The organism is Nonlabens antarcticus (genome assembly GCF_015356755.1).
GTDB lineage: Bacteria > Bacteroidota > Bacteroidia > Flavobacteriales > Flavobacteriaceae > Nonlabens > Nonlabens antarcticus.
Map to the genome: position 1 here is coordinate 57,672 of NZ_JADFCO010000066.1, position 57,671 is coordinate 115,342.

The 57,671-nt window shown below is 38.6% G+C and carries 53 protein-coding genes (2 of these 53 cut by a window edge); 24 read left to right on the forward strand and 29 right to left on the reverse strand.

From position 1 onward, the window contains the following. On the reverse strand, positions 1 to 168 hold the 5' end (the start) of the coding sequence (locus IQ282_RS11395; protein WP_194852001.1) for a trans-sulfuration enzyme family protein. Its footprint begins 990 nt before the window's first position; the window shows 168 of its 1,158 coding nt (coding positions 1–168); it begins with the start codon at positions 166 to 168; the stop codon falls past the left edge of the window. A 185-nt stretch (positions 169 to 353) separates the two neighbouring features. Between IQ282_RS11395 and IQ282_RS11400 the strand changes: the two genes are divergently transcribed. Beyond that, entirely contained in the window at positions 354 to 1,157 is an 804-nt protein-coding gene (locus IQ282_RS11400) for an MBL fold metallo-hydrolase (protein ID WP_194852002.1), read from the forward strand. 400 nt (positions 1,158 to 1,557) lie between these two features. Here the strand turns inward: IQ282_RS11400 and IQ282_RS11405 are convergent, their stop codons facing one another. The 4 genes from IQ282_RS11405 to trmD all read right to left on the reverse strand — a co-directional run bounded on the left by IQ282_RS11405 (position 1,558) and on the right by trmD (position 5,599). Continuing rightward, the gene (locus IQ282_RS11405; RefSeq protein ID WP_194852003.1) at positions 1,558 to 3,777 is read right to left on the reverse strand and encodes an NADP-dependent isocitrate dehydrogenase; all 2,220 of its coding nucleotides are present in this window, start codon (positions 3,775 to 3,777) and stop codon (positions 1,558 to 1,560) included. A gap of 259 nt (positions 3,778 to 4,036) precedes the next feature. Then, on the reverse strand, positions 4,037 to 4,390 hold the full coding sequence (gene rplS / locus IQ282_RS11410; protein ID WP_194852004.1) for a 50S ribosomal protein L19: 354 nt from the start codon (positions 4,388 to 4,390) through the stop codon (positions 4,037 to 4,039). Positions 4,391 to 4,515: 125 nt separating this feature from the next. Further along, positions 4,516 to 4,869 (reverse strand): T9SS type A sorting domain-containing protein, encoded by a 354-nt coding sequence (locus tag IQ282_RS11415; protein WP_194852005.1) that lies wholly within the window; start codon positions 4,867 to 4,869, stop codon positions 4,516 to 4,518. 49 nt (positions 4,870 to 4,918) lie between these two features. Then, entirely contained in the window at positions 4,919 to 5,599 is a 681-nt protein-coding gene (trmD, locus tag IQ282_RS11420; RefSeq protein WP_194852006.1) for a tRNA (guanosine(37)-N1)-methyltransferase TrmD, read from the reverse strand. Between the two features lie 395 nt (positions 5,600 to 5,994). On the opposite strand from trmD, the gene IQ282_RS11425 reads away from it, so the two are divergent. After that, positions 5,995 to 6,429 carry a hypothetical protein gene (locus tag IQ282_RS11425; RefSeq protein WP_194852007.1) on the forward strand — a complete coding sequence of 145 codons (435 nt, stop codon included), beginning with the start codon at positions 5,995 to 5,997 and terminating at the stop codon, positions 6,427 to 6,429. Between the two features lies 1 nt (position 6,430). Here the strand turns inward: IQ282_RS11425 and IQ282_RS11430 are convergent, their stop codons facing one another. The 3 genes from IQ282_RS11430 to IQ282_RS11440 are packed head-to-tail and all read right to left on the reverse strand — an operon-like array spanning position 6,431 to position 8,344. Continuing rightward, positions 6,431 to 6,898: a hypothetical protein gene (locus tag IQ282_RS11430; protein ID WP_194852008.1), complete on the reverse strand. Its 468-nt coding sequence runs from the start codon at positions 6,896 to 6,898 to the stop codon at positions 6,431 to 6,433. Between the two features lie 14 nt (positions 6,899 to 6,912). Then, positions 6,913 to 7,380, reverse strand: a complete 468-nt coding sequence (locus tag IQ282_RS11435; protein ID WP_194852009.1) for a transcription elongation factor — start codon at positions 7,378 to 7,380, stop codon at positions 6,913 to 6,915. A gap of 1 nt (position 7,381) precedes the next feature. Continuing rightward, positions 7,382 to 8,344, reverse strand: coding sequence for a fasciclin domain-containing protein (locus tag IQ282_RS11440; RefSeq protein ID WP_194852010.1), 963 nt, complete (start codon positions 8,342 to 8,344; stop codon positions 7,382 to 7,384). A 167-nt stretch (positions 8,345 to 8,511) separates the two neighbouring features. On the opposite strand from IQ282_RS11440, the gene mnmA reads away from it, so the two are divergent. Genes mnmA through trhA form a run of 4 tightly spaced genes read left to right on the forward strand, consistent with a single transcriptional unit; the run spans position 8,512 to position 12,874 of the window. Continuing rightward, complete coding sequence (gene mnmA / locus IQ282_RS11445) at positions 8,512 to 9,690, forward strand: tRNA 2-thiouridine(34) synthase MnmA (RefSeq protein WP_194852011.1); 1,179 nt, start codon at positions 8,512 to 8,514, stop codon at positions 9,688 to 9,690. A 9-nt stretch (positions 9,691 to 9,699) separates the two neighbouring features. Beyond that, positions 9,700 to 11,289: a S8 family serine peptidase gene (locus IQ282_RS11450; RefSeq protein ID WP_194852012.1), complete on the forward strand. Its 1,590-nt coding sequence runs from the start codon at positions 9,700 to 9,702 to the stop codon at positions 11,287 to 11,289. Beyond that, positions 11,290 to 12,243: an NAD(P)H-dependent flavin oxidoreductase gene (locus IQ282_RS11455; protein ID WP_194852013.1), complete on the forward strand. Its 954-nt coding sequence runs from the start codon at positions 11,290 to 11,292 to the stop codon at positions 12,241 to 12,243. Further along, positions 12,236 to 12,874: a PAQR family membrane homeostasis protein TrhA gene (gene trhA, locus IQ282_RS11460; RefSeq protein ID WP_194852014.1), complete on the forward strand. Its 639-nt coding sequence runs from the start codon at positions 12,236 to 12,238 to the stop codon at positions 12,872 to 12,874. The genes IQ282_RS11455 and trhA overlap by 8 nt, the downstream gene beginning before the upstream one ends. 22 nt (positions 12,875 to 12,896) lie before the next feature. Here the strand turns inward: trhA and IQ282_RS11465 are convergent, their stop codons facing one another. The 7 genes from IQ282_RS11465 to IQ282_RS11495 all read right to left on the reverse strand — a co-directional run bounded on the left by IQ282_RS11465 (position 12,897) and on the right by IQ282_RS11495 (position 23,306). Next, complete coding sequence (locus IQ282_RS11465) at positions 12,897 to 15,092, reverse strand: PepSY domain-containing protein (protein WP_194852015.1); 2,196 nt, start codon at positions 15,090 to 15,092, stop codon at positions 12,897 to 12,899. An 8-nt stretch (positions 15,093 to 15,100) separates the two neighbouring features. Further along, entirely contained in the window at positions 15,101 to 15,586 is a 486-nt protein-coding gene (locus tag IQ282_RS11470; protein WP_194852016.1) for a DUF2271 domain-containing protein, read from the reverse strand. Continuing rightward, positions 15,586 to 17,082 carry an ankyrin repeat domain-containing protein gene (locus IQ282_RS11475; protein WP_194852017.1) on the reverse strand — a complete coding sequence of 499 codons (1,497 nt, stop codon included), beginning with the start codon at positions 17,080 to 17,082 and terminating at the stop codon, positions 15,586 to 15,588. The genes IQ282_RS11470 and IQ282_RS11475 overlap by 1 nt, the downstream gene beginning before the upstream one ends. Before the next feature lie 317 nt (positions 17,083 to 17,399). Next, the gene (locus IQ282_RS11480; protein ID WP_194852018.1) at positions 17,400 to 20,417 is read right to left on the reverse strand and encodes an AAA family ATPase; all 3,018 of its coding nucleotides are present in this window, start codon (positions 20,415 to 20,417) and stop codon (positions 17,400 to 17,402) included. Positions 20,418 to 20,426: 9 nt separating this feature from the next. Continuing rightward, positions 20,427 to 21,635 (reverse strand): exonuclease SbcCD subunit D C-terminal domain-containing protein, encoded by a 1,209-nt coding sequence (locus IQ282_RS11485; protein WP_194852019.1) that lies wholly within the window; start codon positions 21,633 to 21,635, stop codon positions 20,427 to 20,429. A 193-nt stretch (positions 21,636 to 21,828) separates the two neighbouring features. Then, complete coding sequence (locus IQ282_RS11490; RefSeq protein ID WP_194852020.1) at positions 21,829 to 22,497, reverse strand: ZIP family metal transporter; 669 nt, start codon at positions 22,495 to 22,497, stop codon at positions 21,829 to 21,831. A gap of 2 nt (positions 22,498 to 22,499) precedes the next feature. Next, positions 22,500 to 23,306: a class I SAM-dependent methyltransferase gene (locus IQ282_RS11495; RefSeq protein WP_194852021.1), complete on the reverse strand. Its 807-nt coding sequence runs from the start codon at positions 23,304 to 23,306 to the stop codon at positions 22,500 to 22,502. 44 nt (positions 23,307 to 23,350) lie between these two features. On the opposite strand from IQ282_RS11495, the gene IQ282_RS11500 reads away from it, so the two are divergent. From IQ282_RS11500 to IQ282_RS11520, 5 genes are all read left to right on the forward strand, one after another. Beyond that, entirely contained in the window at positions 23,351 to 24,508 is a 1,158-nt protein-coding gene (locus IQ282_RS11500) for a THUMP domain-containing class I SAM-dependent RNA methyltransferase (RefSeq protein WP_194852022.1), read from the forward strand. A 52-nt stretch (positions 24,509 to 24,560) separates the two neighbouring features. Next, complete coding sequence (locus tag IQ282_RS11505) at positions 24,561 to 24,743, forward strand: CAL67264 family membrane protein (RefSeq protein WP_194852023.1); 183 nt, start codon at positions 24,561 to 24,563, stop codon at positions 24,741 to 24,743. Continuing rightward, positions 24,743 to 25,153 (forward strand): hypothetical protein, encoded by a 411-nt coding sequence (locus IQ282_RS11510; protein WP_194852024.1) that lies wholly within the window; start codon positions 24,743 to 24,745, stop codon positions 25,151 to 25,153. Before IQ282_RS11505 ends, IQ282_RS11510 begins: the two co-directional genes overlap by 1 nt. Next, positions 25,153 to 26,844 carry an energy-dependent translational throttle protein EttA gene (gene ettA / locus IQ282_RS11515; RefSeq protein ID WP_194852025.1) on the forward strand — a complete coding sequence of 564 codons (1,692 nt, stop codon included), beginning with the start codon at positions 25,153 to 25,155 and terminating at the stop codon, positions 26,842 to 26,844. The genes IQ282_RS11510 and ettA overlap by 1 nt, the downstream gene beginning before the upstream one ends. Positions 26,845 to 27,220: 376 nt before the next feature. Further along, positions 27,221 to 28,510, forward strand: a complete 1,290-nt coding sequence (locus IQ282_RS11520; protein WP_194852026.1) for a DEAD/DEAH box helicase — start codon at positions 27,221 to 27,223, stop codon at positions 28,508 to 28,510. 172 nt (positions 28,511 to 28,682) lie between these two features. Here IQ282_RS11520 and IQ282_RS11525 read toward each other — a convergent pair whose 3' ends face one another. Further along, complete coding sequence (locus IQ282_RS11525) at positions 28,683 to 29,201, reverse strand: GNAT family N-acetyltransferase (RefSeq protein WP_194852027.1); 519 nt, start codon at positions 29,199 to 29,201, stop codon at positions 28,683 to 28,685. Between the two features lie 183 nt (positions 29,202 to 29,384). Between IQ282_RS11525 and IQ282_RS11530 the strand changes: the two genes are divergently transcribed. Continuing rightward, positions 29,385 to 31,022 (forward strand): SulP family inorganic anion transporter, encoded by a 1,638-nt coding sequence (locus tag IQ282_RS11530; protein WP_194852028.1) that lies wholly within the window; start codon positions 29,385 to 29,387, stop codon positions 31,020 to 31,022. Positions 31,023 to 31,026: 4 nt separating this feature from the next. On the opposite strand, the gene IQ282_RS11535 is transcribed toward IQ282_RS11530, so the two are convergent. Both IQ282_RS11535 and IQ282_RS11540 read right to left on the reverse strand, forming a co-directional pair. Further along, positions 31,027 to 32,247, reverse strand: a complete 1,221-nt coding sequence (locus IQ282_RS11535; RefSeq protein WP_194852029.1) for a retropepsin-like aspartic protease — start codon at positions 32,245 to 32,247, stop codon at positions 31,027 to 31,029. Then, complete coding sequence (locus IQ282_RS11540; RefSeq protein WP_194852030.1) at positions 32,234 to 32,965, reverse strand: SIMPL domain-containing protein; 732 nt, start codon at positions 32,963 to 32,965, stop codon at positions 32,234 to 32,236. The genes IQ282_RS11535 and IQ282_RS11540 overlap by 14 nt, the downstream gene beginning before the upstream one ends. Positions 32,966 to 33,368: 403 nt before the next feature. Here IQ282_RS11540 and IQ282_RS11545 point away from each other — a divergent pair, with 403 nt between their 5' ends. Continuing rightward, on the forward strand, positions 33,369 to 34,997 hold the full coding sequence (locus IQ282_RS11545) for an acyl-CoA carboxylase subunit beta (RefSeq protein ID WP_194852031.1): 1,629 nt from the start codon (positions 33,369 to 33,371) through the stop codon (positions 34,995 to 34,997). 342 nt (positions 34,998 to 35,339) lie between these two features. Here the strand turns inward: IQ282_RS11545 and IQ282_RS11550 are convergent, their stop codons facing one another. Next, entirely contained in the window at positions 35,340 to 35,798 is a 459-nt protein-coding gene (locus IQ282_RS11550; RefSeq protein WP_194852662.1) for an Lrp/AsnC family transcriptional regulator, read from the reverse strand. A gap of 151 nt (positions 35,799 to 35,949) precedes the next feature. Here IQ282_RS11550 and IQ282_RS11555 point away from each other — a divergent pair, with 151 nt between their 5' ends. The 3 genes from IQ282_RS11555 to IQ282_RS11565 all read left to right on the forward strand — a co-directional run bounded on the left by IQ282_RS11555 (position 35,950) and on the right by IQ282_RS11565 (position 39,171). After that, a complete protein-coding gene (locus IQ282_RS11555; protein ID WP_194852032.1) occupies positions 35,950 to 37,155 on the forward strand; it encodes an aminotransferase class I/II-fold pyridoxal phosphate-dependent enzyme in 1,206 nt (401 codons plus the stop codon). A 413-nt stretch (positions 37,156 to 37,568) separates the two neighbouring features. Then, entirely contained in the window at positions 37,569 to 38,288 is a 720-nt protein-coding gene (locus tag IQ282_RS11560; protein ID WP_194852033.1) for a hypothetical protein, read from the forward strand. Then, positions 38,281 to 39,171, forward strand: a complete 891-nt coding sequence (locus tag IQ282_RS11565) for a hypothetical protein (protein ID WP_194852034.1) — start codon at positions 38,281 to 38,283, stop codon at positions 39,169 to 39,171. Before IQ282_RS11560 ends, IQ282_RS11565 begins: the two co-directional genes overlap by 8 nt. Before the next feature lie 5 nt (positions 39,172 to 39,176). Here the strand turns inward: IQ282_RS11565 and pyrF are convergent, their stop codons facing one another. Beyond that, positions 39,177 to 39,989, reverse strand: a complete 813-nt coding sequence (gene pyrF / locus IQ282_RS11570; RefSeq protein ID WP_194852035.1) for an orotidine-5'-phosphate decarboxylase — start codon at positions 39,987 to 39,989, stop codon at positions 39,177 to 39,179. A 269-nt stretch (positions 39,990 to 40,258) separates the two neighbouring features. Beyond that, positions 40,259 to 41,335: a peptide chain release factor 1 gene (gene prfA / locus IQ282_RS11575; protein WP_194852036.1), complete on the reverse strand. Its 1,077-nt coding sequence runs from the start codon at positions 41,333 to 41,335 to the stop codon at positions 40,259 to 40,261. A 90-nt stretch (positions 41,336 to 41,425) separates the two neighbouring features. Here prfA and IQ282_RS11580 point away from each other — a divergent pair, with 90 nt between their 5' ends. Both IQ282_RS11580 and IQ282_RS11585 read left to right on the forward strand, forming a co-directional pair. After that, the gene (locus IQ282_RS11580) at positions 41,426 to 42,031 is read left to right on the forward strand and encodes a hypothetical protein (protein ID WP_194852037.1); all 606 of its coding nucleotides are present in this window, start codon (positions 41,426 to 41,428) and stop codon (positions 42,029 to 42,031) included. 19 nt (positions 42,032 to 42,050) lie between these two features. Next, a complete protein-coding gene (locus tag IQ282_RS11585) occupies positions 42,051 to 42,509 on the forward strand; it encodes a peptide-methionine (S)-S-oxide reductase (protein WP_317174211.1) in 459 nt (152 codons plus the stop codon). A 43-nt stretch (positions 42,510 to 42,552) separates the two neighbouring features. Here the strand turns inward: IQ282_RS11585 and IQ282_RS11590 are convergent, their stop codons facing one another. From IQ282_RS11590 to IQ282_RS11605, 4 genes are all read right to left on the reverse strand, one after another. Further along, a complete protein-coding gene (locus IQ282_RS11590) occupies positions 42,553 to 43,731 on the reverse strand; it encodes an AIR synthase related protein (protein ID WP_194852038.1) in 1,179 nt (392 codons plus the stop codon). 157 nt (positions 43,732 to 43,888) lie between these two features. Next, the gene (locus IQ282_RS11595) at positions 43,889 to 46,075 is read right to left on the reverse strand and encodes a glutamine synthetase III family protein (protein ID WP_194852039.1); all 2,187 of its coding nucleotides are present in this window, start codon (positions 46,073 to 46,075) and stop codon (positions 43,889 to 43,891) included. A gap of 111 nt (positions 46,076 to 46,186) precedes the next feature. Continuing rightward, positions 46,187 to 47,149, reverse strand: a complete 963-nt coding sequence (locus IQ282_RS11600) for a calcium/sodium antiporter (protein ID WP_194852040.1) — start codon at positions 47,147 to 47,149, stop codon at positions 46,187 to 46,189. Beyond that, a complete protein-coding gene (locus IQ282_RS11605; protein WP_194852041.1) occupies positions 47,150 to 47,683 on the reverse strand; it encodes a DUF421 domain-containing protein in 534 nt (177 codons plus the stop codon). 730 nt (positions 47,684 to 48,413) lie between these two features. Here IQ282_RS11605 and fsa point away from each other — a divergent pair. Beyond that, the gene (fsa, locus tag IQ282_RS11610) at positions 48,414 to 49,070 is read left to right on the forward strand and encodes a fructose-6-phosphate aldolase (protein WP_194852042.1); all 657 of its coding nucleotides are present in this window, start codon (positions 48,414 to 48,416) and stop codon (positions 49,068 to 49,070) included. A 364-nt stretch (positions 49,071 to 49,434) separates the two neighbouring features. Here the strand turns inward: fsa and IQ282_RS11615 are convergent, their stop codons facing one another. Next, positions 49,435 to 50,883, reverse strand: a complete 1,449-nt coding sequence (locus IQ282_RS11615; RefSeq protein WP_194852043.1) for a hypothetical protein — start codon at positions 50,881 to 50,883, stop codon at positions 49,435 to 49,437. Between the two features lie 139 nt (positions 50,884 to 51,022). Here IQ282_RS11615 and IQ282_RS11620 point away from each other — a divergent pair, with 139 nt between their 5' ends. The 5 genes from IQ282_RS11620 (at position 51,023) to IQ282_RS11640 (ending at position 56,413) form a co-directional block, all read left to right on the forward strand. Next, on the forward strand, positions 51,023 to 52,642 hold the full coding sequence (locus tag IQ282_RS11620) for an ABC-F family ATP-binding cassette domain-containing protein (protein ID WP_194852044.1): 1,620 nt from the start codon (positions 51,023 to 51,025) through the stop codon (positions 52,640 to 52,642). 87 nt (positions 52,643 to 52,729) lie between these two features. Beyond that, entirely contained in the window at positions 52,730 to 53,014 is a 285-nt protein-coding gene (locus IQ282_RS11625) for a riboflavin synthase subunit beta (protein WP_194852045.1), read from the forward strand. 8 nt (positions 53,015 to 53,022) lie between these two features. Then, on the forward strand, positions 53,023 to 54,852 hold the full coding sequence (gene mutL / locus IQ282_RS11630; RefSeq protein ID WP_194852046.1) for a DNA mismatch repair endonuclease MutL: 1,830 nt from the start codon (positions 53,023 to 53,025) through the stop codon (positions 54,850 to 54,852). 2 nt (positions 54,853 to 54,854) lie between these two features. Continuing rightward, complete coding sequence (locus IQ282_RS11635) at positions 54,855 to 55,550, forward strand: rhomboid family intramembrane serine protease (protein WP_194852047.1); 696 nt, start codon at positions 54,855 to 54,857, stop codon at positions 55,548 to 55,550. Beyond that, positions 55,550 to 56,413: a rhomboid family intramembrane serine protease gene (locus IQ282_RS11640; RefSeq protein ID WP_194852048.1), complete on the forward strand. Its 864-nt coding sequence runs from the start codon at positions 55,550 to 55,552 to the stop codon at positions 56,411 to 56,413. Before IQ282_RS11635 ends, IQ282_RS11640 begins: the two co-directional genes overlap by 1 nt. A 13-nt stretch (positions 56,414 to 56,426) precedes the next feature. On the opposite strand, the gene IQ282_RS11645 is transcribed toward IQ282_RS11640, so the two are convergent. The 3 genes from IQ282_RS11645 to IQ282_RS11655 all read right to left on the reverse strand — a co-directional run. Then, entirely contained in the window at positions 56,427 to 56,894 is a 468-nt protein-coding gene (locus IQ282_RS11645) for a hypothetical protein (RefSeq protein WP_194852049.1), read from the reverse strand. Between the two features lie 75 nt (positions 56,895 to 56,969). Further along, a complete protein-coding gene (locus IQ282_RS11650) occupies positions 56,970 to 57,602 on the reverse strand; it encodes a trimeric intracellular cation channel family protein (RefSeq protein ID WP_194852050.1) in 633 nt (210 codons plus the stop codon). 6 nt (positions 57,603 to 57,608) lie between these two features. Then, positions 57,609 to 57,671, reverse strand: partial view of an RDD family protein gene (locus tag IQ282_RS11655; RefSeq protein WP_194852051.1) — the 3' portion only. 660 nt of this gene lie beyond the right edge of the window; 63 of the gene's 723 nt are visible here — the last part of the coding sequence; the start codon falls outside the window, past its right edge — the gene reads right to left on this strand; the stop codon is at positions 57,609 to 57,611.

Consider the following 57,671-nt stretch of genomic DNA (forward strand, 5'->3'; position numbering starts at 1 on the left):
CGCCACCTGGTTAGGAGTATTGAAATACCGTGGGTATAGATTTGTACCAGGACCTCGATAATCGTAAGTCGTTGAGGTATAAATGGGAGCCGTCGCACCACCATAAATAGGATCCTTCAATTCCCCTGCGTGAACACACGTATAATTCTGATTTTTGTTCTTTTTCATGTAAAATGGATGTATGGCAAATCTAGCGCATTTTGTGGGAAACCTGAGAATCCCTAGGTACGTTATAGATCGATAAACGCGATAACCGGATAAAGTTTCCCATCAATGTCGACCATTTATATTTCAGATTTGATTAACAACAGGTATCGTACTCTGAACTTATATTTGTTGCTAAATATCTTATTATGAAAAATTTACTTTGGTTACCGTTGGTATTCGTACTTCTTTTTTCTTGCAAGGAAAATGAAAGTCAAATGGCTCAAACAGATGCCTCAATGGATGAAACCATGGACACTGCTGCTGATGAAAATGTTGCTGCTCCTGATATTCAAATTACACCTATTTCCCACGCTACTTTTGTAATGGATTGGGATGGTCAAATCATAATCATTGATCCAGTAGGCGGGAATGTAGCAATGGAGTCGATGCCTAAAGCTGAAATAATCCTGGTTACTGATATCCACGGTGATCACTTTAATAAGGAGACCATAGCATCAATCAAAAATGACACAAACTTTTTATTTGCACCGCAGGCTGTGGCAGATCAACTGGATGCAGACCTAAAACCTACAGTAATTTTAAATAACGGAGAAGAAGCCACAAGAAACGGCCTGAAAATCACGGCTATTCCTATGTATAACATCACAGAGGGACGTCTTGATAAGCACCCAAAAGGTAGAGGTAATGGCTACGTGCTAGAAAAAGATGGCTACAGGGTTTACATATCTGGTGATACTGAGGGAATTCCTGAAATGAGAAAACTTGAAGATATCGATAAGGCATTTGTATGTATGAATTTACCCTATACCATGGACGTGGAACAAGCATCAGATGCTGTTCTTGCATTTGCTCCTAAAGAAGTAATTCCTTACCACTACAGAGGAACGAATGGACTTTCTGATGTGGACCAATTTAAAACGCTGGTCAATGATAAGAATCCAGATATCAAAGTGACATTAATGGAATGGTATCCCAATATGGATAAATAAGTATTCTTTAATATTTTTTATCAAAAGAGACCGCTACACGTAGCGGTCTTTTTTTGTTTCTGTTTGAATTGAATAAGTCGATTTCTAGGCATCCAACTGTGGTAAAGTCCATGAATATACGGAAGGGAGCTAACTCAAAGAGAAAATCCTAGAGCATTTAACTAGTGCTTATGAGACTGTATTTTCCGTCGTTAGATCGTGTTTTAATATGTTTTGGAGAATAACCCATAGCGTTTTAATTATATGGGTCACATCAATTGCTTTCGTAAAATAATAAGGCTTGCCTCCACAGAAAATGATTCTCTAAATGGCAGTTTTATAGTAATCTAAAAGTTTAACAAACACAAAATCCCGATTTCAAATTATGAAATCGGGATTCAGTATTTAAAAAACGTTCAACTTAGTCTATAATGGCGTTGAATGTTTTGCTGGGGCGCATCGCTGCTTTTTGCTTAGCAGGATCTGGTAGATAATAACCACCTATATCCATATTTTTCCCTTGAACTTCAATCAATTCTTTAGTGATTTTCTCTTCATTATCAGATAGATCTTTATAAAGTTTGCTGAAATATTTTGCAAGCTCATCATCTTTTGATTGATTTGCCAGTTCTTCCGCCCAGTATAAAGCGAGGTAATACTGTGAACCACGATTATCCAGTTCATTCACTTTACGTGATGGGGACTTCTTATTGGTTAGGAATTTTTCAGTAGCCTTATCTAGAGCGTCTGCGATAATTTGCGCTTTTTTATTGCCGTATTTCTCGGCTGTAAATTCTAGTGAGACGGCAAGTGCTAGAAACTCTCCTAAAGAATCCCATCTCAAATGATTTTCTTCTTCAAATTGTTGAACATGTTTAGGTGCAGATCCACCAGCTCCTGTTTCAAACAATCCACCACCATTCATTAGAGGTACGATAGAAAGCATTTTGGCACTAGTTCCTACTTCCAGAATAGGGAATAGGTCTGTATTGTAATCTCTTAAGACATTTCCAGTTACAGAAATAGTGTCCTTGCCGTCTTTCATGCGACGCAAGGTTCTTTCCGTTGCATCTACAGGTGAAGCAATTGTTATGTCAAGACCATTAGTATCATAATCTTTTAAGTAGGTGTTCACTTTCTTAATGATTTCTGCATCATGGGCACGTTTTTCATCCAACCAAAAAATAGCTGGATCGCCTGTAGCTTTTGCTCTGGAAACGGCAAGTTTTACCCAGTCTTGTACTGGTGCATCTTTGGTCTGACAAGCTCTCCAGATGTCGCCAGCTTCAACGCTGTGCTCCATAAGAACTTTCCCATCTGTGTCAATCACTTGTACTTGACCTGATTTAGGAATTTCAAATGTTTTATCGTGAGATCCGTATTCTTCAGCTTTTTGAGCCATTAATCCTACGTTAGGACTCGTTCCCATAGTACGTGGGTCAAAAGCACCATTCTTTTTGCAAAATTCAATAGTTGCTTCATAAATTCCAGCATAGGAACTATCTGGTATTACGGCTTTAGTATCCTGGGATTCCCCATCTTTATTCCACATCTGACCAGAATTTCTAATCATAGCTGGCATGGAAGCATCAATAATAATATCACTGGGAACATGCAAGTTTGTGATTCCATTTTCAGAATTCACCATTGCTAGATCAGGACGATAGTCCATAACGCGACGCAGGGCATCTTGAACTTCTTCTCTTTTATCTTCTGGCAGTTCATGAAGCTTACTCAATAAATCGCCAAACCCATTATTCACATCCACACCTAACTTGTCAAAGTCTGCACTGTATTTATCGAACACTGATCTAAAGAAAACACGCACGGCATGTCCAAAAATGATGGGGTCAGAAACTTTCATCATCGTTGCTTTCATGTGAAGAGAGAACAACACATCTTTTTCACGAGCATCTACTATTTGATCTTCTAAAAAGTCTAGTAATGCATCCTTACTCATGTAAGTAGCATCCATAATTTCTCCAGCCTTAAGAGCCAAATTATCTTTCAGAATGTGTGTTTCACCGCCTTTTTCTACCAATTGAATCTTAACCGTAGTTGCATTTTTTACGGTAACACTTTTCTCATTATGCATGAAATCTCCGTGCTCCATAGTAGAAACATGAGTTTTAGAGTCCTTACTCCAGGCTCCCATACTATGCGGATTGTTCTTTGCGTATTGCTTTACCGGTTTAGGAGCGCGACGGTCAGAATTCCCCTCACGCAAGACGGGATTAACCGCGCTGCCTTTTACACTATCGTATCGTTTTTTAACTTCCTTTTCTTCCTCGGTTTGTGCATCTTCTGGATAGAGTGGAAGTTCGTATCCTTTTTCACGTAATTCCTTTATGGCTTCATTAAGTTGTGGTACAGACGCGCTTATATTAGGCAATTTAATGACATTAGCATCTGGTTGCGTTACAACATCACCTAATTCCGCTAGAGCATCTGAAACTTTTTTATCTCCTAAGCGGTCATTAAAGACTGCAAGTATTCTAGAAGCAAGTGAAATATCCTTTGTTTCAATTTCTATACCAGCTGGCTCAATAAATTTCTTCACAATGGGAAGAAAAGAAGCCGTAGCTAGAGCTGGTGCCTCATCGGTTTTGGTATATATGATCTTAGGTTGTTGGGTTGACATGTAAAAAGGTTTTTGTTAGGATTCTCTCATAGCGCATTTAAAAAATACGCGACTTGCAAATATAATAGGTAGATGTGGCATTCAAGGGCATTTTTGCTTAGGCTTAGCAGTTTGCCACGGCGTTTTTAGGTAAACTTTACTAAAAACAGAATTTGTTGGGATTCCGCTTTCGCGAAAGCGTAAATATCTCAAAAATCGAACATAAAAAAACCGTTTTGGAAGTTCCAAAACGGTTGATTTATTTCTTGATAAATGTAGATTATTTTCTACGAGCTTCTTTAATACGAGCTTTCTTACCAGTAAGTTGTCTAAAGTAGAAGATACGTTTTCTACGTACACTACCTGCTTTGTTCAATTCTATTTTCTGAATCGCTGGAAGGTTCATAGGGAAGATACGCTCTACACCTACGTTACCACTAATCTTGCGAATTGTAAAGGTCTTAGTCGCGCCAGTACCTCTAATCTGTAGTACAACACCACGGAAAAACTGTGTACGGCTTTTTTCACCTTCCTTAATTTCATAAAACACAGTGATCGTGTCACCTGCGCCAAATTTTGGAAATTCTTTTTTCTCAATAAATTCGTCTTGAACGAACTTTACTAAATCAGACATCTTGATAATTTAATATGTTAGGTAAATAAACAACATTCACGTATATCGTCAGAGGTTGATTTTTTACGAGCTGCAAAAATAGGATTATTAATTAATTCTACCAAAGTTTTGAAAAAGATAGATACCTATTGTATAATCAACTTTTTTACAAAATTGGATCGATTTGTATTTACACGCAAATAATATATTCCTGAGGCAATGGTAGAGACATCAAATATCTGTACTTGTTTATTTAGGCTGCGCTCTGCCTTAAAGACTTGCTTTCCTAAAGAATTGATCACCACTACATTCATGGAGTCGCTTTGTAGATTTGAAAACGAAAGCTTAAGCATGCCGTCCTTAATAGGATTTGCTAGCAAGGTCATTTTCTCTGGTTTTTGCACCACTTGAACCTTCATAGGATTTTTTTCCAGCATAGAAATCGCATTTCCTGTAAATGCGTAAACACTTAAAAATAAAGAGAGTATAAGTATTTTCATAAGTGATTCCTTGTTTGCAAAATTACATTATTAATATGATTTCTGGTTATTAATAGTCCGTTAAAAGATCTGGTCTTCTACTCTTCGTACGTTCATAGGCCTGTTCTTCACGCCATTTATCAATCGCTGGAAGATTGCCACTTAATAGTATTTCTGGCACTGTTGTCCCTTTATAATCTGCCGGTCTAGTATATACAGGTGGTGCCAGTAAATCATCCTGAAAACTATCAGTCAACGCACTGGTTTCATCACTGATTACACCAGGAATCAATCTAATGATCGCATCACATAAAACAGCCGCTCCCAACTCACCACCGCTCAAAACATAATCACCTATAGAAATTTCCTTTGTAACATATAAATCTCTAACTCGCTGATCGACACCTTTATAATGACCGCAAAGAATGATCAGATTTCCTTTAATAGATAGATGGTTAGCCATTCTCTGATTTAATGTTACTCCATCTGGAGTCATATAAATAACCTCATCATAATCACGCTCACTTTTCAACTCGGCTATCATTTTATCAATCGGTTCAATCATCATCACCATTCCTGCGCCGCCACCATATTGATAATCATCAATTTGATTGTATTTATTCAAACCGTATCTTCTTAAATCGTGCATGTGGACTTCTACAATCCCTTTATCTACCGCACGCTTTAATATGGACGCCTCAAATGGGCTTTTGATCAATTCTGGCAATACTGTAATAATATCTATTCTCAAGAGTTCTAACTTTAGGACAAAAGTACTTCTTCTAAAAACATACCGTAAACTAGTTTAGACTCAATTTACATAACGATAAAAGCACATCATTGCTTTTCACAACTCTTGTTTGACCCAATAAATATTAAAAAGTTTAAACACCAGCTCTTCTCTCGATTTGTTGATTTGACCTTTTGATTTTCATATGAAACCAGTAGAATATAAATTATCACATAAGAAAATTGAAGTCAAATTTGAATTGATTTTAGTAAACCTTGCTTTCGCGAAAGCAACTTTATCTTGTTATTTTGCAATCAATTATATGCAACAAGGCACTTTGTATTTTTAAATGCCAACTTAAATTTAAGAATCTGGGAAAAACATATATTTGAAACTCTAGTAATACATAATAAGTCATGCACACCGTACAACAGCCTAGCCACAATCTAGAATTACTGCGAATTCTCTATATCGTTAAAGCCAGTTTTAATTTCTTAGGGGTTTTGTTTTTTATCGCTTATGCGAGCTTCGGTGCTTTGATGTTCAATTTTATGGATGAAATACCTAATGCAAATGGATCCGAAGAATTTCCTTCTCAGCTCAGCTGGATATTTGTAATTATTGGCGTTTTGGGTGCTTTGATTTGTCTGGTTTTTGCCGTTGTTACATTAATCGCGGCAAAACGCATCAAGGAACGTCGCAATGAAACCTTCATATTTGTAGTAGGTGTCATCAACTGTTTTACTGGAATACTGGGAATAGGATTGGGAGTTTTTACGTTTGTAGAAATGACAAAACCTCACGTAAAAGCATTATTTCAGCCTTCTGTACAGGACAGCACAGAATTCTAAACTAGGTACCCTTTATAATATCCCGCATTATTTTCAAATGGTGGTTCGTGTGAATTCCTAAAAATTTCACCGTTTCATCACGCTTCAATGATCCAAAAAGCGGATGCCTAAAATGCGCCCATTCTGGCAATTCATGAATGGAGTTGACCCGAGCGTAAGCTTCTTCTCCTCGACTTTTAATTTCTTCTATGGAAAGATGATTTTCATCTGGAACCACATTTTTAGGTGATACTCCTTTTCCTCTGGGAATCCATTTAAAGGTCATAATCACCCATTTTATGATAGAAGTTTTAGGCTTGTAGTCCTCTTTTTTAGAAAGACGTAACATTTCTGGTACTCCTTCCAGTATTCTGTAGCTGTGATCAACGTGCCAGTAAATTCCTTCTTTTGAAACTTCTAGATTTGTGATGTTTCCCAACTTTAAATAGGATTCAAGCTCGTTAAATTCCTCTTGTAATGGATTTTTCATAGACATCTTTGTTTCTAAAGTATGTTTTCTATTATAGAATTCTTACCGTTAAATATAATGGGGTCCCCTTTTCTTTTCCCTTTTAGAGATTTGCCCAGTGGTGATTCTAGCGATAGTACAAAAACCTCTTGTTTGTTCATTGTGACTTTCCCGATACCTACCGCAAGATAAAAAAAGCCCAAATCTGATTTGATAAGTGCTCCCTTATCGGCAGCAATCATCACCTTTTCCGGATCGATGGACTTTAAGTGGTTCATACGTCCTTTAGCCTCTGCTTGCTGGCGTCTGTATAATTCTTCTTGGTTCTGGATCATTGCCATTCCAGTTTCATATTTGTCACCAGCGCTGCTTTTGGTTTCACTATTTTTTGCCTCCATCAATTGGTCCAGACTTGACTGGATGGTATCCAGTTGTGCTTGAACTAGATCTATACAATGCTGGTGAATTTGTGATTTCAAAGAAAGAAGGGTGTCGATGCTCATTTTAATTTTGCCGAAGTACGAAATCCAGCGAGTGGATCACGCCGTTAAATGCGGTAATGTTTGTCGCGGTAATATTAGAACGGGTTCCAGTTCCATCAAGAATCGTAAATCCAGCACTGGTATTTAAAACAAAAGTCCCAGTTCCCAGCGGGTTGATAATAGCACCATCCACAAAATCTTCCAGTCGCAAACGCTGCTCGCCTATCACGTGATAGAGCAACTTATCATCAAAATTACTTTGATTTAAAATATCTTGAAGGTTGTCTAGATTGTCATCAGGATCAGAAGCAATTAATGCTGTAAAAGCAGCATTACTAGGAGCAAAAACCGTAAACGGAGCTGAGGCATCCGTATTGTTCTCTAAAGTTATGGTGAGACCTTCTTGATTGAGTGCCGTTAAAAGGTTTGAATAATTAGGATTTGCAGCAATCAATGTGATCACACTAGGTAAATCCAGTACATTGTTGACCACATGAACTACACCATTGCTTACTTTATTATCAGCTAGGGTTACAATAGCCTCATTATTTAATTTGAAGACTCCATCCATATTTGAAACAAATACGTCCATTTGGGAAGAGTTTATAGAAGCTTGTGTCTTGTAATATTGGGAGTTGTATTGATCTGCAGTTCGCACATCAGATTGAATGTGATATAGAACTATGGTACGTAATAACTCTTCAGGAATGGCGCTGACGCTCCCGTAATTATTAGCGGCAAGAAAAGTATTAAATGCTTGGTCTGTAGGAGCAAAAGTGGTCAGGTTACCAGAGTTATCTAACGTTTGATCCAACTTTGTTATGGACAGCGCCTCTATAAAAATGACGTGATTTGTACGGTCCTCTAGAAAGTCCAGGGCTGTCGGGCCATTAATGACATTCATGTTGTCGTCATCGTCCACACAACCTAAAACAGTTGAGGCACATACAAAAATCAGTAAAAAGCGATATAAAAATATCTTCATGGGTAACCTATGTTTATGTACGCAAAATAACGAATCATTAAATAGCCTATTGCACAAGCAAGACCTAAAAAGAGGTTTAATGTATGCATAGACAATAATATACTAGATATAGGCAAATAGAATATGGACGAGTTCGCCATCCATAGGATCTGCCGTATTTTTGCAACATGGCAAAAGTAGTAGTAGGGCTTTCAGGTGGTGTAGATTCCAGCGTCGCCGCACATTTATTGAAGGAGCAGGGCCACGAGGTCATCGGTCTGTTTATGAAAAACTGGCATGATGATACCGTTACCATTAGTGATGAATGCCCGTGGTTAGAGGATTCTAACGATGCGATGCTTGTTGCAGATAAGTTGGGAATTCCATTCCAGTCGGTAGATTTAAGTGAAGAATATAAGGAGCGTATCGTTAACTATATGTTTGATGAATATGCTCGTGGTCGTACCCCTAATCCTGATGTGCTGTGTAATCGCGAGATTAAGTTTGATGTGTTTATGGACATCGCAATTGACCTGGGAGCTGACTTTGTCGCGACGGGTCACTATTGCCAAAAAACCACAACGAGAGAAAATGGTGTTGAGATCCATCACCTGATTGCTGGAGCAGATTCTGGAAAAGATCAAAGCTATTTTTTATGCCAGGTGTCACAAGAACAACTTGCCAAAACTCTTTTTCCCATAGGTCATCTGCAAAAATCTAAAGTCCGGGAGATTGCGGCGAGCCAGGACCTTATTACCGCTGGAAAAAAGGACAGTCAAGGCTTGTGCTTTATCGGTAAGGTAAGGTTGCCAGATTTTTTACAACAGCAACTCAAGCCCAAAACTGGAAATATAATTGAGATTCCGTCGGAATTGAGTGTTTCAAGAATGAAGGAATTGAGTAATGATGATGAGGCGGTTTCGCTTTCGCGAAAGCGAACTTATCAAGAATCAGAGGGAACTTTAAAAGGACAGCATCAAGGAGCGCATTTTTTCACGCGAGGGCAGCGTCGTGGGCTTCATGTAGGTGGAACGCCAGAGCCTCTATTTGTTATAGAAACTGATGTGGAATCAAATACAATTTATGTGGGGCAGGGAAAGATGCACGCTGGTTTATACCGTCGCGGACTATATATAAAACCCGAAGAAACGCACTGGATTCGCACCGATTTAAGGTTAGAAGATGGGGAAACCATGGAGGTTATGGGTCGTATCAGATACCGTCAGAAATTAGAGAAAGCAACACTTGTGCAGCGTACAGAGGGGCTTTACATGATTTTTGATGATCCGCAGAGTGCTATATCGCCTGGTCAATTTGCCGCTTGGTATCAAAATGAAGAGTGTTTGGGATCTGGTGTAATTGCTTAAATTGCTGGAATGAAGACCTTTATTATAAGCGTGTTTGTTCTATTATTTTCTGCGAGTCTTGTCGCTCAGGATTTAAATGCCATTGTTTATTTTAAGGATAAACCCAACATTGACTTCTCAATTTCAAATCCATCCACGATTCTCACGCAACGAGCGCTGGAGCGAAAACGAAGACATAAAATCGCTGTCGATGAGCGGGATGTGCCAGTGAATCAGCAGTATGTAAACGATTTAAAAAATAGATTTGGAATCGATTATAGAACCCAGTCTAAATGGTTCAATTGTGCGCATGTGATAGGTTCGTACCAGAATATTCAGAATCTAAAATCACTCAGTTACGTGAAAGAGGTCGTTTATGCAGATCCCTCCAAAAGTTCTTATGTAAAGCAAGAGAATAAATTTAGTGAAGATATCTCGCTGCCTGTAAATTATGGAAATGCCAGAAATCAGATCGAAATGATAAGTCTGGATAAATTGCACAACCAGGGAAATACGGGAAAAGGAATATATATCGCATTAACTGATAGCGGCTTTCCTAATGTAAATACCAATACTGCGTTCATTACGGCAAGAGCAGAGAACAGGATACTAGGAGGCTATGATTTTGTGGCTGGTGACAATAGTATATATGAGGATAATTTCCACGGTGCACGAGTGTTGAGCATCCTTGCAGGACAAGTTGAATCGACGCAAGGAACTTATATCGGAAGTGCTCCAGATGCCAGTTATTATCTATTCCGTACGGAAGATGTTAGGTCAGAAACTCCAGTAGAAATGAGTTATTGGGTTGCCGCAGCAGAGCGTGCAGATTCGCTAGGCGTGGATGTTATTAATGTTTCGTTAGGATATTTAGATTTTGATAATGAGGATGAAAGCTTGTCTTATAAAGATATGGACGGTTCATCTTTCATTTCGAGAGGAGCTACTATCGCAACCGAAAAAGGTATGTTGATTGTGACTAGTGCGGGAAACTCAGGAAGAAGCAGTGAGCATCCATGGATTGCAGCACCCGCAGATGCAAAAGGAGTTTTCGCCGTAGGAGCCGTAATGATTAATGGAGATAAGTCTAGCTTTTCTAGCATCGGGCCTACTTGGGATAATCGCATCCGACCCAGTGTAGTTGCCCAAGGCTCTGATACACAATTAATTTCCGAATTTGGCCAATTAGAAGCTGGTAACGGCACAAGTTACAGCGGTCCAATCATTGCCGGTGCCATGGCTTGTTTTATTCAGGCATTTCCTAATTTATCTGTAGAAGAATTGATCAGCACGATTCAAAACAGTAGCTCGCAAGCTTCAAACCCTGATAATCTTAGGGGCTATGGTATTCCCGATTTTGGTAAGGCATTCCAGATGATTTCTAGTTCTCAGGTTAGTATTCCTGATGATTTTACATATTATGTCAAGGATAAAAAATTGAATCTCAACATTCCGCTGGGCCGAAATAAAACTCAGTTTCAGCTATTTAATTTACAGGGACAAGTGTTACTCGAATTAAAATTATCTGAGACTGAAAATATAGATCTATCTATATTCCCTAACGGAATTTATATCTTTCGATTTGAAGATGAATCCAGAGGTTATAAAATTGCTTTTTAAATGAAAAACAGAATCACCCAACTTTTTAATATCAAATATCCCATCATTCAAGGTGGGATGGTATGGGCTAGCGGCTGGAAACTGGCAAGTGCTGTTAGTAATGCGGGTGGCTTAGGCCTTATAGGTGCAGGCTCCATGTATCCTGAGGTTTTGCGGGAGCATATTCAAAAATGTAAGTCGGCTACAGACAAACCTTATGGAGTCAATGTCCCGTTGCTTTATTCAGATCTGGATGAGATCCTGGATATTATTATAGAAGAAAAAGTTCCTATCGTTTTTACCAGCGCAGGAAATCCTAAAAGTTACACGCCACAATTAAAAGCTGCTGGAATCACCGTCGTTCACGTGGTGAGCTCGGTGAAGTTTGCCTTGAAATCACAGGAGGCCGGCGTCGATGCTGTGGTAGCAGAAGGTTTTGAAGCCGGTGGTCACAACGGCCGCGAGGAATCCACGACCTTAACTTTGATCCCGCAAGTGGCACAAGCGATCGACATTCCATTAATAGCAGCGGGTGGTATTGCCACAGGTCGTGCTATGCTTGCTGCAATGACGCTGGGAGCAGATGGCGTGCAAGTAGGAAGCAGATTTGTCTGTACTCCAGAAGCGAGCAGCCACATCAATTTTAAAAATGCGATTGTAGAAGCTGGAGAAGGCGACACGCATTTGACGTTTAAGGAACTCGCGCCAGTGCGCATGATGCGCAATAAGTTCTGGAATCAGGTGCAGGAATTATATCAACAGTCCCCATCAAAGGAAGATCTTACTAAGTTGCTGGGCAGAGCCAGAGCAAAAAAAGGAATGTTTGAAGGCGATATGGACGAGGGCGAACTCGAGATAGGACAAGTTTCTGGACTGATAAAAGACATTATTCCAGCAGCACAAGTGGTGGCGGATATGGTAGCCGAGTATGAAGCAGCCAGAAAAGAGATGATCGATAAATCGCTACATGGCTAGAGCTCAAACCGCGCTAGAAGAACGCTGGAATGTAATTACTCACGGCTTTGGTTTTTTAGTGTTTCTAATCGCAAGTTATTTTTTGCTCAAACAAGCTGTCGAAAGTACGGCACAATATGCATTGATTGCCATTATCATTTACTGCATATCCCAATTATTTCTATACGCTGCATCTACCTCATATCATTACGCAAAACCAGAAAAGATCAAATGGGCCTTGCGCAAGATGGATCACATTTCCATCTATTTCTCTATTGCGGCAACTTACACTCCGGTATGTTTAATCAGTCTGGAAGATAGCAGCGGCTGGACCATACTTGCTGTTGTATGGGGAATTGCATTATTCGGGACGGTTTGGAAACTGTTCTTTACCGGAAAATTTGAGGCGTTTTCCAGCGTTTTATATTTGGTAATGGGTTACATGGTAGTTCTGGATCTCGATTCTTTATTGGCTGCTTTTAACAATGCAGAATTGGGGTGGCTTATCGCAGGTGGTGTTTTCTTTTCTCTAGGAATTATTTTTTACTCTTGGAGCAGGCTTTATTTCAACCACGTGATTTGGCATTTATTTGTTTTGGGTGGTAGTTTGAGCCATTTGGTAATGGTCTGGATGGTGTTAAATAATAATTGATAAACTATCAAGAATAAAGCTTTTAATAACAGTCCATTTTCAACTGGTCTTTATGAACTAGTTCGTCCAGACTTAAATCAGGTTCATCTTTAAGAATTATTTCTAAGGTGTCTAAAACATCATTTTGCATCGCTAATGAACCACAAATCATGATTACTGCATTATCCTTTATTTTTTGAAGAACAAAATCTTTTTGCTCTAAAAGACCATTTTGAACATACTGCTTAGTTCCTTCCTGAGAATAGAATTTTTGAACCTGGTTTTTTTTGGAATCTTTGGAGATCTGACTGAAAATATCTTCGTAAATCCCTGCAGATTGAGCTCTACGGCCACCCCAGAAAAGATGTATGTCCGTTTTCTTATTTTCTAATAGCATTCCTAGAAACGGAGCGATACCTGTGCCGTTCGCAATTAATAGGGCAGATGCTGCCTTTTTCGGTAAATGGAAATCGGCGTTTTTTTGAAGGGCAGCTTTGACCTGAGACCCTTGTTGAAGTTCTGATAAGTAGGAAGAACATTTTCCTAAATCGTGTTTTTTAATGCTTAGCAATATTTCATTATTCCATCGCGCAACGGAATATTCCCGAACTATATCACTGTCTGGAACTTGGATGGCAAGCAGATCACCTGAAGAAAAAGCTATCCTGCGTTTTGATTTTAACCTCAATAAAAAGGTGTCATCAAGATTTAATGGCGATCGCTCTACGACTTCAAAATCTTGATATTTGAGTTTTTTCTTTTTGGCTTTGGGCAATTTGACTTTAATATCAATTCCCGTAGTTCTAGACCATTCTCGCGTCCAGTTTTGGAAAGCACTTTGACTAGCATTGTTGATTTTATGAAGCTCTAGGACAGGCTGAAAACGCTCTTGCTTTTGCAGTGATTGATCCACCTCGATGGCATACTGGCAGTACTCTGGATATTCTAGTGACCCAAATCCCACCACGCTATATTTAATAGCTTCCATTGATTTTTGGGCAAGAATGGCCGCTTCAAACTTTCTGGCATTTGTAGGTGCTTCTCCATCACCATAGGTGGCCGTGAAAATGATGAGGTGTTCCGCTTTCGCGAAAGCGGAATAGTCATTCATTTCTGTCATAAAAACAGTCTTTCCAGCAGCTATCAATGCATTGCAAAATCTTGCTGCAAAATCACGAGTTGTTCCGGTTTCAGAACCCACTAAAATGACAAATTCTGCCTTATCGCGATCGCTCAAAACTCCCTGCTGGATCACTTTTTTCCTGCGACGTAAAGCCATTGCAAATCCAGAATACATAAAAAACAAGAGGGAAAGGCTGGTCAATAGCAAGACGATGGACCACAAAATGCTGCCTTGTCCCGTATGCAGTATCATGCTGAGTCTAAAGGAAACCATCACAAATGGATAAGTTGCGCTGCTTTCAACAATACCACTTTGCGCATTCACGCGTATTTCTTTATCCTGCAATGCCACCTGATAATACTCTGATGGGTCATCAGAAAACGGAAATTCGACCATTCTAACGTCGTCCAGAAATATCTCTTCAAATGGAGATAGCATTTTAGATTTCCCACTTTCAGTATTTTCCAACGCCGGATTATTCTGAACATGAACAAGCGAGCTGTCTGGCAATAAATCAAATTTCTCCACCGAAAGAAAAACACCAGTAGCCGCGACAATAATTATTGGAATAAAAAACCAGCGACTTAAAATCACATGGTATCGCATGGTAAAACGATCCTTTTGAACTTTGGCGAAAAGTCCTTTCAAGCCACCTTGACGCTTGAATAATAGGAAGAATCCAGTCACTGCAATAAGCACCAAAAGAAAAGAAACTAATCCCACAAAAATCCGCCCGATGCTTTTTAAGAATAAAGACCGGTGCAAGTTTGTAGAGAACTTATAAATTTCAGATCGCTTTTCGACAGCGCCTAATTCTTCTCCAGTTCTAGGATTGACATAAACATCCCGCGTTTCAAAATCTGCAGTAAGAACGGAAGCCTTTACAAAGCCAGACGGTTCCACTTCCAGCGTGAAAATTTCATCATAATTTTCATCTAGGATTTCAATGGTAGAAACAAGAGAAACTTCCTCAAGGTTTTCTATTTCATAACCTTTATTTTGATGCTGTATAGGCTCTACGGCAAGAATAATTCCCGTAACGCAAGCAAGGATTAGAAATATAGAAGAAACTAAGGCCAGCGCCAGATGGCTGAATCGCCAGATGGAAATCGTCATGAAATTTTTTATTGTGGCAACATGCGCACGTAGCGTATAAAGCCTGTGCCTTCTTTTTTACTTTTAAGATTTGCAGTGGTCAGTTCAAATTCTAGATCTGCAGTATAATATTTTTGATCTTCCACGGAAGTTTCAAATCTGATGCTGTAACCCTTATCAATCTTATCTTCAGAGATTTTTAAAAGGCTTACGGTTCGTCCGCCGCCACTAACGGTAGCGCCAGAAATCCCATCGATGTTTGATTTTTTCTGGCCATAAAAGCTCCACCATTGGCCTATCTCGCTGTACCACTCGCTGTCTTTTCCCTGTACGTAAAGTGTTTCTTCATAATTGCCCTTAGGATCTAGTAGAGAAACTACAACATAAGCTCCCTCTCCAGAATAGTTAGTCAACTGGATCAGGCATTTTACGTTCTTTTTATCTGCCGTTATAAAACTACTCGTAAATAAAAAAATGAGTAATAGGAATGGAAGTGTTTTCAAAAAGTTTTTCATTATTTCAAAAATTCTAAAGCAGTCTGCTGTTTATTTAATAATTCGTTTTCGCCGGCAAGATCATAAGCAGTTTCTTCGAAATCAGTGGTGATAGAAGTATCTGCACCTAAAGAAATAAGGTATTTCATCATTTCGACATTGTCAGATCGCATAGCTGCGATATGTAACGCAGTCAAACCTTCTTCATTAGTCGCATTTACGGGAACTTTATAACCGGACAGCTCTTTTAAAAGTTCCAAATCGCTTTCCGCAGCAGCTATATGATATAAGGTATTCTCATTTGCTTGAGTGGCACTCATGTCAACACCTAATGCGACTAGTAAGTCCAGTTTAGCCTTAAAATCTTCTGTGTTATTCTTATTGTACGATCGAGCTAGATAATAAGCCGGCGTATTGCCAGCGGCGTCTGATGGTTTAAAGTCTTTACCGGTTTCACTTATTACAAAGCTTAGAACATTTGCAGTGTTGCGCTTTGTTGCTAGCATCATAGCAGTTTGTCCATTTTTATTACTCAGGTTGAAATCCTTTACATCTGTAGAAAGTAACTCTACAATCTCTAAATTGTTACGATACGCCGCGTTTAAAAACGGAGTATTTCCTTCAGCATCTTTTTGATTTACATCTGCACCTTCTCGCAAAAAGAAATTGAAGATTTCTACATCTGTATTTGAATAGGCAAGTGCATGTAACGGAGTATATCCGTCTTTAGTGATTACATTAGGATTCAAACCCGATTGCTTTAAAAATTGATATATTTCTATGGTGTTGCTATGGCCGCGAGCTCCTTGAGCTGCAAATATGAACGCATTGCCACCGTTCATATTGGCAGATTTATAATCTACGCCAGCAGCTATCAATTCCTTTAAGAAAGAAATATTTCCTTTCTTAGCAGCGTAGGAAAAAATGCCGTTACCATCTTTGTCATTACTGTTGATATCAATACCGTTGTCCGTGAAAAACGCCGTTTCTCTAAAAGAGCTCATGGAAGGTGCGGCAAGAAGAAGTGTATTTGCACCTTCATCATTTTTCTCGTCAGCTAGTTTAATTCCCTGTTTCATAAACAGATTGTAAAGCTCTGGATCCATATTACCGCCGTTAGCGGCATAAGTTAATGGTGTATTACCGTGACTTTCCAAAGCTGTTAATGACGATCCTTTATTTAGCAACGTTTTGACAATTTCCAGATTGCCAGTGTATGCTGCCCAGTGTAAATAAATACGACTGTCGTGCGTTTTTTTGTCGATACCATTACCGTCAAGAGTTAATAAATATTTGATTACATCATCACTGGCATTTCCAAGGATAGCATAAGTTGTGGCGTCATACCCGTTTGAATTCATGGCGATAGCATCATTACCGGCAGTATTTTTTTCTTTTACTATGGTTAAGTCTGGATTAGACTTCCAGAAATCACGGTCCAGAAAAACGTTGTCTTGGGCAAATGCACTACCTGTAAACATTAGTGCAATTAATAGGGAATAGAAAATACGATTCATAGTTTTGCTTTTTTAGCAATTCATAAATGAGCGATATAAGTTAGTTCCTAAATGAGATTGCAAAAATAAGGGTTTTATTTAGACTGAATAAAGATAGAGCGTGTTCTTTAGTTCAAATTGTGCTTTTTTAAATATAATTTAAGATACTATTCCGCTTTCGCGAAAGCGGAATAACATTCATACTTTTTTCTAGATACTATCATTTTGACTCTCACGTCTTTTAGATCAAAGTAATAACAAATTGAAACTTGATTTCAAAAAAGCTCCGTCTCAGGAGATACGTTGCCGAACACTTAAATAATAAGAATCAAACCTTTTTATTTTACTTCCAATGTCGAATAACCATGGCTGTCGCGCCTTAACACGACTTGAGTTTGAATCCGTTCTTTTAAAGACTCTACATGCGAAATAACACCGATAGTTTTACCCGATTCCGTTTGTAATTTTTCTAACGTATCCATCGTTTGATCTAAAGTTTCTGGATCCAGCGTCCCAAACCCTTCATCAATAAACATGCTCTCAATCCGCACTTTTTTTGAAGCTAAATCTGATAGGGCGAGTGCCAGCGCTAGACTCATGACAAAAGTTTCCCCTCCAGAAAGCGTTTTAACAGACCTGCGTTGACCGCCCATATGATCATCAATGGCGATCAGACTGTCATCTTCATCTGGCATAGATTTATCAATGGTGTATCGATCGCTCAATTGCTCCATGCGTTTGTTGGCAAATAGCAGCAACCTCGATAAGGTCAGGTCTTGCGCAAAATCATTAAACTTATTTCCCGTGGAGTCGCCTATGAGTTCGTTGAGTACTCGCCATCTTTTTACATGGGCAGAATGCTTTTCAATCTTTTCTTTTAAGTCCTCAATTCGCTTTAAACTCTCTAGCTGATTCTTTGTCTTTCTTTCACTATTATTAACCAACAGATCTAATTGCTCTAACCTGCTTGAAATAACGACTAGTTTTTCCTCAATACTTTCTAAAGATTCTTCAGGATTTTTCTCTAGTAGTTTTTCCAACTGGGCAGCTAGGGTTTGCAGTGTAGATTTTTGTGATTCAATGCCAGTATTTAATCTTCCACGCTCTTTATTTAGGTTGAGATAGATGTTATCAGGCAACCTTGCTAGCGCGGCATCTTCAATAGATTTAAATTCTAAGGAAATAAGAGCTGCGTTCAAATCATTTGTAAGATTTGATAACTGCTTCTGGGAATCGTCTAGTTCGACATTCTGGGTGTTTTCTGCTCTTTTGATACTACTTTCTTGAGATTGTAGTTTACTCCAGTTGGTTTTAATGCTATTGACATCTCTATTAAGATTGTCGCCTTTGTAAATTTTCTCAAGCTCTGTTGTGATTTTATTTCCGTCAATAATTGTTGCTTGCATGTGGGGAACAAGCTTTTCTGCGGCCACTAGAGCGTTCAATCGGGCTTGTATATCTATATAGAGTTTCAAGGCAACCAGTTTTTCTTTAGAAATTACAGCTTGTTTTTCTAACTCCTCAGAATCCATGGGCAAGCCTTCATAATCAGATGTAAAAAGGAACTTTATTTTCTCGAACTCATTATCAATTTTTGATTTTTTCTCATTTAGTTCAATTAAGGATTCATTGACGGATTTGGATTCGGCACTTGTTTGGGTAATCGCAGTTTCTAATGTGCGTAAAGCTCTTTTATTATCATTTATTTTACTTTCCATCTCATCATCGCTGGATTGTAAATCTTTTGCATAAGGATGATGAACAGATCCACATAATGGGCATGGATGCTGCTCAACTAATTTATTTCTTAAATCTTCCAGACTAGCAGATAACAGGTGGTTTTCTTGTTGCAGTTGAAGAACTTTTTCATCTTTTGATTCTAGTAGATGCTTGTCACTAAGAATTTTTAAATGCTCAGGAAATGATTTTTGTTTATCGGTAGCGATTTTGATTTTTTCAAGTAAACTGGAAGACTCAGTTTTAAGAGGTTCGATGCGATCGTTTAAGCGTATAGCCTTTTGCAGCTGGTCTATTTCTTTTTCTAGGCGTGGTTCATGTTTTTTTAGTTGGTCTATATCAGAGCTTGGGACAATTGGAATGAGTTCTTCCTTCCTCCGTTTCAAATCTAATTTGAGTGCCGCCAACTTTATTTCTAGTAAGTCAATTGATGGGTTCTTATCTAGATCTAAAGGACGGAGTTCTCCATTTAATTGTGCTTTAAGCTCATTATGCTTAGAACGCAGGGCTTCACGCTTTTGGATTAAGTCAGATACTTTATCTCTAAAAGTTTCTAGGGATTCTGCAGCGTCTTGTTTTTTGATTTCGGCGCCTAAAAACGTTGCAGTTGTTCTTGATAGGTTATTTTCTTCCTGAACTAGTTGCTCTTTCTCCGTTTTTAATTCTGCGAGTACTTTTGTCTTTTGCGTAATGATTTTCCGCAATTCTTCCCATGTTCTGAGCTTTTCAGATATAGTTTGGGTTTTTTCATGAGCATCAAGTTTGCTCCCGTTTTGTTGAAAAAAGTCTGCTTGTTCTTTTAATTGTAGTGTTTGTTTCGCTTTCGCGAAAGCGATTTCTTCATTCTTCCCGGTAATCTCTTTTAAAACAGTTTGATCAGCTTTAAGTTTTTCCAGTTCTTTTAAAGTAGCCTCTTTTTCTACTTTCAGTTTTTTAAGATCTTTTTGGATCTGTTCAAAAATCTCATCCTCAATTAGATTATTCTTTTCGTAATTGATGTTTGTTTCCTCGCTTTTGATGAGTTCACTTGCCTGCTTGTTTTTTTCGAAAGCACGAGCACCTAACTGCCGGTAGATTCCAGTACCCGTTATTTTTTCCAGCAACTCGCTGCGTTCTTTTTTAGGAACTTTGAGGAATTGAGCAAATTCGCCTTGAGCGAGCACCACACTTTTTATAAACTGCTCATAATTTAAACCTATAAATGCTTCGTTTTTTGCAGGAACTTCCGACTTTTTGAGCGGCAGTTCTTTTCCGGAAACTACGTTTTTCAACTGCATTTCATAATCCCGCAAACTTCCTGTTCTAGCTGTCGAGATACTCCAGGTGGATTGAAAAATCCCTTTGGTACAAGAATAAGTGATACTTGCATAAGCATCCTGCTGATTCTTAGTCAGAACAGCGCCCGTATCATTAATAGTATTTTTTGTAATACGCCCCAATCGTGGAACTATAGTAAACAGGGCTAAAGAAATTACATCTAGAATGGTGCTTTTTCCGCTTCCAGTGGGACCCGTAATCGCAAATAGCGAATTATCCTTGAGTGGTGCAGTCTCAAAATCAATATGGTGCTCACCACGAAGCGAATTGATATTCTTAAGAGAAATTTTTAAAATCTTCATGTGCTCTGTTTAATTTCCCTGATTGACTTCTTCTAAAATTTCTTGAAAAGAACTGATGATTTCATTCTTCATTTCTGGTTCAAAAGTGGATTTTTCCAGAAGTTTTAGAAAAACATCTTGTGGTGAAAGGTTTTCCAGCTCCTGTTCTACTTGATAGAAATCTGTCATGGCAGGAGCTTTTTCACTGAAACTTATTTTTTGTTTTACGATCTCATAACCAGAACACTCAAATTGTGAAACCAGCTGATCGAGCTCATATATTAGATTAGCATCGTGCTGAACGGATTGTAATTCGATTTCTATAAAAGAGTTTAGACCTGTTTGAACCTCTAGTGATTGTAATTTTTGCTTGATATGTTCCAATTCACCTTTAATACGTATCAGTTTTCTGAAGACGGGAATTTCCACGCTAGTTACCGCATGATCTTCTAAGTCAAAAATCAGCACTCTTTTTAGATCTTGACTTTCACTGAAAGATAAAGGTAGCGGTGATCCACTATAATAGGTGGGGATACTGGTGGTAAGTTGTTGAGGTTTGTGAATGTGTCCTAAAGCAACATAAGAAAAATAATCCCCAAAATTATCTGCTTCAAAACTGGCCAGATTTCCTATTTGGATTTCCCGTTCGCTCTCTGATGTGGAAACACCAGCGGCATACAAATGTCCCATTGCGATGGCAGGAATACCTTCATAATGTAATGCACAGAGATCTGAAGCTTCTTTAAAAACAGCCGTAATTCCTTCTCTAATAGCGATAAGTCTAGAATCATAATCATGAGCATCACCCATGTTGCGCAAATCTGCATCACGAATAAACGGAATCGCAGCAACTACAGCTTCCACTTTTCCTAATTCATTTTTAATAGGAATGAGCGTGTCGTTTATTTGTTCTGGAAGCCCGCCTATCACATCAATATCAAGCTGTTTCAGGATTTCTTTAGGCGCATTCAATACGGAAGGGGAATCATGATTCCCACCGGTTATGATGATTTTACATTTTAAATCTCTTAAAGCAAGGAGCGTCCGGTAGTATTGAGATCGAGCTTCTGAAGACGGATTGGAAATATCATAAATATCCCCAGAAACTAATATCACTTCTATACGCTCCGTTTTTACGAGCGAACATAGCCATTCAATGAATAGGTCAAAATCTTGATAGAGATCCTTCTTGTAAAGTTTCTTGCCTATATGCCAGTCTGCAGTGTGAAGTATCTTCATGAAGTGGTTTTGGAAGGGAATCCGATAAAGATAAAAACCTCGACGGAAAAGATGGATGGCATAAACATATACTTTTCAACGATCGTTATATCAATTTACAATACATGATATTCAAATATTCCGCTAAGCATTCAAAATCGTATAACCAATTTCTAGTTGGAGAAGTATATTATTTAGAGGCTTAGAAACTGCATCAAATCATAAAAGCAAGTCCGGCTCCTGCAAGCATTACTAGCATTTTAGCAAGGTTGAATTGGTGTCCATCGCTGGATTCTAAAATCAAGGTGGTGGAAACATGTAATACAATCCCAGCGACCAGTGCTTTTATGGGAAGCATGATGTCTACATTGAAATTTGCATTCTGTGCAATTAGTGATCCTAGTGGAGACATCACCGCAAATATCCCAATAACTAAAAGAATCTTGCTCATAGAAGCTTTGTTAGCAATTAGAAACCCGGTAAATATAAAAGCAATAGGAATTTTATGAATAGCTACTCCATACGTCATACCACTGGCGTCCTGTAATGGCATTCCCTCTAAAAATGCGTGAATACACAAACTGACAAACAAGGCATAGGGAAAACTTGCGACATCTTTACGTACGTGCATGTGTCCATGTTCTGCACCTTTAGAAAAGAACTCAAGGATGATCTGAATAAATACTCCTGCGATCAGATATATTCCATAGGTAGCATTCCCAGATTCATATATTTCAGGTAAAAACTCTACCGCGACTGCACTCAATAAAAAAGCTCCTGAAAATGCGAGCAACAATTTCATGCGCAAGTTGGAAACCTCCTTAAATAAAAAGGCAGCCAAAGAACCGATGACAACGGCAAGAAATGGTAATAAATAGTTCATGGTTATTCTGTTGCAGATTTAAAGATCATAATCAGTCGATCAGAGGTTTTTTCATCGAAATCTTCCAATTGATAACTCCCATAAACTTGTTCTAATTCTAGTCCTGCAGCTTTAAAATATTTTTGGAAATCGGCTAGAGTTAGGGCTTGAACGCGTTCTGTAAAATGATAGCGATTCCCGTCGTCTTTAAAATTGATATCCTTGAAAATATAACCGTCTTCCAATCGACGGTTTTGCTCAAAAGTGATTCCTTTTTCGGTTTTCTCGTTATAAGGAACAAGGTTTTCAATCACTTTTTTCACGTTAAAAAAGTCAATCACACCACACGCACCAGGTTTCAAACTGAGTTTGATGGCCTTAATAGTTCTCAAATTATCCTCTGAGTCATCAAAATAACCGAAGCTGGTAAACAAATTGAAAACGGCATCAAATTTTGCAGGATATGTTTCGGTCATGTTGTGGACTGCAAATTGGATTCGGTCAAGGTTTACGGGACCTGTTCCTAGCTCACCCAACTCCAGATTTCCAGATTTAATGTGTTTTAATTTTGCTTTCGCGAAAGCGATACTGCTCTCACTCAAATCCACACCGGTAACCTCATAGCCCAACCTATTGAGGAAAATACTGTGACGGCCACGGCCACAGGCAAGATCTAAAATTTGCGCGTTAGGCTCCAATTCTAATCTGGCAGTAAGGCTTTTCATAAACTGTCCAGCCTCGAGATAGTCGCGATCGCGGTAAAGTATGTGATAATAGGGTGTGTCAAACCAGCTGGCATACCACGTGATCTCGTCTTTTCTATCGCTCATAGGCGACAAAAATACCTTAATTTTGCCGTCCAAATCCCGATAGAATGCCCCAAAATTTTAAGATGATCGCCAAAACACTTTTTGGCCTAGAAGAAGTGCTGGAAGAAGAGCTTAAAAACCTAGGCGCCATTGACGTTGAAAAAGGCGTTCGCATGGTAAGTTTTAAGGGAGATCAAGGCTTTATGTATAAGGCTAACATGATGTTGCGCACCGCGATCAGGATCTTGAAACCTATTCACAGTTTCCGCGCTCGTAATGAGGTGGATCTTTATGATGGGATTTACCAGATGGACTGGTCAAAATATTTGACGCCTCACGATACGCTTGCTGTAAATGCTACGGTTTCCTCGCAATATTTCAATCACAGTCAGTATATCGCTTTGAAAACCAAGGATGCGATAGTTGATCAATTGCGCGAAAAACATGGTCGGCGTCCAGATGTGGATACGAAACATCCAGATTTGCGTATTTCCATTCACATTAACGATCAATCTGTAGATGTATCTCTGGATACTAGTGGTGATGCTTTGTACAAACGTGGTTACAGGGATCAAACGAATCTTGCGCCTATTAATGAGGTTCTAGCCGCTGGGATTATTTTATTGAGCAACTGGGATCAACGATCTACATTTATAGATCCCATGTGTGGTAGTGGAACCATCGCCATTGAGGCTGCAATGATAGGAGCTAATATTGCACCTAACATCAATAGAAAAGAATTTGGTTTTGAGAAATGGCCCGATTATGACAATCAGCTTTTTGAAGATATCCAGGCAAGTTGTTTGAAAAAAATACGTGGTTTTGATGGGAAGATCATTGCCAGAGATGCTGATGGAGATACGGTTCAAAAAGCCATAGAAACAGTTAAAAACGCAAACCTTGAGGATTTCATCAGTGTAGAAAAAGGAGATTTCTTTAGAGATTCCCAAAGCGCTGAAGCTTTCCTAATGTTCAACCCGCCTTATGATGAGCGACTGGAAATTGACATGGAGAGTTTTTATAAGGAAATAGGAGATACTCTCAAAACGAGATATTCTGGTAGCACCGCGTGGATGATTACTGGTAATCTGGAGGCCTTGAAATTTGTAGGTTTAAAAGCATCACGTAGGATCAAACTTTTTAATGGAAAATTAGAAGCGAGATTAGTCAAATATGAGATGTATAAAGGTTCTAAAAAGGCCAGCAAACAAGACCAAGAGTAGATGATAATTGCAGTTAGCAATGATATATTTGAATGTTTAAAAGCAGCGGATTATGGCAATGAATAAAAACGGAGTTTTAGGCTGGGCGACCCTTATTATGATTATTATAGGTATCGCACTGATTGCCATGGGAGCATTTAGGTACAGAGATATTGCGGGCTACGGATTTGCTTCTGTAGGAATCGGTTTTTTTGCGATTGCTTGGGTTTTTAATGCTTTAAAAGGAAGGGTCTAGTGGAAAGAAAAATTGATATAAAAAATTTGAATTCGCCTAAATACCGCGCTCTGACAAGTGCAGGAGGCATTCTCATTCTTATAGCGCTGGCAAGCTGGTGGTTAGAAGGTCCAGATTATGTGGCGTATACCGCTGCAGCTTTGGGGGTGACTGCATTTACTGTATTGAGTATGGATGGTTTTACAGCAGCAAATTCCGTTTCTTATGGTGGGAAAAGCGTGACCATGAAATTACTGGGCAATAAAACCATCGGATTTCTATTTAAAGATATTCAGGAAGTGAATCTGCAGGAACCGGGACTACTGATACGAGTGGAAGGAATGGAGGCTGTTAAGCTTTCGCGAAAGCGGTACACAGAAGAGTCTCTAGAGGAATTAACGAAATTATTAAATGATAAAAAAGACAAATAATGAGCGACGATAAACAAGTAATTTTTTCCATGTCGGGTCTTTCAAAGACCTATCAAAGTACTGGAAAACAAGTATTAAAAAATATTTACCTAAGCTTCTTCTACGGAGCGAAAATTGGGATTTTGGGTCTCAATGGATCAGGTAAATCCACGTTGATGAAGATCATCGCGGGAACAGAAAAAAACTATCAGGGAGATATCAATTTTCTGCCTGGATATAAAGTAGGTCATCTGGAACAAGAACCAGAATTAGACCCTACTAAAACAGTCATGGAAATTGTACGGGAAGGTGTTGCTGAAACAGTCGCGATTCTGGACGAATACAATAAAATCAACGACGATTTTGGGTTGGAAGAAGTTTATTCTGATGCCGACAAGATGGAGAAGTTGATGAACCGTCAAGCGGAATTGCAAGATAAAATTGATGCAGTAAATGCTTGGGAACTCGATACAAAACTAGAAATCGCGATGGATGCATTGCGCACGCCACCTGGTGATGCGAGCATCGCAAATCTTTCTGGTGGAGAGAAACGCCGCGTGGCGCTGTGTAGGTTATTGCTACAAGAGCCTGAGATTTTATTGCTAGATGAGCCTACCAACCACCTGGATGCAGAATCGGTTTTATGGTTAGAGCAGCACCTAGCTCAATATAAAGGAACCGTAATCGCGGTGACTCACGATAGGTATTTCCTAGATAACGTCGCTGGATGGATTCTTGAACTAGATCGCGGCGAGGGAATTCCCTACAAAGGGAATTACTCCAGCTGGTTGGAACAAAAAAGTGACCGACTTGCCAAAGAAGAAAAAACAGAATCCAAACGTCGCAAGACTTTACAGCGCGAGCTGGACTGGGTACGTCAAGGAGCAAAAGGACGTCAAACGAAGCAAAAAGCCCGTTTGAACAACTATGATAAACTCTTAAATGAGGATCAAAAAGGAAAAGAAGAAAACCTGGAAATATACATTCCTAACGGTCCGCGATTAGGAACAAATGTTATCGATGCTAAGGGCGTGAGCAAGGCATTCGGTGATAAATTATTGTATGAAGATCTGAACTTTGTACTTCCACAAAATGGCATCGTAGGAATTATCGGGCCCAACGGTGCTGGTAAGACGACGATTTTCAAAATGATTATGGGAGAGGTAGAGCCAGACAAAGGAACTTTTGAAGTAGGAGAAAGCGTAAAGCTTGCCTATGTTGATCAGGACCATTCCAATATCGATCCTGAAAAATCAATATGGGAGAATTTTGCTGACGCTCAGGATATGATCATGATGGGCGGTAAAATGGTAAACTCGAGAGCTTACTTAAGCCGCTTCAACTTCTCAGGTTCAGAACAGAATAAAAAAGTAAGTGCCCTTTCTGGTGGAGAACGCAACAGACTGCATCTTGCCATGACTTTGAAGGAGGAAGGGAACGTATTGTTACTGGATGAGCCTACCAACGATCTTGATGTAAATACATTGAGAGCACTTGAAGAAGGATTGGAAAACTTTGCTGGTTGTGCAGTTATTATTTCTCACGACAGGTGGTTCCTAGACAGGGTTTGTACGCATATCATAGCGTTTGAAGGTGATTCCCAAATCTATTCCTTTGATGGAAGTTTTACAGAATATGAGGAGAATAAGAAGAAGAGATTGGGTGATGTTACCCCTAAGAGAATCAGATATAAGAAGTTGATCAGAGATTAATTTATTGCTGAGGTGATTTAAATTTCAAATCTCAAAAAAATAAAATCCCAAAACGCAACAGATTCTGTTGGTTTTGGGATTTTTTAATTTAGAATAGAAATTTTGTTGGAATTTTAAATCTCAAATTCTAAAATATTGTAGATTTTTGATTGAAAAGTTTTGCTGAGGTTATTTCGATAATAGGAGTATTGTGATTTGGGTCACAGATGGTAACTCAAATTTCGTTCTCGTGAACATAAAAATTAGGAGAGAAAAGTGGTGAAGTTTCTACAGCTAATGAGTCTAAATATCTCCTTCAAAACCGTTGTAAAGTCGGCTATTGATCGTATATAAATCACAGTTCAAATAACCGTACCTTTGCAGCTTAATTTATTACATGACATTTAAAGAATTGGGGCTCGACGAGTCCATCCTGAAAGCTTTACAGGACCAAGGTTACGAGAATCCAACTCCTATACAAGCACAATCCATTCCCATCTTATTAAAAGGCAAAGATCTACTAGGGGTCGCTCAAACGGGTACTGGAAAGACCGCTGCATTTGCTATTCCCATCCTTCAACAATTGTTGGAAGGTGAAGGTCCCAGAAAGCAACGCAAGATTAGAACTTTAGTGGTAACTCCTACACGGGAGCTTGCTATACAGATTGATGAAAACTTTTCCGCTTACGCGAAATATACCAACATCAAGAATACGGTTATCTACGGTGGTGTAAAACAAACGAAACAAGTTTATGCCTTGCACCAAGGTGTGGATGTTCTGGTTGCAACTCCAGGAAGATTATTGGATTTGATCAGTCAAAAATACATTTCGCTTAAAGATATTCAGTATTTCGTACTCGATGAAGCAGATCAAATGCTTGATATGGGATTCATCCATGACATCAAAAAACTACTGAAATTATTACCTAAAGAACGTCAATCACTGTTTTTTAGTGCCACTATGCCCAGAGCAATCGTGGATCTTTCCAAACAAATTTTGGGAGACTTTGAGCGTGTTACCATTGAGCCTGAGAAAACTACTGCGGAGAAAGTAGAGCAACGCATTTACCACGTTAACAAAAAGAACAAAACAGAATTGTTGGTTCATTTATTAACGACAGACATGAATGATTCTACCCTTGTTTTTTCAAGAACTAAACATGGAGCTAACAAGATTGTAAAAGATCTTGAAAAGGCAGGAATCAATAGTGCGGCTATTCATGGAAATAAATCCCAAACAGCACGTCAAAAGGCACTGGGAGATTTCAAGGATGGAAAATTACAAGCACTTGTAGCGACAGATATTGCAGCTCGTGGTATCGATATCGACGAGTTATCTTATGTTCTCAATTATGACTTGCCTAATGTGGCAGAATCTTATGTACACCGTATAGGTCGTACCGGTAGAGCAGGGTCAAGCGGTCTTGCCGCAAGTTTTTGCATGCTTGAAGAACGTCCGTTTTTGAGGGATATTGAAAAATTGATCCAGACTAAGATTCCTGTGGTGAATGATCATCCGTTTGAATTTAAAATGGAAGATGCTGCAGAGCCTAGTTTGAAAAAGCAAGGTGGAAATCGAGGCCGTGGCGGCGGTGGCGGTAGAAACTCCAAACCTTCTGGAGGGAAACCAAAATCTAATTCTGGTGGTGGTAATCGCAATAAGAGCCGTAGCCGTAACAGCAATTAGATTTCTGAACTAAAAATTATCTACGTCAATTGAGGTGGAGCAGAGATAAAAAAAAATGGCGGCAATTTGCCGCCATTTTTAGTTGCTATATTTTTGGAGTGCGTGGGATTAAGTGTTTGGAACCCGTTAAGAATTGAAATTTCGCGAAAGCGAAATCCTTGAGAATCGAATGCTATAACTCTTTTTCATAGAGATTATTGAGAGAAAGCGGCATTTGGATTTGACCAACTTTTTTAAAACTAAGCTTCTCATAGTATCTACAGAGCGCATGATTCCCAGCGTCGCAATCCAGCCGCAACAAATGGATACCTCTATCGATAGCCTGTTTCTCAATAGTATAAATTAAAGTGCTTCCTATCTGTAAACCGCTGTATTCAGAGCTCACCACAAGGGAATGCAGGTAGAATGCAGGTGTAGTTTGTAAGCCCCAATATTTCAAATCTTGCACCATTAATCTGTACATCCCAATGAGGTTATCGTCCTGATATATAAATGTAAATTCGGCATCCTCGAAACCTTCCTTTAACCATTGCATCCGCTCTGCTGGTGGGTCTAACCAATAGCTCCATTGCGTAAAGCCTTTCGATTTTAGCCTATTTGCAGCTTCTTTTAATAGCTCCAAAGCATCATCGATACCTTCTATTTTAGGCGTTTTATAGGTCAATTCAGAATGGTTAATAGATAAGGTCACAGTAATTATTTGTTATAATGGAGGCCTCACATTTTCACTGAGAATGGGTGAAAGATTCCATATTCAAATGTCCGTATATCCAATGATTAGTAAAGGCTTAGATCCATCGGTTAACATTATTTTAATACCGTTTCAATGGACTATCTTTGCGCCCTTCAAAAAATTAAAATAAATCCCCCCTTAATGAAGCTGTTTAACAATTTTGTAGGAAATCCTAAAAACGATATCCTTGCTGGGATAACCGTGTCTCTAGCGATGATTCCAGAAGTGGTTGCATTTGCTTTTGTTGCAGGGATTGACCCATTAGTGGCACTATCTGGAGCTTTTATTTTAGGTTTGATAACCGCACTTTTTGGTGGTAGACCGGGTTTGATCTCTGGTGCGGCCGGAGCCGTTGCAGTGATTTTTGTTGACTTGATTATAAAGGGTCATGAGAAGGGAATGATGATGGAGAATCCCATAGAAAATATGGGGCTGTACTACTTGTTCGGTGCTGTGATTCTAATGGGATTGATTCAGATTTTAGCAGGTGTTTTCAAAATAGGGAAATTTGTTCGATTGATTCCGCATCCTGTGATGATGGGGTTTGTGAATGGTTTGGCTATTGTTATCTTTTTGGCGCAGGTGGAAATGTTTTCACATAAAAGTCTAGTGATAGGAGCTGATGATGTCAAGAAATACATAAGCACTTACATGCAAGGAGCAGAATTGTGGATCATGATGGGCCTTGTGGCATTAACCATGGCAATTATATGGGGGCTTCCTAAATTAACTAAGAAAATTCCAGCAGCGCTAACGGCCATTTTAGTGACTACAGGAATCGTAGTTTTTAGTGGTATGGATGTAAGTACGGTAGGTTCTTACATTATTGAAGGCGGAGGAACTGGTCTCAAAGGAGAACTGCCAACACCTAATATGGAATTGTGGCAATACTTACCCATAGGTTACGATACGTTCATGTTTATTTTGCCCTATGCGTTTCTTGCTGCTGCGGTAGGATTGATTGAATCCCTAATGACCATGAATCTGGTTGATGAATTGACGGAAACACGTGGTAGCGGTAATAGGGAATGTGTTGCTCAAGGAGCAGGAAATATTGTCAGCGGCCTCTTCGGTGGGACTGGTGGTTGTGGAATGATAGGGCAAACTGTTATTAATATTAATGCTGGTGGTCGTGGTCGTCTGTCTGGTGTGATGATGTCCGTTACGTTATTGGTTTTTCTGCTTTTCACGGATAAACTCATTGAACAGGTACCGATCGCTGCTTTAATAGGGGTGATGTTCATGATGGTAATCGAGACTTTCGCATGGTCTAGTTTTAGAATTTTGCGTAAAATTCCATTGTCAGATGCATTTGTTTTAGTGACTGTTTCTGTAGTAACAGTCGTGTTTGACCTAGCTATTGCAGTTTTTGTGGGAGTAATTATTTCTGCATTGGTATTTGCCTGGGAAAGTGCTAAACGAATCAGAGCTCGTAAAAGTATTAAGACTGATGGAACTAAAGTCTATGAGATTTGGGGACCTTTATTCTTCGGTTCTGTAACGGACTTCAACAATAAATTTGATCCTAAAAATGATCCCGATAAAATCGAAATAGATTTTATAGAAGCCCGTGTGCAAGATCATTCTGGTATTGAGGCGTTGAGAGGAGTAGCTAATAAATACCTAGACTTAGGTAAAGAAATAAAATTAACACACTTGAGCCCAGAATGTAAGCAATTATTGATGCGCAATAATCCTGAATTTGACACCATTATTGAAAGTAGCATTGAAGACCCACGATACCATATCGCTACGGACTTATTAGATGCAGAAGCATAGAGATTTAATTTCTGAGCAATCTTTTTCGATTTACTTGGAATTCCATTTTCTGGCCATTCTTTAGATATTGAACCGTAATGGAGTCCAATTTTTCTTCCACCTTATTATTAGTTAGACGGCAAGCAGATAGCTTGTTTAGATTCTGCAAACTAGTGTTGTTGATAGAAAGGATTGTATCTCCTATCTTAATAGGTAAATCGATTTCTGGAATTGTATAGGCTACGATAGCCTTCAGGGTATTTAATCTATAGGCAAACCCAAAAGTTTTATAGTCTGAATTATCATTAGGCGCCACTTCTTTCCAATAGATTTTATTGGTTTTCCAGTCAATAATAGAGATATAATTGTCAATCAATTCATTCCCTATCAAGTTAGAATTCCCATTTCTAATAACGATATCTTCTAGTTGAATACCTCCTAAGTCGATTTGTTTCACTTTATAAATAGATCGTTCCTGCGCTTTCCCAGCCCCAAAAATCCCTGCAGATAAAACTCCTGAGATTGTCACCTTTTCGAAATTATCTAAATGTTCTGATTCATTTATTGTAACGCCGCCAGTGAAGCCCGTATCATAGGTAAATTCTGTTTTTTGATCATTGATGGTCACATCAAAAAGTGGCGTCATCTGCGGTTTTTTAGGATGAAATCCTATAGTTTCAAAGTCTGAGGCATCAAAAGCTTCCAGAGAATTTGCGATTTGAATTTCTTTTTTTTGATAGTCAAATTTCCAGACGGACACCGCCATTTGATTAGCTCCTAAAATCCCGTCATATCCCATACACTCTATTTCAAAGGCAGTATCAAGGTCATTTACAACGGCGCCCACGTTGCGGTAAGTCAGGCTGCCCAATTTTATTTCTGGGACTACTACAAATTGTTGATTTTTCTTGACTCCTTGAGAATCTCCCATCTGGTAATCCTTACTTTTCTTGATATTCAAATCTGCCAAAATCGCAGATGAAATTATGGTAGGTGCTCCCGTGTCCACAAGAAATCGGTAGGTTTTAGAATTGATTTCCACTTGCACGATGGGCAAGTCATTATATTCAAAAGGGATGGTTACAATTTGCTCATTTCCAGAAACGCTTTCTTTTCCAAAAACTTTCAACGCAGTAGCACAGCCAGTGAAAATGAGGCAAATCATTATAATTATAAATGATTTAAAAGGAGTTTTCACGAAAGTTCGCTTTCGCGAAAGCGTGTTCAACGACTTAATCAGCTTCATAAACTAACTTCATGGTGATGGTCGCGGTTTTGTCTTTAGAGCTGGTATTATAGGTACCGCCCCAGCTATAATCCTCTGAGCTGTTTTGACCAGTAATCTGGAAAACACCCATGTCTGCAGACTTTAGATCGCCCAGTTTTCCACCAGAATTCTCTGCGATTTTTTCCGCTCTAAGTCTGGCATCTTCCGTGGCTTTGGAAATCATTTCTATTTTAAGATCGGCTAGTTTTGTATAGTAATACCTTGGTGATTGGGAATAGAACTGAACGCCTTGATTGAGCAATTCCGTCACCTCACGAGAGATCTTTTCTATCTTCTCCACATCATTAGATTGTACGCTAATGGTCTGAGATAGTTCAAAACCTACGAAGTTCTCACCTTGATAATTTCCATTGTCCCCATAAATAGGAGTTGTATTCTTTGACGTATTGACGGCACTGAAAACAAGTGTTGATGCATCTAGACCTTTGTTTTTAAGGTAAGCTTCAATCGTCTCTTTATTTTCTGCAATCTCATTGTAGGCATTGCTCAAGATAGAACTGTTTGCCGTGAATCGTCCTTCCCACACGATTAGATCTGATACAAAATCTTGTGTTCCTGAACCAGTCACGCCTATTGTTCCTTGTTTGTTATTGCGATTCATAAATGCATTACCTAAGAAAACAGCGGCTAGCACGATGGCAATCCCAAATATGATTGCACTTACTGAGTTTTTCATAATTATCCAATTTATGCTTTAAAAGTACCAAATTTTGCGCGGTACTTGATGCCCTTTCTAGAATAACTAGAAGATCATTAGACCTTAATGACGCCCACTATTTTTCAAACTTTGATAGTATGGAATGAGTTCAAATTTATCTCAATTCAGTAATAAAGAAACAATAATATTCCACGGCTGTTGAGCTAGAATTCTTCTTTGGTGCTACAAAATAAAATTCAGACTTGTCTTAAACTGGATGTTTTAGAGTCACAGACTGCAGTGGGCTTCTAGTGTGAATATCGCATTTATTAAAAATGGTACCATTTACAATAGAAAAATTCTGAGTTGGCTTTCGCGAAAGCGGAATAAACAGCAACATCTTCACATCTAAAATCGCTATTTTTGGTAAAAACCAAAATTGATGGATCTAGAATTCAATAAAAACGAAGATCATAATAAATTGTTGCTGTCAGACATGCGCCGCAAGCTAGGTGAGGTGCATAAAGGAGGCGGTGAAAAGCGTATAGAAAAGCAGCATGCAAAGGGCAAAATGACTGCTCATGAACGTATAGATTACTTACTTGATTATCCTAAAAAGGCTATAGAAATTGCAGCTTTTGCCGGTGATCAAATGTATGAGGAGCATGGTGGTTGTCCCAGTGGTGGTGTAGTAATTAAAATAGGTCACGTTCAAGGCAGACAGGTAATTGTAGTGGCAAACGATGCTACTGTAAAGGCTGGAGCCTGGTTTCCTATAACTGGAAAAAAGAACCTACGGGCTCAAGAAATAGCTATGGAAAATAGATTGCCCATTATCTATTTAGTAGATAGTGCGGGTGTTTATTTGCCTATGCAGGACGAGATTTTCCCTGATAAAGAGCATTTTGGTCGCATATTTAGAAATAATGCGGTGATGAGTAGTATGGGAATCACGCAGATCGCTGCCGTCATGGGAAGCTGTGTTGCTGGTGGCGCTTATTTACCCATCATGAGTGATGAAGCTTTAATCGTTGATAAAACCGGAAGTATTTTTCTTGCGGGAAGCTACCTGGTAAAGGCTGCGATAGGCGAGAGCATTGATAACGAGACTTTAGGTGGTGCGACTACACACTGTGAAATTAGTGGAGTTACAGACTATAAAGCAAAAGATGATAAAGATGCGCTGGACAAGATCAAGCGTATTATGGATAAAATAGGTGATTATGACAAAGCAGGTTTTAGCAAAGTCAAAGCTGTAAAGCCAGCAAAGGATCCAGAAGAATTATTTGGTATTCTGCCACGTGAGCGCAATGCACAATACAACATGATGGAAATCATAGAGCGTATGATTGATGCAGATACTTTTGAAGAATACAAAGCTGGTTATGGCCAAACCATTATTACCGGTTACGCGCGTATTGATGGATGGGCTGTAGGCATCGTTGCAAATCAACGTAAAATTGTAAAGACCGCTAAAGGCGAGATGCAATTTGGTGGTGTGATCTACAGCGATAGTGCGGATAAATCAACACGCTTTATAGCCAACTGTAACCAAAAGAAGATTCCGCTAGTATTTTTACAGGATGTTACCGGTTTTATGGTAGGATCAAAATCAGAACATGGTGGTATCATAAAAGATGGTGCAAAAATGGTGAGTGCCGTATCTAATAGTGTGGTGCCAAAGTTTACAGTGATCATAGGAAATAGTTATGGAGCTGGAAATTATGCGATGTGTGGTAAAGCATATGATCCACGGTTGATATTTGCATGGCCTAGTGCTGAGCTTGCCGTTATGAGTGGGAATAGTGCCGCCAAAGTATTGATGCAGATAGAAAAGGCATCCCTTGAAAAATCAGGCAATAAACTGAGTGAGGAAGAAGAAAAAGAATTGTTTGCAAAAACAAAGGACAGGTACGATCATCAGGTATCTCCCTATTATGCAGCTGCAAGAATCTGGACCGATGGTATTATAGATCCTAGAGATACCAGAAAATGGATCTCTATGGGAATAGAAGCCGCAGATCATGCTCCTATTACTAAGGATTTCAATCTGGGAGTAATACAGACTTAGTTCACAAAATTCCAAATCTCAAATCTCAAAAAACAAAAAACAAAATATAAAATTGTTTCGGGCGATTGTCGAGAAAGACATAATAAATAAGGTAGCATATAAATTTAAATTCCAATACTGGAACTGCAATCAGTCAGCAATCACAAATCGTGATTGCTGATTTTTTTTACCTATAAATTGAATTTTCTTGGGCTTCTTCCAAAAAGCAGTTTAGAAGCAGATAATTTCCAGCGTCATTTTCACTTGCGAATTGATCATTCAGATTTACGCCTTATGGGTTTTTGAAACGGGCTAAGGTTGACAGAGTTTACCCATGAACTGACAAAATCAAATGCGATTTTCTCAAACGGGAACCTGCGTATTATTCTTTACCTCAGTAATCGTAAAGGAACTCTGTGTACTGCCTACATGTTCAATACTGGTCAGTTTTGCAGTCATAAATTCTCTAAAGTGTTCCATATTTCGAACGATTACCTTCAGTAAATAGTCATATTCACCACTCACGTGAAAACATTCCACAACTTCATCAAGTTTTGAAATTTGATTCTCAAACAGTTGAATGTGCTTTTGAGTATGTTGTGCTAGTTTGATGTGACAAAACACTTGAAATCCAAGGCCGACTTTCTTCTTATCCACTAATGCTACATATTGTTTTATGATACCATTGCGCTCAAGCTTCTTGATGCGCTCATAAACTGCTGTCACCGATAAGTTCAAGTTCAGTGATAGTTTTTTATTGGTTTGTTTTGCATCATTTTGCAGTAAGTTGATCAGTTTGAGGTCGGTATGGTCTAGTTTCATCATGAAAATTTATCTATCAAAATTACAGAATTGTATCTGTCTTAGATAAATAAACTATGGGAAACTTATAAATAGATTTTTAAACTATAATTATTATGATCTATTGAATCTTCATCTATATGATTTTACATTTAATGAAAATATAGAACTCATGGATTTCAAAGATTTCAAACCAGCAAACAACATTCAAGACCTTCAATATTTTGGAGAATTCGGTGGTGTAAATCCATCAATATCTGATTCCTCAACCTACACTTTTCTGTCGGCAAAAACCATGTTTGACACCTTTGAAGGAAATGCAGATGGTTGCTATCTTTATTCTCGTCATACCACGCCTTCTAATTTATATTTAGGAGAAGCACTTGCCGCCATGGAAGGCACAGAAACGGCTAATGTAGCTGCGAGTGGGATGGGCGCTATTACTCCTACAATATTACAGCTTTGTCAAGCGGGCGATCATATTGTTTCTAGTCGTACTATATATGGCGGTACCTATGCATTTCTGAAAAACTTCATCCCTAGAATGGACATTCAAACTTCGTTTGTTGATATTACAAAACTGGAAGTTGTTGAAGCTGCGATTCGTCCGGAAACTAAAATCCTTTTCTGTGAATGTGTTAGTAATCCTTTGCTAGAAATAGCCGATATCAAAAACTTAGCAGCCCTCGCCAAAAAACACAACCTGCAACTGCTTGTGGACAATACTTTCTCTCCATTATCTATATCACCAGTAACATTAGGAGCAGATGTTGTTATGCACAGTCTTACAAAGTTCATCAATGGAAGCAGCGACACCATGGGTGGTGTCGTTTGTGGGAGTCGTGAACTAATAGACTCTCTGCGCAGTGTAAATGATGGCGCCAGCATGTTATTAGGAGCCTCGATGGATAGTTTACGGGCGGCATCGATCCTTAAAAACTTAAGAACGCTGCATATACGCATGCAACAACATAGTAAAAACGCTATGTTTCTTGCCCAAAAATTTGAAGCTGACGGGTTCAGAACTGTTTATCCAGGATTGAAATCTCATCCAGGTCACGAACTTATGACGTCGCAAATGAATAAACAATATGGATATGGTGGTATGCTTACTATAGATGTTGGAAGTCTGGATCGCGCAAACGCATTGATGGAACTGATGCAGGAAAGAAACCTGGGATACCTAGCGGTAAGTTTAGGGTTCTACAAAACCTTGTTCTCTGCACCCGGTTCTTCTACCTCTAGTGAGATACCCGAGGATGAGCAAGAAGAAATGGGACTGACTGATGGACTGATCAGGTTTTCCATAGGCCTTGATGCGGACATTGAACGTACCTATGAGCTTATGAAACAATGTATGGTAGAGACATTAAAATAGAATATTTATGGCTCGAGTGAAAAATTAGGAGTCTCAAAATATTTTTTCAACGTGCTATCACTGACTATGGAATTGAGCAACATTTTTTTAAGTACAGAGTATTCAAAACCGACATGTAAAACATGGAAATGATTGAGTACGCACAATTATTCTAAATTATTCGTTGCTATTTTTTATTTAAAAGACCTAAGCTGTAAATCGCTTCATTTTTTACGATGGACAGACTCTCGCTCGGTTTAATAATTCACTGTATATTTAAATCATAAAGATTTCGTATGAATTGCAAGTTGCCTTTAGTAGGCATAATATTTTTGATTTCAATAACAGCCTCGTTCGCTCAACAAAATAGGAGCGATCTTTTTAAAAGATATGTTTCGATTGAAAATGTTGTTGATTCTGAAGGTTTAGAATTGATGATTCTTAAGAGCGATACTTTAGTTAGATCAGATAGAACATTTGGTAAGGTTGCTGATAAGGAGATTTATCAAGATGATTTTATTTACAAGAAGTACCTCCAGTTTGCATTCTCAAAAGCAAATAACGATAAAGATTCTAAATATCGTGTGCCCATTATTCAATGGAAGGAAGACATTGAGATTTACTTAGATAAAAATTTACCTAAAGGATTGAGAAAACGCTTTGAATCCCACGTTAATGATTCCTATAGGCAGATTCCCAATTTATTGATTGACTTTACTCGGCATAAAAATGAGGCTTCCATAGCATTCATAAATACGGATAAGGCCGTTTATCAAATAAATCCAGAATCCAGAAAATATAAATATTATCAAAAACAGTTCCCTGACGGCTTGCCTTTTGATCACATTAAATTACAACAGTCCAGTAATTTTGATGGTATGAGAAATCCGGCGCTGGTTCAAATAAATTACGATATTATAAATTTTGAAGATGCTGCGTTAAAGAAAATGAAGCATTTATTTTATCTCATATTGACAGGTTTTAGACCTTCTAATTACGGAAATGTGGGAAGCTTCACAACATACGGATATGAAAATCAAGAAGTCATAGAAGAAATGGACAGAGACCTTTTAAAAATGCACTATCATGTAATTTGGAATAAGGGTCCTACCTATAAAGATTTTATAAGTTTAACTAATCCTAATTATGAATAAAGTCATACTCGCTTTAACCGTACTAATTCTATGTTCTTCTTTGTCTTTAGCCCAGCACGGCACGGAGGGATCAGAATTAATTTCTCTAGAGAGTTTTATGCAAATTAGTGGGCTCAAAAAAAATGAGGTTCCAAAAGAGGCGATAATATTTAAAGATCAAGATACTCTTATTAGAGCGCGTTTTGAAACTAAGGCAAACGATAGCTTGATAAGTGTTCCCTATGATTATCGTTCTAAAGAATTTACAGATTTATATAAAAAAGTCGCTTTTGTAGACCCGAATAGAAACGACACAATTCCAGCTAGAATGCGGTATTGGAAAGATGAGATGCGGGTTTATTTTGCAGAGGAAGTCGATAGGAAGGATAAAAAAGGATTGACTGCTTTTGCTGATGAAATTTTTAAACAAGTAGACAGCCTCAAAATACGAATAGTTCGCAAATTAGAAGACGCTAATTTTATAGTTTATTACAGCAACCACTATGAATTCGAGCCTAGAATGAGCAAAACGGCTCATATAGATTATTATTTGTCATGGAATGGAGCGTTCATTGATCGAGGCTTTTTGAGAGTAGATAAAGAACGATATTTTAATGATGATCAAAGACTCCAGAGCCTCAAGCGGTACTTTTTTAGAACGTTAGGATATTTCAACGGTACCAATAGTCTTGATTGTGGTAGTTATTTTTCAACGTGCTCAAATGCGGAAGATTCATTGAGCCAGTTAGATCTCGAGCTGTTACAATACCATTATTCTTATGGAATATGTAAAGGAGTAACGTTACAAACATATGACGAGCAACTCGAGAGTGCCCAAACCTATAAAAAAGAAGGAATTATATTCTCAGTCTTACATGACAAAAGTATATTTTCAAAAGACTAGGTGATCTACTTCAAAAGAGCAGCCATCTGCTGTTGTAGTTCCTTGGTTTTTGCTCTCGCAGCCACTGTAAAGTCTTCTTTTTGCGACGCATAAATAATACCACGGGAAGAATTCACGAGCAATCCTATTTGTTCATTTGAGCCATATTTATAGACCTCTTCAAGGCTGCCGCCCTGAGCACCCACGCCGGGAACGAGTAAGAATGAATCAGGAACTATTTGTCTGATTTCTTTGAGGTATTCTGCTTTGGTAGCACCCACAACATACATCAATCGGTTGCTGTTTTTGTATTGGGATGCTGTTTGCAACACTTTTTGATAGAGTGGTTTTCCATCAATTATTTCCGTTTGGAAATCAAATGCTCCTTCGTTGGATGTCAGTGCGAGGAGTATAGCAAACTTGTCCACAAATTCCAGGAAAGGCTCCACGCTGTCTTTCCCCATGTAGGGCGCGATGGTTACACTGTCAAAGTTGAGATCTTCAAAAAATGCCTTGGCATATCGTGCTGAGGTGTTTCCTATGTCGCCGCGTTTTGCATCTGCGATTGTAAAATGATCTGGATAATTTTCGTTAAGGTAACTGATAATCTTTTCTAATGATCGCCAGCCTTTCACGCCATAAGCTTCAAAGAACGCGGTATTGGGTTTGTAGGCCACGCATAGATCGTGGGTGGCATCGATGATTACTTTCGCGAAAGCGAACATAGGATCATCTTCCTGCAATAAATGCGGTGGTATCTTTTCCAGATCAACATCAAGACCCACGCATAAGAAGGACTTCTTTTCTTTTATTTGTTGGGTTAGCTTTGAAAGATTCATTCAGCCGATAATTTAAATATAATGCTGGGTGCTTTAATTGCTTATTTGTTTTTCAAATTAGCTTAAGTCTTTTTTTCTAAAATAATTCAAGATTTTGACGCCTCAATTGTTCTCGACGGCGTTCGAACTGAAATTTTTAAAAATCTCAAATCTCAAATCTCAACTCCGTCCAATCTATGTCTGTAAATGACCCAGACTTTTGTTCAAGATTTTAACTCTTTAACTGTTCTTGACTGCGCCCGAACTGACATTTTACTAAATACTAAATACTAAATATCATCGTCATTCATTTGCATCTTTTCTGTGTTATTGACCAACTGTAACTCGTCGATAATCTTTTGAATATCACCGTTGATAATATTATCTAGGTCATAGAGCGTGAGGTTGATCCTATGATCTGTGACGCGGCCTTGAGAATAATTATAGGTACGTATTTTTGCACTACGATCACCAGAACTCACCATGCTTTTACGCTTGGCACTGTCGGCTTCCATTTTCTTTGCAAGTTCGATGTCATACAATCGGGAACGCAATACCTTCAATGCTTTCTCGAGGTTTTTATGAGAGGACTTTTCGTCTTGACAACTCACGATCATTCCTGTAGGCTCGTGGTGCAATTTAATTGCTGAATACGTGGTGTTTACAGACTGTCCTCCAGGGCCTGTAGAAGTGGTACGTTCTATACGAACCTCACTCATATCCAGTTGTACGTCAAATTCCTCTGCTTCTGGAAGTACCATGACCGTGGCGGCGCTGGTGTGAACACGACCTTGAGTTTCAGTTTGTGGAACACGTTGTACGCGGTGCACACCAGCCTCAAATTTTAAGAGCCCGTAAACGTCGTCACCGTTAACTTCAAAAATAATTTCTTTAAACCCGCCGCTGGTACCGTGACTGGTATCGACAACATTAGTACTCCATCCTTTTGTGGAACAGTATTTTTCATACATGCGGTACAGATCACCTGCAAAAATACTGGCTTCATCACCACCAGTTCCTGCACGTATTTCCATAACGGCATTTTTAGCATCTTCAGGATCCTTAGGAATCATCATCATGCGTATTTCCTCCTCCAGTTTTGGAATCGCTTCTTTGGCTTCATCCATCTGCATTTGAGCCATTTCTACCATGTCGGGATCACCACCATCGGCAAGGATTTCTCGTGCCTCTTGTAAATTAGAGTCCAGCACGATATATTCATCGCGTTTGTCCATCAAATCTTTAAGCTCTTTATACTCCTTCGTTAAGGAGACATACCGCTTTTGATCTGAAATAATATCGGGTTGGATGATCAGGTCATTTACCTCATCAAATCTATTTCTTACTATATTTAATTTATCTAACATCTTCTTTTCTCAAGTCCTGCGAAAATACGGAAATTGCAGCACATTTATTTGGTACAAAAGTTGACTTACCAAAGAATCTAGAACATGCTTATGAGAAAAATTACCGCAATTTTAATCCTATTTATCTCTGTAATCACCACAGCCCAATCGTTTGAAATAGCTGGAGGGTTAGGAACGGGTGCCTTTTATTTCATAGAAGAGGTAGATAACAGCGTCAACACGACCTATGAATCACCAGCCTCATTATATTTTGATCTTAAATATAATTTTAAAGACCGGATTGACGGTATAAAGTTGAGGGTACAGAGCACGAGCGTCAATATCGATGGTCAAGATTATCAAACTGGAGTAGCGCTGGATGGAAACGTAGAGACTTTTACTACTTTATTGATGTATGAGCGACTCAGGTCTGACAAAGTATTTAATATAGGCTATCAAATGGGAATGGGTTTGACCCAGCAAGAGTTTATACGACAAAAGAATTCAAACATACAGCCGCTGGAGGAAAAATTTATGAGCGTGACTTTTGGTGGTCTTTATTCCATAAGATTGCATGAAAAATTGCGATTGAATCTAGAGACTGCTATATTTTGGACAGATCCTATCAACACATTTAGAGGATCTAAGAACTGGCAAACTGCAGGAGAGGATATTAGCTTTCTAGCCCAATTAGGAGTTTCCTACAATTTTAAATAGTATCGAAAAAGCAAAAACAATAGGATTAGGTGGCGGTTGTCACTGGTGTACAGAGGCTGTGTTCCAGCAAATAGATGGTGTAAAAAATGTCAGGCAGGGATATGTGAAAAGCGTAGCGCCCAACGATACGTGGAGTGAAGCAATTCTTATAGATTATGATTCTGAAGCCGTAGATCTTGTGTATCTCATAGACATTCATCTAGAAACACATGCATCAACCGTAGGTCATCAGCGGCGCACGGAATATCGCAGCGCTATTTATAACTTCCACCCAGATCAGATAAAACCTATTGAAGCTGTAATGAGTTCGCTTTCGCGAAAGCGTAAAAAATCCTACATCACGCAAATTTTAGAATTCGCTGAATTTAAAGAATCACGGGAATCCATTCGTAATTATTATAAAACCAGGCCGGAAGCGCCATTTTGTAGAAGGTATATTGAACCTAAGCTAGAGATTGTTAGGGGTATGAAAACTTGAATTAAATAATGAGCAATCCATTGAGGTATTGATATCGCTTTGATCAATACTCAAATTTCCCAAATTCACTTTCTATAGTCAACTTCTTATGATCACTCGCCTCAACACGACCAATTATTTGAGCAGGAACGTTGAAAGATTCAGAGATTTCAATAATCTCATTAGCTATGGATTCATTTACATACAATTCCATGCGATGACCCATATTAAATACCTGATACATTTCCTTCCAGTCGGTTCCAGATTCGTTCTGAATCATTTTAAATAATGGAGGCAATTCAAATAGATGGTCCTTTATAATGTGAAGATTATCTATAAAATGCAGAATTTTAGTCTGGGCACCACCACTGCAATGCACCATCCCGTGAATGCTGTTTTTATCTACGGTATCTAGTATCTTTTTTATTATGGGAGCATAGGTTCGGGTAGGAGAGAGTACTAATTTTCCAGCATCAATGGGGCTGTCCGCTACTTTATCTGTTAGACCTTTAGATCCTGAGTAAACAAGATCTTCTGGAACCATAGCGTCAAAACTTTCCGGATACTTTTTTGCTACGTTTTTATTGAAAACATCATGTCTGGCACTGGTCAGGCCATTGCTGCCCATGCCGCCATTATATTCAGATTCATAAGTAGCTTGTCCAGAACTTGCTAATCCTATGATGACATCGCCGGCTTTTATGTTTACATTATCGATTACATCGCTACGTTTCATACGTGCAGTAACGGTAGAATCAACAATAATCGTGCGAACCAGATCACCTACATCTGCCGTTTCACCGCCGGTAGATATGATGTCAACGCCGTGTTTTTTAAGATCTGCAATGAGTTCTTCCGTGCCATTGATAATAGCACTGATGACCTCGCCTGTGATCAGGTTTTTGTTACGGCCTATGGTGCTTGATAGTAAAATATTATCGGTTGCACCTACACATAAAAGATCGTCAATATTCATAATGAGCGCATCTTGAGCGATACCTTTCCATACAGATAAGTCCCCTGTTTCTTGCCAGTACATGTAGGCAAGACTGGATTTTGTTCCCGCACCGTCTGCATGCATGATCAAACAATGATCTTCAGAGCCTGTCAAATGATCTGGAACAATTTTGCAAAAAGCTTGTGGAAAGAGTCCTTTGTCCACATTTTTTATCGCATTGTGGACGTCCTCTTTTCCTGCACTCACGCCTCGCTGGGCATATCTTTTTGAAACTTCTTTGCTCATGTCACAAAAATACCAATTACAGCGGGTTCCATTCGAAGTATCCAGTTAAAAAGTTAGGATTTCTATATGCTTATTGATTTTAGATAAATTGATTCTTATCTTAAAGAGACAAAAAAATCCTCACTTCGGTGGGGATTATATTAATGCCATAAAAAATCTATCTCGTGAATAAAAGCTCACGGTATTTAGTTAATGGCCATAGCTCATCATCTACTAAAATCTCTAATTTATCACAGTGGTATCTGATATCCTCAAAAAATGGTTTCACCTCGTCACAATATAAATGCGCTGTTTCAACAGCATTTTTTGCATTGTTTGCTTTTTTTCTAGCTTCGGTCATATCAGTAATTCCTTTATTGATATGAGACATATGATCAGAGATTTCTTCAATTAAAACCATTTGCTCGTGTGCAATTTTTTTGAAATCATCGCCATAAATTTCTTTCAGTCCTTTCACGTTTTCTATTAGGGTATTCTGATACTTAATACCGGTTGGAATCACGTGATTACGAGCAATATCACCTAGTAAACGTCCCTCTATTTGAATACGCATGGCATAATCTTCAATCTCGATTTCATAACGTGATTCTGACTCCACCTTACTCATGATTTTTAGGTCTTCAAAAAGAGCAATCGCTTTTTTAGATACCTTAGCTTTTAGAGCTGTTGGTGTTGTTTTATTATTACTAAGACCGCGCTTTTTAGCTTCTTTCTCCCATGCTTCTCCATAACCATCTCCTTCAAATCTGATTTTCTTGGATTTTTTAATGTATTCTCTCAAAACATTAAAGATAGCCTCATCTTTTTTGAGCTTTTGATCCTTAATCATCGCATCAACCTCTTCCTTAAACTCGATCAGTTGTTTTGCTACAATTGCATTAAGAACAGTCATAGGATTTGCACAATTTGCGGTAGAGCCTACACCGCGCATTTCAAATTTATTTCCAGTAAATGCAAATGGGGAAGTACGGTTGCGGTCTGTATTATCTAGAATTACTTCAGGAATCTTACCTACTACATTGAGTTTAAGGTCGGTCTTCTCTTCTGGACTTAATTTCCCGTCAGTTACTTTTTCTAGTTCGTCTAGAACCTTTGTTAATTGAGATCCTATAAATACCGATATAATTGCCGGTGGTGCTTCATTTGCACCCAGACGGTGGTCGTTTGAAGCGCTAGCTATAGAAGCTCTAATTAATTCTTCATAATCATGAACTGCCTTAATTGTGTTAATAAAGAAAGTCAGGAACTGAAGGTTTTTCATAGGTGTGCTTCCCGGGCTTAGGAGATTAACTCCCGTATTTGTAGAAAGCGACCAATTATTGTGTTTACCACTACCATTAATTCCCTTAAATGGTTTCTCATGGAACAATACTTTAAAATGATGTCTGGTTGCTGTTTTGCGCATCACATCCATCAATAGACTATTGTGATCTACGGCTAAATTAGCTTCTTCAAAAATAGGAGCCAATTCAAACTGATTAGGAGCAACCTCGTTATGTCTAGTTTTAACAGGAATTCCCAGCAGCATACATTCGGTTTCCATATCTCGCATAAAATTCAATACACGGGATGGTATCGCACCAAAATAATGATCGTCCAGCTGCTGTCCTTTTGCAGAAGCGTGTCCTAATAAGGTACGTCCAGAAAGATCAAGGTCAGGTCTGGAAGCTGCAAGCGAACTATCAATTAAAAAATACTCTTGCTCCCATCCTAGCGTAGCAATCGTTTTATTTACATTCTTATCAAAATATTTGCAAACTGCAGTGGCTGCTTGATCTATAGTTTGAAGCGACCTCAATAATGGGGTCTTATAATCTAGAGCCTCACCAGTATAGGCGACAAATACCGTAGGAATACATAAAGTAGTTCCCATTAGAAAGGCGGGTGACGTTGGGTCCCAGGCTGTGTAACCACGCGCTTCGAAGGTATTTCTAATCCCACCATTGGGGAAAGAAGAGGCATCTGGCTCTTGTTGAACCAATTGTCCACCACCAAATTTTTCCATAACCTCACCATCTGGCTCCATTTCAAAAAAGGCATCGTGCTTTTCGGCAGTAGAACCTGTCAATGGTTGAAACCAGTGCGTGTAATGAGTGGCACCGTTTTGAATAGACCATTCCTTCATCCCTGTAGAAATATGGTCAGCAATCTCACGATCAATCTTAACACCTGATTCCATAGCAGCCATGACACTATTGTACGCTTGCTTAGTCAAATGCTGACGCATGGCAGCCTTATTAAAGACATTTTTACCAAAAATACTGCTACGTCTTTCTGGCTCCTCAACGTGAATAGGTTTACGATTAAGCGTTTCCTTAATTGCTTCAAATCTTAATGTGGACATGGAAGTGTTTTATATTTATAGGGACAAAAATAAATTATAAATGGGTTTACCCCATAATAAATAAGGATAAATATCTGATAAAGCAGAATAAAACACAATGACCCCTATGATTTATAGGGTATGGAAAGCAAAGTATAAAAATAAGCAATAACATGAGGTTAAGAATACCCCCTTAAATCTAGAGATTACATACCTTTTAGGAATATAGGCAAGAGGTAATAAAATCAGCGCAAATCCTAACATCCACCAGATGTCACTGGTTAACAATCTTAAATTATCACCTTCTAGAGCAATAGGCTCAATTAAGGCTGTGATTCCTAAAACAGAACCTATGTTAAAAATATTACTCCCGACTAGATTCCCCAATGAGATCGCTTTTTCTTTTTTAAGCGCAGCAATTACAGACGCAGCTAGTTCTGGTATGGACGTGCCTATTGCAATCATAGATACTGCAATAACACTTTCTGGAATTTCAAGTCTTGTAGCGATATCTACTGCACCTGTAACCAGCCATTCTGAACCCAACCACAAAGCGCCACCGCCTAATATGAGGAAGAAAAAGATTTTCCACCAGCTATTTTTATTTTCATCTTCAGCAATATCTTCGTCGATCATTGTTGCGTTGGGCTCTTTGCGCGCTTTGTGTATGAGCACCACAAGGAATATTACGAGCAATAGCAATAAAAGAATACCTTCCCATCTCAAGAGATTATTTCCTGTTTTTAGTAACACGTAACATACAATGCTAAAAAATACCATCCATGGCCAGCTAAAGGTAAAGAAGTCTTTTTCCATCACCAGTGGTGCTATCAATGCTGTAATACCTAGAACAATTCCAATGTTTGCAATGTTAGAACCCAGTACGTTTCCAACGGCTAGTCCAGATAATCCATTTAAAGCACCCTGAACACTGACAATCAATTCTGGGGCACTGGTAGCAAATGACACCACCGTAAGCCCTATGATCATTCTAGATAAATTAAGCTTTAGGGACAACCCTACAGAGGAACGAACCAGAAACTCGCCACCTATGACTAATAATACAAATCCTGATAATAAATATAATATGCTCATTTAATAACCTTGTACATCTTTCATAATAAAATCTTCCATCTGTTCATCACCACTAGTGTGTAAAACACTTATGTCTCCCGTCGTTTCTAACACAACAGCGCGAACCTCATGCAGTCTAATGACATTTGCCTCTCTTAATTTACCACGCAATTCATCTGCTGTCACCTTGGTTTTGTCTAAATTCTCTTGAAGAACCTTACCATCCCGCATCAAAAGAATGGGACTGTTATCCATAATTTCTCTAGCTGTTTTACTTTTAAAAGTTGCGAGAGTGACTAGATAGTTAAGCAAGTATAACAACCCTATTAATAAAGCGCCTACAAATAGGGAAGGGGAACTGGTAGCCGCACTCATGGCTAGTAAATTACCTATTGCCAGCGTGTTTAAAAAATCAAATCCAGTCATTTTGCTGAAACTCTTCAACCCAAATATTCTGGTATAAATAATGATCAAAACATACAGGATTATCGTTCCCACAATAACCTCTGGCATGATCTCTATTTTATCGGTAAAATGTTTCCAGTCGATTTCCATAAGCTTTGTAATATATAAAATTGAAGAGGATTATTCGCTTTCGCGAAAGCGAGATATATCAGCTACTTTTCAACATTTAAAAGAGTAAAATTAACTTGTTCTACTTCACTAACACATGCAAAACCAGTCTTTAATTTTGAGTCTGCGTAGTAATTGAGCAATGCATTCATTAAAAAGAGACACATACCATTTTCACTTATCTCATTGATTTCTATTATTATCATTTCAATATTCCCTTAATTTTTTAAAGTGTAATCCAGCCTGGCCAGAAAATTCATCCTCTAGAGTTATTGGAATCTTGCCTTCATAAATGACCTTATGTTTCCAGTCTGGGACTGAAAAACGGTTTGTTTAGCAAAGTCTTAGCGCGGGTAATTTTGAATGCGATCAATCTTTTTAAAATTCCAGTAATTCTCAAGATTGTTCAAGAATTCATTCTACATACCTTTAGTTGCAGGTCTTTTACACTATTTAAAAGGAATTGTAATCCTTTAACTTCCTAAATGAAATATACATAGCATTTACTGCTACAACCTCTAGAGGCAATACTTTAGCAATCGAATTGCAGGACGATAATGCGAGTTAAAACAGAACCATTGGGATGTAATTATAGTTGAAGTTGTTTATGAGATTGTTTTGGTTTGTGAATGTCTGATCCAAAAATAACTTGAACCTAAGCTGTTAAACTCCTTTAGACTCGTATTTTTACTGGAAATTTAAGATCCATATTATGAAGTTTTTTATCGATACTGCAAATCTCCAACAAATTACCGAAGCCCAAGATCTAGGAGTTCTGGACGGTGTGACTACAAACCCGAGCCTGATGGCAAAAGAAGGTATCACAGGCGAGGATAATATCATCAACCATTATAAAAAAATCTGTGAAATTGTTGACGGCGATGTAAGTGCGGAAGTTATTGCAACTGATTTTGAAGGAATGGTCAAAGAAGGTGAAGCGCTAGCCAAACTTCATAAGCAAATTGTGGTAAAAGTACCGATGATTAAAGATGGTATAAAGGCTATCAAATACTTTTCAGATAAAGGAATTAGAACAAACTGTACGCTTGTGTTTAGCGCTGGACAAGCGTTACTTGCTGCTAAAGCCGGTGCCACCTATGTGTCTCCTTTCATAGGAAGGCTGGATGACATCAGTACAGATGGTTTAAATCTGATTGCTGAAATACGCATGATATATGACAATTATGGTTTTGAAACTCAAATTCTAGCTGCTTCTGTACGCCATACGATGCACATTATAGATTGTGCAAAATTAGGGGCAGATGTAATGACGGGACCTTTATCTTCCATTGAGAGTTTGTTGAAACACCCATTAACAGATATAGGACTGGCACAATTTCTAGCCGATTATAAAAAAGGAAACTCTTAATTTTAAGATTTCTAAAACACTCAAAAGCCGAAATCCTCAATGGATTTCGGCTTTTTTGATCAATTTAATTTGAAGCGCAAAACGATTGTATAGATTACTATGGAGAGCTTCAACTGCTTTCATTGATATAACTTTTGAGAAGAACTTCGATGAAACTAGGAATGTCTGCCTCAAGAGCGTTGACTATCTCTTCTTTTAAAGATTATGCAATTAAAATTTACAACTCTGACAGTGAAAAATAGAGAGATAAAAATACCCAGCTCAACTATTTATCTAAACTGATTAGAAATTAGTACTTTATAAAGGACAATTAAGGTTTACGCGGGCAATCTTGATGTGCCAGCAGTGCTTAGAAAAGAAGTGATTAACGGTTGAGGTATCCTAAAAGTGTGGTTTCAATCTTGTAGTAAAACAAATTGATGTTAGGATCAATAATGGTTAAGTTGCGATCGATGACCATGCTGCGATTGCTGTTGCGCAATGCAAGTTGGCGATTGATGGCAGATTTGTCAAACAATAAATATTCTTTAGAATTCCTGAAGTCGTTATTTGATATGGCATCCTGCCATACTTCAAAACTCAGATTGTCAATGTTGATGCCTATAAATTCAATTTCGGGATACTTCATTTGCAAATCTTTCACCTGATCATGAATTCCCAGCGCATAATCTTTGTCCTGTACAGACCAGTAATATAATACCGTCAATCGCTTTACGCGATTTGATAATTTTGTTTTTTTATTATTAGCATCTCGCAAATCAAAATTAGGCAACTGGTTTCCAGGTCCTAAATTAATATAAGTTGCTGCCATTTGAGCCACTTGCTCATTAACAGTAGCATCTGTTGACATGGTCAGAAAATCTGTTACTAACAAATTGATTTCTTTGGAATCTTTACCACCTCGAACAAAATTGCGTATCTCACCGGCGGCAAAATAATTTTGCAAATCAACGTTATCAAAAATGCTGTCAATAACCCGCAACCTCTCTTTATTATAACGATAACCCTTTAAATCAATTTGTAAATCAGGAGTTTTAGAAATGTTACGTAGAGCAATGTTTGAAGCTAACGCATTAGCATATGGTCTAAAGGCATAGTTGTTTAATAATTTTGACTTATCAATTTCTACGCGTTCGCGATGTGCAAAGAACTCCTTAGGGAACTTAATGCTTTTGTCTCGATAGATATTTTGACTGTGAACAACAGGGTAACGCTCAAGTTCATAGTAACTGTTTAAATTGATGATAAAAGTTGCAAAGTCCTGAAAGCGTTGTTCAAATTTATGTTTGGTAGCTGCTTTTTTGAATTTCTTTAAGCGATTTTTTTTAACTTCTTGAACGTGATCGTAAAAAACCTGAGGCGCGAGGTTTTTATACTTGAGCATTCCCATGTTTGAATCCTCAATATCTATAAAAAGATTGATAAGATAATTATTTTCTCTAGCTTGAGAACCCGTAAAAGATAAGGTCTCATCAAATGCTTTGGTGTTAGCACGCATGCTCAAACTATCTCCAGGCTGCAGATAAAAAGACTGATATTCGCCGGGATAAGAAATTGAGAAAAGTCCAGAGTCTATGGTTTGGTAGGAGATATTGAACCTTCCTTTTTCATCTAATTTTAAAGTGTCTGTGAGGTTAGCATAATCTGAAATTATAATGTAATCAGATTTAGGATTAACTATTTTGCCGTTGATGTAGGTAGTCGATGGTTTTTCCTCTTCACAAGAAATGAAGATCAGTGTGAACAAAATTCCTATGGCAAAGAGTAAATATGATATAGTCCGCTTTCGCGAAAGCGTGTAAATTTCAGTCATTATTGAACTTAAAAGCTTGTCTATACAAAAAAAGCTGTTCTAACGCAGTAGATGAGTTAATGGGCTGTTAAAAAGGAGCCTAGTTGGTTGCCTATAAATGCTGAATTATCAGTACTTTTGCAGCCTTAAAAATCAAGCTATGTTAACGGTTTCTAATCTTTCGGTACAATTCGGTAAGCGCGTCCTTTTTGATGAGGTAAACGCAAAATTTGGCGGCAGTAATTGTTACGGAATCATAGGCGCAAATGGCGCTGGAAAATCAACTTTATTGAAAATTATGACCGGTAAAATGGAGGCTACTAGCGGTCATGTCCATTTAGAAGCTGGAAAGCGCATGAGTGTTTTGGAACAAGACCATAATGCTCATGATGAAGATACCGTTCTGGAGACTGTATTAAAGGGAAACAAACCCCTGTATAAGTTGAAGTCTGAAATTGATGCTCTGTATGCAGATTATTCTGATGAGAACGCTGATAAAATAGGTGAGCTACAGGTACAGTTTGAAGAAATGGATGGGTGGAATGCAGATAGCGCCGCGGCATCCCTACTTTCTAATTTGGGAATAGGCGAGGAGTACCACTACACGTTGATGCAAGACATGGATAACAAGCTTAAAGTGCGCGTCCTCCTAGCACAAGCGTTATTTGGAAATCCTGATGTACTCATTATGGATGAGCCTACCAATGACCTGGATTATGAAACGATCAACTGGTTAGAGAATTTCCTAGCAAATTATGAGAATACCGTGATCGTGGTATCACATGACCGTCACTTTTTAGATGCTGTTTGTACAAATATTGCCGATATTGATTTTGGTAAAGTAAATCAGTACAGCGGTAATTATACATTCTGGTATGAATCTTCCCAGCTAGCGGCTAGACAACGCCAGCAAGCAAACAAAAAAGCAGAGGACAAGAAGAAAGAACTTCAGGAATTTATCGCTCGTTTTAGTGCTAACATGGCCAAGTCAAAGCAGGCGACTTCTCGTAAGAAAATGATTGATAAGCTAGATTTTGCAGATATCAAACCATCTTCCAGAAGATATCCAGCGATTATTTTTGATCGTGATAGGGAAGCTGGTGACCAGATTTTAAATGTAAAAAAACTTACGGCCTCTGTGGATGGAGAAGTGCTGTTCAAAGACGTAGACCTAAACATTGCTAAAGGTGATAAAATCATTATTTATTCAAAAGATAGTCGCGCTACTTCATTATTCTATGACATTATTAATGACAAAGTAAAAGCAGATTCAGGAACGTTTGCCTGGGGTGTGACTACAACTCAAAGTTACCTTCCAGTAGATAATGCTGAATTTTTTGATACAGATACAAATCTTGTGGACTGGTTACGTCAATATGCGCAAACTGAAGAAGAACGGGAAGAAGTTCACTTGCGTGGTTTCTTAGGAAAAATGATATTCTCTGGTGAAGAAGCTCTGAAAAGTGCAAGAGTACTTTCTGGAGGTGAAAAAGTACGTTGCATGTTGTCTAGAATGATGATGAAAAGAGCAAACGTCTTGATGGTGGATGAACCTACCAATCACCTAGATCTTGAATCCATCCAAGCCTTCAATAATAGTTTGAAAAATTTTAAGGGAACTGTTCTCTTAACCACTCATGATCACGAGTTTGCTCAAACAGTCGGTACGAGAGTAGTAGAATTGACTCCTAATGGAGCAATTGATCGCTACAGTACCTTTGAAGATTACATGGACGATAAGAGTATTAGAGAGCTGCGCCAGAAGATGTACAACTCTTAAACTGGCCATTTTTATTGTTGGTAGATAGGCATCATCTTTGCGCTGGTTAATGTTTATTGTCTTTAACTTTGTAAAATAGCACAGATTATGGGAGTTCTATCACGTCGCAAAAATAAAAAATATTCCTACGAACCGCGTTATTATAATAACAAGGACAAGGATGGAAATCCTTTTGAAATCAAGCATAGATTTGATGATCAGCGATCCACCATACATACTCGTGGGTTGAAAACCAAGTTCAATAACGCGATGCGCGATTACAAGGAAGGTACTGATATCATAATCAGAAAGCGCATTTACATTATCGTCGCGGTTTTGATTCTTTTATTTTTGTGGTTTATTGAATTTGACTTATCCATTTTTAGCATTTAATTGACTTTATGTCAGATATCATTCGTTTATTACCAGATCATGTAGCTAACCAGATTGCAGCAGGTGAGGTCGTTCAAAGACCGGCAAGTGTGGTAAAGGAATTATTGGAAAATGCCATTGATGCTTCCGCGAAAGCGATTACACTCATCATTAAAGATGCCGGCAAAACCCTAGTTCAAGTCATTGACGATGGAAAGGGAATGAGCACCACTGATGCTCGCATGGCGTTCGAAAGGCACGCAACCTCAAAAATATCTACGGCTCAGGATTTATTCAATCTCGCCACAAAAGGATTTAGAGGGGAAGCACTGGCTTCTGTAGCGGCGATTTCTCATGTGAGCGTTAAAACCCGTCGTGAAGAAGATGACCTAGGAACTCAAATCGATATCGAGGGAAGTAAGGTCACATCTCAAGAACCGGTCGTGACACCGCAGGGAACCATGATAAGCGTGCGCAATTTGTTTTATAATGTTCCCGCTCGCAGGAAATTCCTGAAATCTGATAGCGTGGAATTGCGCAACATTACAAATGAATTTCACAGGGTCGCGATGGCCCACCCACAAATTGCTTTTAAGTTTCTAAACAATGACAGTGAGTTGTTCAACCTTCCATCTGGAACCTACAGACACAGGATTGTCAATATTATGGGGTCTCGCGTTGATGATAAACTTGTTCCCATAAAAGAAGAAACAGAGCTGCTTACCATTCACGGTTACATAGGTAAGCCTGAATTTACACGTAAAACTAAAGGGCTCCAGTACTTTTTTGCAAACGATAGATTTATAAAACACTCCTATTTGCATCATGCCGTTGTGAGTGCATTTGAAGGATTGTTGGCGGATAAGGCTAATCCTAGTTACTTTCTTTATCTAGATGTCCCAACAGACAGTCTCGATATTAATATTCACCCTACAAAGACTGAGGTTAAGTTTGAGGATGAACATAGCCTGTACGCGATTGTTCGAGCGACTGTAAAACACGCGCTGGGTCAGTTTAGTATTGATGCCATCGATTTTCAAAAAGACACTGAGTTGGATTTGCCGTATAATATCGCTAAAAATGGTACTCAAGCACCTCGAATAGATGTCGATCCTGATTTTAATCCGTTTAAGGCTGATGGGGGTTTAAAGCAGGCTTCTGGAAACGCTAATTTTCAATCCAAAGCCACTGGATCCTGGGATACTTTGTATGCTGGACTGGAAGACTCTTCTACCATGAATGATGAGAGTTCTCTACATCCAGATATGGAAACCTTATTTTCTAAAGAGGAATCAACCGATAAAAATATATTCCAACTCCAGCGTAAATTCATTATCAGTACACTTCAAAGCGGTTTACTGGTGATTAATCAAAACCGGGCGCACGAGCGTGTTTTGTATGAGCAGCTATTGCGACAACTAACGGTGCAAAATGGGGTCAGTCAGCAGTTGTTATTTCCCATCAGTTTAGAACGACCGTTGGAAGAGGTAACGATCCTATCACAATTGCAAGCCGAGTTAGAAAGCGTCGGTTTTCTTTTTAAGACTTTAGAAAAAAACCTGATTGAGATTGAAGGCTTGCCTCTAGATTTGAAATCGGCAGATGTAGAAGGATTGCTGGATTCTATAATAAGATTTCAGCAAGAGGAATTACCGGAAACTAATTTCTCTCATGTGGATCGATTAGCTTCTAGAATGGCTGCAAGTATGGCTATTAAAACGGGTGATGCACTTAACGGCCAGCAGATGCAACAATTGATTGATGAACTTTTCGCCTGCAAGGAGCCAGAACTGACGGCACAGGGAAGAAAGGTTTTTATTAATATCACGGGTGAGAACCTGAACTCAAAATTCAATTAAAAATGTTAGATAATATTACGCCAGTCATAAAAAACCTGATCATTCTAAATGTGATCGTTTTTATAGGTGCCGGGTTTATAGCGCCAGGACTGTCAGATGATTTGACTTTGTGGTTCTATGCAAACCCAAAGTTCCAATTTTGGCAAGTACTGACACACATGTTTATGCATGGTGGGGTTATGCATATCGTTTTTAATATGTATGCTCTTATCATCTTCGGCCCGCCTATTGAACGCTGGATGGGAACTAATAAGTTTCTCTTTTTCTATTTTGCCTCTGGTCTAGGTGCTTACCTGTTGACTACTGGAATTGATTTTATAGAGTATCAAAGAGTCCTTGCAGAGTTGTCTTCTAGCGGTTACAGTGCTAAAGAAATGGAAGAGATAATCTTCACACCTAACAGAGGTACAAATTTATGGCAGGGAATGGTGGGGGCCAGTGGTTGTATCTTCGGCGTGCTGGCTGGATTTGCTTATTTGTTTCCTAATGTAAAATTACAGATCCTTTTCATACCTTATCCCATTGCCGCAAAATGGTTGATAGGAGCTTATGTGCTCTATGAAACACTCAGCACATTTGGAATTATAAGTATTCAGGATAACGTAGGTCACGCAGCTCATTTAGGAGGTGCAATAGTTGGCTTTATTATGGTTTGGTACTGGAAAAGAAACGATATGGATCATTATAGAATCGACTGATGGAGTTTATAGATAACCTAAAACTGAAATACGCGCAACTCAATGTAGCTGGTAAACTAGTAGTTTTTGTGAGTTTAATCACCATAGCTTTCTGGTTATTAGGATATATTTACCCACCCGTTACAGACTGGTTTGCATTACCTGCTGGCTTTATCCCTGCAGTCTTACAACCATGGTCCTGGTTTACTTATGGTTTTTTACATGGAGGCATTTTTCACCTCGCTATCAATATGCTCGTTCTGTATTTTACGGGACAAATGATGTTGAATTTGCTTAACGGCCGGCAATTTCTAACGTTGTTTTTTACGGGAATCATTGCTGGTGGTCTGGCCTTTACACTTGTGAGTGGCTTATTTACAGGTTATTTTGACAATACGCTTTTAGTAGGTGCAAGTGCTGGAGTTTATGCAACGCTTTTCTTTATTTGTGCTTATATGCCAGATACACAAGTCCGTTTATTCTTTGTTCTTAACGTCAAGCTTAAGTATCTGGGTTATGGACTGGTCGTTTTAGATTTGATAGCGGTTATTACAAATACAAACGCAGGAGGTAGTATTTCACATCTTGCTGGTGCGGCTCTAGGATACTACTCTGCCACTAAAATGAAGGCAGGAACTGATATTTTAGAAGGATTTGCAGCCACAGGTGATGGTATAGTGAACATGTTCAAGCCTCGAGAGAAAAAGACACGTAAAGGCAATATGAAGACCGTTTACAAGAATCAGACGAAGACCACAAAAACAAAATCATCTTCCACCCATCAACAGCGCATTGATGGTATCCTCGATAAGATATCTGCAAGTGGTTATGAAAGCCTGAGTCGGGATGAGAAAGACTTTTTATTCAAGGCTGGTAAAGATTAGTCCCTGTACTGCCTTATGCTGTGTTTCTATTTCTTACCAGTCGATAAGCTGCGTAAATAAGAATAATTAGAGCAATTAATATCGTTACTAAAAGTACGATACTAACAATTGCAGCGTCACTAATACCCGCAGTGTTGGGGTTTGAACTTGAGAAAAGGTTTGGACTGTTTATGTGGAGAGCATATATAATTCCCATCAGGATTATAAATAGACTATTGAAAAATAAGTAAACCATTGTAAGCACATTATTTTCAAAACGATTTAGAATCATTCTGATCAAATAGATGATGGAATACAAGGGAATACTCACCATCAGAAAAGCGTACAGCTGTTCTAAAACAAAATACGTGTCGTGGATATTGATATCGAAGGTTTCGTTCTGGGCAAAAAGATCAATACCGCAATAAAACTGGGTAAATAGAAGGATACTAACGGTGATTCCGCAAAACCAGATAAGCTCTTTTAATAGTAGATTTTTCAACTGTCTTATTTTTTAATGTTAGGATGCGGTTGATAAAGTTCGCTTTCGCGAAAGCGAACTCCTTCCCCATTCTTTTTAAAACTCTGTTGGTTTTTCGGGAACGTCGCCATACAGGTTGGGCAATTCCAACTTGAAGACCACCGCAAGTAAACGGATCAGAAATACCGTACTCGCTGCAATAGCAAAAACGAAATTCTCAAGCACTCCTATTTTTATCATTAGAAAGTACACGAGCCCGCCGATAATACATGCAGTGGCATAGATATTCTTTCTAAAAATAACGGGAATTTCATTGATAAGTATATCCCGAATCACACCACCAAAACAGGCCGTTACACAACCTAATGTGATACAAATTAAAGGATGAAGTCCCGCTTGTAAACCCAATTCAAGACCTACCACCGTATATAAACCGATTCCAATCGTGTCAAATAAAAATAAGGTTTTGCTCAATTTCAATAACCATTTGCGAAAGATGGTTGTGATTATTACACAAATTATAATGGTATAGACTAGGTTCATATTGAGCATCCAGGAAACTGGCTGAATCCCTATTAGAATATCGCGCAAGGTCCCGCCACCTGCTGCGGTAACAAATGCCAGAATAATCACTCCAAAAGGATCTAGTTTTTTAGAAAATGCCGCTAGTGCTCCTGATATCGCAAAAGCAATGGTTCCCAATAAATCGAATATGTCAATGACTTCCATTTCCATCTAGTTGCCTTGTGTTAGGTATGAATAATCTTTGAGAACCGTGCGTACAAATATTCCATCGCG

Bases quoted from the DNA above. Each gene is read 5' to 3' on its own strand.
- IQ282_RS11495 (WP_194852021.1), bottom strand. From the start codon at position 23,306: ATGAGCGATAGAAAAGACGAGATCACGTGGTATGCCAGCTGGTTTGAC.
- IQ282_RS11405 (WP_194852003.1), bottom strand. From the start codon at position 3,777: ATGTCAACCCAACAACCTAAGATCATATATACCAAAACCGATGAGGCA.
- IQ282_RS11560 (WP_194852033.1), top strand. From the start codon at position 37,569: ATGATTCTTAAGAGCGATACTTTAGTTAGATCAGATAGAACATTTGGT.
- IQ282_RS11455 (WP_194852013.1), top strand. From the start codon at position 11,290: ATGAAAAACAGAATCACCCAACTTTTTAATATCAAATATCCCATCATT.
- mnmA (WP_194852011.1), top strand. From the start codon at position 8,512: ATGGCAAAAGTAGTAGTAGGGCTTTCAGGTGGTGTAGATTCCAGCGTC.
- IQ282_RS11485 (WP_194852019.1), bottom strand. From the start codon at position 21,635: ATGAAGATACTTCACACTGCAGACTGGCATATAGGCAAGAAACTTTAC.
- IQ282_RS11650 (WP_194852050.1), bottom strand. From the start codon at position 57,602: ATGGAAGTCATTGACATATTCGATTTATTGGGAACCATTGCTTTTGCG.
- IQ282_RS11535 (WP_194852029.1), bottom strand. From the start codon at position 32,247: ATGAAGCTGATTAAGTCGTTGAACACGCTTTCGCGAAAGCGAACTTTC.
- IQ282_RS11540 (WP_194852030.1), bottom strand. From the start codon at position 32,965: ATGAAAAACTCAGTAAGTGCAATCATATTTGGGATTGCCATCGTGCTA.
- prfA (WP_194852036.1), bottom strand. From the start codon at position 41,335: ATGTTAGATAAATTAAATATAGTAAGAAATAGATTTGATGAGGTAAAT.
- trhA (WP_194852014.1), top strand. From the start codon at position 12,236: ATGGCTAGAGCTCAAACCGCGCTAGAAGAACGCTGGAATGTAATTACT.
- IQ282_RS11450 (WP_194852012.1), top strand. From the start codon at position 9,700: ATGAAGACCTTTATTATAAGCGTGTTTGTTCTATTATTTTCTGCGAGT.
- IQ282_RS11635 (WP_194852047.1), top strand. From the start codon at position 54,855: ATGTTAGATAATATTACGCCAGTCATAAAAAACCTGATCATTCTAAAT.
- IQ282_RS11530 (WP_194852028.1), top strand. From the start codon at position 29,385: ATGAAGCTGTTTAACAATTTTGTAGGAAATCCTAAAAACGATATCCTT.
- mutL (WP_194852046.1), top strand. From the start codon at position 53,023: ATGTCAGATATCATTCGTTTATTACCAGATCATGTAGCTAACCAGATT.
- fsa (WP_194852042.1), top strand. From the start codon at position 48,414: ATGAAGTTTTTTATCGATACTGCAAATCTCCAACAAATTACCGAAGCC.
- IQ282_RS11415 (WP_194852005.1), bottom strand. From the start codon at position 4,869: ATGAAAATACTTATACTCTCTTTATTTTTAAGTGTTTACGCATTTACA.
- IQ282_RS11580 (WP_194852037.1), top strand. From the start codon at position 41,426: ATGAGAAAAATTACCGCAATTTTAATCCTATTTATCTCTGTAATCACC.
- IQ282_RS11435 (WP_194852009.1), bottom strand. From the start codon at position 7,380: ATGAGCATCGACACCCTTCTTTCTTTGAAATCACAAATTCACCAGCAT.
- IQ282_RS11430 (WP_194852008.1), bottom strand. From the start codon at position 6,898: ATGAAAAATCCATTACAAGAGGAATTTAACGAGCTTGAATCCTATTTA.
- rplS (WP_194852004.1), bottom strand. From the start codon at position 4,390: ATGTCTGATTTAGTAAAGTTCGTTCAAGACGAATTTATTGAGAAAAAA.
- IQ282_RS11640 (WP_194852048.1), top strand. From the start codon at position 55,550: ATGGAGTTTATAGATAACCTAAAACTGAAATACGCGCAACTCAATGTA.
- IQ282_RS11465 (WP_194852015.1), bottom strand. From the start codon at position 15,092: ATGACGATTTCCATCTGGCGATTCAGCCATCTGGCGCTGGCCTTAGTT.
- IQ282_RS11545 (WP_194852031.1), top strand. From the start codon at position 33,369: ATGGATCTAGAATTCAATAAAAACGAAGATCATAATAAATTGTTGCTG.
- IQ282_RS11425 (WP_194852007.1), top strand. From the start codon at position 5,995: ATGCACACCGTACAACAGCCTAGCCACAATCTAGAATTACTGCGAATT.
- pyrF (WP_194852035.1), bottom strand. From the start codon at position 39,989: ATGAATCTTTCAAAGCTAACCCAACAAATAAAAGAAAAGAAGTCCTTC.
- IQ282_RS11480 (WP_194852018.1), bottom strand. From the start codon at position 20,417: ATGAAGATTTTAAAAATTTCTCTTAAGAATATCAATTCGCTTCGTGGT.
- IQ282_RS11565 (WP_194852034.1), top strand. From the start codon at position 38,281: ATGAATAAAGTCATACTCGCTTTAACCGTACTAATTCTATGTTCTTCT.
- IQ282_RS11505 (WP_194852023.1), top strand. From the start codon at position 24,561: ATGGCAATGAATAAAAACGGAGTTTTAGGCTGGGCGACCCTTATTATG.
- IQ282_RS11470 (WP_194852016.1), bottom strand. From the start codon at position 15,586: ATGAAAAACTTTTTGAAAACACTTCCATTCCTATTACTCATTTTTTTA.
- IQ282_RS11550 (WP_194852662.1), bottom strand. From the start codon at position 35,798: ATGAAACTAGACCATACCGACCTCAAACTGATCAACTTACTGCAAAAT.
- IQ282_RS11475 (WP_194852017.1), bottom strand. From the start codon at position 17,082: ATGAATCGTATTTTCTATTCCCTATTAATTGCACTAATGTTTACAGGT.
- IQ282_RS11520 (WP_194852026.1), top strand. From the start codon at position 27,221: ATGACATTTAAAGAATTGGGGCTCGACGAGTCCATCCTGAAAGCTTTA.
- IQ282_RS11625 (WP_194852045.1), top strand. From the start codon at position 52,730: ATGGGAGTTCTATCACGTCGCAAAAATAAAAAATATTCCTACGAACCG.
- IQ282_RS11615 (WP_194852043.1), bottom strand. From the start codon at position 50,883: ATGACTGAAATTTACACGCTTTCGCGAAAGCGGACTATATCATATTTA.
- IQ282_RS11620 (WP_194852044.1), top strand. From the start codon at position 51,023: ATGTTAACGGTTTCTAATCTTTCGGTACAATTCGGTAAGCGCGTCCTT.
- ettA (WP_194852025.1), top strand. From the start codon at position 25,153: ATGAGCGACGATAAACAAGTAATTTTTTCCATGTCGGGTCTTTCAAAG.
- IQ282_RS11595 (WP_194852039.1), bottom strand. From the start codon at position 46,075: ATGTCCACATTAAGATTTGAAGCAATTAAGGAAACGCTTAATCGTAAA.
- IQ282_RS11590 (WP_194852038.1), bottom strand. From the start codon at position 43,731: ATGAGCAAAGAAGTTTCAAAAAGATATGCCCAGCGAGGCGTGAGTGCA.
- IQ282_RS11600 (WP_194852040.1), bottom strand. From the start codon at position 47,149: ATGAGCATATTATATTTATTATCAGGATTTGTATTATTAGTCATAGGT.
- IQ282_RS11400 (WP_194852002.1), top strand. From the start codon at position 354: ATGAAAAATTTACTTTGGTTACCGTTGGTATTCGTACTTCTTTTTTCT.
- IQ282_RS11490 (WP_194852020.1), bottom strand. From the start codon at position 22,497: ATGAACTATTTATTACCATTTCTTGCCGTTGTCATCGGTTCTTTGGCT.
- IQ282_RS11555 (WP_194852032.1), top strand. From the start codon at position 35,950: ATGGATTTCAAAGATTTCAAACCAGCAAACAACATTCAAGACCTTCAA.
- IQ282_RS11605 (WP_194852041.1), bottom strand. From the start codon at position 47,683: ATGGAAATCGACTGGAAACATTTTACCGATAAAATAGAGATCATGCCA.
- IQ282_RS11500 (WP_194852022.1), top strand. From the start codon at position 23,351: ATGCCCCAAAATTTTAAGATGATCGCCAAAACACTTTTTGGCCTAGAA.
- IQ282_RS11440 (WP_194852010.1), bottom strand. From the start codon at position 8,344: ATGAAGATATTTTTATATCGCTTTTTACTGATTTTTGTATGTGCCTCA.